This window comes from Kosakonia sp. AG348 (assembly GCF_003337365.1).
Lineage (GTDB): Bacteria > Pseudomonadota > Gammaproteobacteria > Enterobacterales > Enterobacteriaceae > Kosakonia.
Genome location: NZ_QPJR01000002.1, coordinates 343,696 through 401,366, shown reverse-complemented (window position 1 = coordinate 401,366; position 57,671 = coordinate 343,696). Strand labels below are relative to the sequence as shown.

The window sequence follows — 57,671 nt, the reverse complement described above, 5'->3', positions numbered from 1 at the left end:
CATTTGGCGGGTTTAAACATTCGGGGATCGGGCGTGAAATGGGGCGCTGGGGACTGGCGGCCTTTATGGAGCCGAAAAGTATTGTTATGTAGCAAGTAAACGCCGTGCCACCCGAAGCGAGTGGCACGGGTTGCGATTAACGCGCCAGCTGGAAGAAGCGCACGGAGTCGCGCAGCATCTCGCTCTGTTCGGTCATCGACTGGGCGGCAACCGCCGCTTGTTCCACCAGCGTGGCGTTCTGCTGGGTTACCTGGTCCATCTGATCAATCGCCACGCTAATCTCTTTGATCCCCTGATGTTGCTCGGTAGAGGCAGCGGAGATCTCAGCAACAATATCCGTCACTTTGTTAACCGAGCTGACAATCTCTTCCATCGCGCGGCTGGCGGTATCGGCGTAGCGGGAACCGTCGGTAATTTTCTCAACGGTGCCTTCAATCAGCTGTTTGATCTCTTTCGCCGCCTCGGCACTTTTCTGCGCCAGGTTGCGCACTTCACCGGCCACCACGGCAAAGCCTTTACCCTGTTCACCGGCACGCGCGGCTTCAACGGCAGCATTCAGCGCCAGAATATTGGTCTGGAAGGCGATGCCTTCAATCACCGAAATGATATCGACAATTTTCTGCGAGCTGTCAGAGATTTCATGCATGCGTTTCAGCATGTCATGCACCTCTTTACCGCCTTTAACTGCCGTTTGTGACGTCTGGCGCGCCAGGTCGCTCGCTTTACGGGCGTTTTCCGCGTTACTCTTTACGTTCTCGGTGATTTGCTGCATGTTCGACGAGGTTTGCACCAGCGAGGCCGCTTGTTCTTCGGTACGCTGTGACAAATCGTTGTTGCCTTCGGCAATTTCGCCTGCGGCGTGGGAAATCGATTCGCTGCCGTCGATAATACCGGTGATGATTTCCGCCAGTTTATTGTTCATTAAATGAATGGTCGCCAGCAGGCTTTCGCTGTCGCCCTCGCGCAGCGCAACCTGGGTGCCCAGTTTACCGTCAGCGACCGCCTTCATAATCGACATCGCATAGGCCGGTTCGCCGCCGAGCTGGCGGGAGAGATTACGCGAGATAAACAGCGCAATCACGCCGGTGGCAATCAGGGCCAGCAGCAGCAAGCCGCTCAGCAGATAAAGTGCCTGGCGGTAACCGGCCTGAGAATCTTCCCCCGCTTTATCACCAATCGCGACTTCCATATCCACCAGCGTCGCCAGATCTTTCATCAACTGGGTACGATATTTTGCTGATACCGCGCCGCTGATTTTGGCCGCTTCCGCCGCATCGCCACGATTCATGGCGTCGATCACTTTGGCGTTTACATCAACAAAGTTTTTAAAGTTATCCACCACAGTCGCGAACAGGGCGCGCATTTCTTGCGGCTCATTGGCCGAGATTTTTGCGTACTGCTGCTGAGCATTCAGGAAGGTTGCCTGGTTTTGCAGCAATTCGCCGCGATGTTGATCCAGCGACGCCGGCGTGGTTGAAGCAATATACTGCACCTGTTGCAGGCGCATTTCAGCTAAGACGCCTCGCATTTCAAGGGTATAACGAACGCCTGGCATTCTGCTTTCGCGGAACTGGTCAATATTTTTATTGGTGCTGTTAAGTTGATAAATAGAAACAACGCCCAGCAACAACATCATCACAATCAGGATGGAGAAGCCGATGAGCAATTTGGTTAATACAGTGGCCTGCGCAATTTTTTTCATAATCCACAACTAAGTAAAGAAAGGTAATATTAATAACGGCAATATTTTAGGAAAAATTGATCTATTTATCTGATCTCTATCACACATTGCTATGATTTTTGTGCAATGGCACACATCGGATTTTTAATTTAGATTAAGGGAAGGGCGGTTGTTAAAAAGGTTGGAGAATAATACTTCATTGAAGTGAAATATTGTTTCAAATGGTATCTTTGTGCTGAAGTTTATTTTCTGCACACCGTATTCAGTGTGCAGAAAAATTAATGGGAAATAGTTATCGGCAGTTCGTCCGCCCATTTTGTGGCCTGGTTCATCAGCTCTGAAATGGCCGAATTGGGTAAGCCAATTTCATGCGCCACGTCGCTGGCCTCATCCCACATCCGCTGCTCGTACAGGCGCGCCAGCCGCACGTAGGGGTAGAGTTCGCCGCTGTTGGCCTCAAGCGCTTTAGCCACTTCCGGCGAGACGGCGATCTGTGCCATCAGCTCTTCCAGCGGTAGCCCGAGGATCACATCCAGCAGCGAGAAGAGCCCTGCCATAAAGGCATCATTAGAGATGTTATTGGACGACGTACGTGCCGCCACCAGTTCGCAGAACTTGGCGCGGATCAGGCTCAGGTAATAAATTTCAGTGTTGGTGACATCCTCGAAAGAGGTGAGACACGCCACCAGTACAAAACGGCGCATTTCACTGATGCCAAGGTAGACCACGATGTCGCGCAGCGATTGATTGCGAAAACCGCTAATACCGCGCGTGTTATATAAAATGTTTTGCGCATAACGCATAATTTTAAACGAGAGAGAAACATCGCGTTTCAGCAGATCTTCAATTTTGTTTAAATTGGGTGATTCAACGTTAACTTCCTGCATCAGCTTCAGAGCAAATGCACGGTTTTGCGCCAGTTTATTTCGTTTAGTCACCACCGGTTTGCTGAAAAAATACCCCTGGAAAAGATGAAAACCTAATTTTTTAAAGGTCTCAAACTCTTCGTAGGTTTCCACTTTTTCGGCCAGAAAAACCGCATGGCGCAATAATTCCCGATTGGCGAGAATATAGTCGCTAATTTTTTCGCGCGGGCTTCTTCTTATGTCAAATTTAATCACGTTGACATAGGGCATAAAGGCTTCCCACTGATTTCCGGGTTCGAAATCATCGAGCGCAATGCGAAAACCCAGCGCGTGCATCCGTTTGACGGTTTCCAGCAGTTTGAGATCCGGTTCGGCGTCTTCCAGAATTTCAATCACCACGCGGTTTACCGGCAGCGTTTCCGCGAGACCTTCGACCAGCAACTGGTAGGGAAAATTGACGTAAACCGTACTGTTGTCGCTCTTCCGGCCCACCGGCGCGCTGAGGAACTGCTCTTCGATTAACTGCGTGGTGGCCTGTTCCGCAGAGATATCGGGGAAGCGGTTATCCATGCTGTTCCGAAAGAGGAGTTCGTAACCGACGGTGTTCAATTGCTTATCAAAAATCGCCTGTCTGGCCACAAAAGAATACATTCGCCACCTCGCACACCGTGTACTTTTGTATAAGTTTTCCAAATATATAAGCAACATTAACACCCTGGCTACCGGAACCGTGTGACTGCGGCAAAATATTTGACTTTTATTGTGAAAGGATAGGACAGCAAAGCGGTAAGTGTACAGGCGACGCGGGTTTTAGTGCGGAGTAAAAGCCTGATTACCCGCTATATCAGGCTGGTTACGTTACGAAGGTTCAAAACAGAGCGGGCGTTCGCAGCAGGCATCACAACTCGGCGAGCGGCACACCACTTCGCCTTCGCTGTGCAGACAACGCTGGCGGTAGAAAAACTTTTTCCAGCGCATATTGTTGCTGTTCATCTCAACTAAAGGCGCGAAGCAATCGCTCATCAGCTCTCGCAGCTCCGCGCGCGAGCTAAGTCCCAGATCCTGCCACAGGTGATTAAAAGCCAGTGAGACACTGGCAATAATGTGCTGCATCGGCGCGGCATCTGCCGACATATGGCACGCCAGCCACTGTGCCAGCTCTGCGCGCTCTGCGCCGCGCGTAGCGTTGAGTTCGCTCATGAGCTTTTGCCGCAAACGGCAGTCCGCCGGCATTTCCGGCGCAGGCGGGGCGAAACGCGCCTGCAGGTTTTCCCAGTCGCTCACGCTTAAACCCATTCTTTCCGGATAGCAACCTTCACCGTGCAGGTAAAGCCACAACAAGCGCCGTAACCAGTCATCAACGGGCATCATGCCACCCCCTTGTTTTGCCCCTTTGTCGGCGCAGTCTGCCACCAGCGTAACAGCGAGGAAGCGATGGGTTGCCAGGCATCGTCAACGCAGGGCTGAATGCCGCGCGATTGCAATTTTTGCCACGGTTCGTAGCCAATGCGGGCGCAGAAAACGGCTTTCACATCGGCCAGCAAGTCGAGCACGGTGTCCAGTCTTGCGTCGCTTTCCGGCGGCTCACAATGATCCGAACCCTGGCAATATTTCGGTGTGAAACGCTCGTTGACCAGCACAGCGCCCGCGGCTGATAAACTGTAAATACGAAAGCGATCCGCATGGCCAAAATGGCAGTCGATGAGCTCGCCTTGCGTTGACGCCACCGCCACCAGACAGGCCTCTGCATCATCGGATTCGCCTTTGGTGACGATACTGGCGTGAAGCTGCGCACGGCGAAACAGCGTCGGCAACCACGGCTGCGGGGCGGATTCAACGGGTAGCAGGGCAAATTGCTGGCTGCGATCTTCGCCGAGCATACCAATCGCATCCGCGCGGCACTGCTGGCAGTGGGTCATTTGCGACATCACTTCGCCACAGCTTTCGCGCACGCGCGCAATCATCTCTGCATCGGGTTCCGCCTGGCCGTTAAGGCCAAACACCGTGCCGTGTTCCGGGCGGGCTATCAGCGGCATAATGTTATGGATAAACGCGCCAGCTTCGCGCAGTTCGCGGCTGACATCGGCCAGCGCGAAATCGTTAATACCGGGGATCAGCACCGAGTTGATTTTCACCAGCACACCTTGCGCCGTCAGGCGACGAACCCCCTCCAGTTGACGGGCTATTAATATTTCACCCGCTTCGCGTCCGCTGTACCGTTCACCCTCGAGCCACAGCCAGGCGTAGATCTGCGCGGCAATTTGCGGATCGAGCGTATTGATGGTCACCGTTACGTGATCGACGCCGAGACTGACCAGCCGATCAACGGCGTCCGGCAGCATCAAGCCATTGGTGGAGAGACACAATTTCATATCCGGTAGCTGTTCGCGCACCATCTCCAGCGTGGTGAAGGTGCGTACGATATTCGCCAGTGGATCGCCGGGCCCGGCAATGCCAACCACCGACAGTTGCGGGATAGCCGCCGCAACTTGCCGTACTTTCGCCACCGCCTGCTCGGGGGTTAAGAGCGAGGATGAGACGCCAGGCCGGGATTCGTTACTGCAATCAAATTTGCGATTGCAGTAGTTACATTGCAGGTTACAGGCGGGGGCTACCGGTAAGTGCATACGCGCAAAACGGTGATGACCGCTTTTCGAGTAGCACGGGTGCAGCGCCACTTTACCGGCGATGGCATCGGAAAGCGGTTCAGACGGCGTTGACTGACACCGGGAACCGCCAGCGGCGGATGAACAGGACATCATGGAAAGTACCTCCGTTTACGGAATTATTCCTGGTGGTTGCAAATCTCGTTCCTGTTTCAACCTGTTGAAAAGTAGTGATATTTATTTTTCCGGGTTGTCGGTTTTGTGGCATTTGGCTGACAATGTACCGAATGCCACAACCGCTGTTATAGCCTTGGCAGGGTGATATCCATCGTCTGAATGCGATAGGCGACCTGGCGCGGCGTCATTCCCAGTAAGCGCGCGGCTTTGGCCTGTACCCATCCCGCTTTTTCCAGCGCCGCAATCAACCGCTGGCGCTCGTCAAGGGTGTTATCGAGCCAGTTATCGTCGTGCGTGACGCTGATAACCGGCGGTTTGGCTGGCTGGTCGCGATGATTAAACAAAATCACGTCCCGATCGATCAGACCGTTTTCCGACATCACCGCCGAGCGCTCAAGGCAGTTTTCCAGTTCACGCACATTACCGGGCCAGTTGTAGCTCATCAGCAGGCGGATAGCGCCCTCGCTAATACGCAGCGTGCGGCTCTGGTTGTGGGCGATTTTGCGCACCAGAAAGTGCGCCAGTTCGGCAATGTCCTCCTGGCGTTCGCGCAGCGGAGGCAGGGCGATGGGCATTACATTCAGGCGGTAATAGAGATCTTCGCGAAAGTGCCCCAGCCGGACTTCATCTTCCAGATTACGGTTTGTCGCGGCAATAATGCGCACATTGACTTGCAGTGTTTCGTCGCCGCCGACGCGTTCCATTTCGCCTTCCTGCAGGATGCGCAGCAGCTTAGCCTGAAACGAAGCGCTACTTTCGCCAATCTCGTCAAGAAACAGCGTACCGCCATCGGCCAGCTCAAAACGGCCTTTACGCTGGCGTACCGCACCGGTAAAGGCCCCTTTTTCATGACCGAACAATTCGCTTTCAAGCAGTGTGTCCGGCAGCGCCGCACAGTTGAATTTCACAAACGGCGCACTGGCGCGCGGTGAATTATGGTGAATGGCGTTGGCAATCAGTTCCTTACCGGTGCCGCTCTCGCCGCGTACCAGAACGGTGGTGTCCCAGCGCGAGACCTGACGGATAATCTCCATGGTCTGGCGCATCGCCGGGCTGTTACCGACCATATTCTCGAAGCCGAATGCGCGTGAGGCAGTGCAGGATTTCGGGCTGACGGCCTGCGTTATCGCGGCGCGCGGGGAAGGGCGCGCTGCCGGTGGGGCCATCAAACGCACGGTCTGCGCCACCAGGTTGGCAACCGTTTCCAGAAAGCGGGTGCAGGCGGGTAACCGCTCTTCGTAACGCGCCATGGGTTGCGCCGTCAGCACACCAAACGTCTGCGCATCCGGCCCGATCAGCGGCACGGCGATAAACGGCAGGTTGTAATCATACAGTCCCAGCCGGTCAAGAAAACGCTGATCGTCGGCGACCCGTGCCAGCACTAATGATTGCCCTTGTGAAAGCACCGTCCCGACCAGCCCTTCGCCCGGACGGTAGCGAATTTGCGAGCTACCGGGGATTAACTGCTGATCGGCTTCCTGCAACGCTTCAATAGTCAAAATTGCCTGCTGGCTGTCGTACAGACAGATCATGCCGTGCTGCAAAAAGGCGTCATTGTGCAATACGCACAGCACTTGCTGGAGCGTCTGTTCGACTTCGGTCGCCCGGCTGAGTACCACGCTTATCCGCTGCATCGCGGTGAACTGCTGGGACAAATCGAAGCGCCAGACGGTATTACCCGACTCGGTTCGCTGGGTCATTTTGAACCTCCGGTCAGTGAATGAAATAGCGGGAATCGTAGGGTCAGGCAGCTTCCGCCTTCCGGGCGTGAAGTGAGTTCTATCGCGCCGTGGTGGTGCGCCACCAGCGTCTGGATCAGGCGCAGCTCCATGCCTTTGCCCGGCGCGTTAAGCGCATCCGGCGAGTGGGTATGGCGCACCGGGATCAGCGGCACATTGTCAGTAATATACAAAGAGAGCCAGCCCTCTTCTTCGCGGGCGAAAATCTCTGTTTCTGCGGTGAAATCACGCAGACCGGCGGCAATATCCAGCGTGCGATCGAGCCACAAACTCAGGCAGGCCAACAGTTGCGTACGCTGACCAAATCCCACCAGATGATGGGAATCCAGCGTGACCTGCAAATTTTTACCCTCGCCGAAGCGGGTGTGATAAAGCGCGTGCAAATCGTCAAAAAAGGGTTGCAGCGGCCAGACCGCCGCACTTTCCAGTTCCAGCGACGGGCGGCAACGTTTCAGCCGCGCCATCGCCTCTTCACCTTCGCGCCACGCGGCGTCCAGCGCCATGTTGTTGTTATCACTGCCGTTTAACCGCCGCGCCGCCGCCAGCATATTGATGGGGCAGTTAAGCTGGATCAGCGCGGCGTCCAGCGCTTCGCGGATCGCCGCCAGCAGTTTGCCGCTGGTCATCTGCTGTTTAAGGCGATCAAGCCGTCCCTGTTCCTGCTGCTGGCGCTGTTGGGTGTCGTCGGTGATGACCACCAGCGTGCGCGTCAGCGCATTATCAATAAAGTAGCGACTGGCTTCTTCGCTGACGCCCGGCAGCGCCCAACAGGTAACTGACAACCAGCGCACCGCGCCGCGCAACACCACCGGTAAGACCTGGCCGTTCGCCAGCTCCGCTTTGCGGGCTGAAAAATTAAGTTCGCTCAGGAGCTCTTTTCCGCCGCAGTCGGCACAGAAGGTTTTGTAGGCGAGGTTATCCATCACCACATGATCGCGTTCATCCACCACAACCACCGCCGCCGGAATGTTATTCAGCACCGCTTCGGTCAGCGTCATGTGGTTACGCAACCGCTGCTCTAGCGCGTAGCTGGCGCTGATATCACGCTGCATTGCCAGGTAGTGTTCCAGTTCGCCAAACGGGTTAATTACCGGGGTGATATCGATCTCGACCAGATACAGGCTGCCGTCACGGTGGCGGTTGATCAGTTGCCCGCGCCACGGTCGGCGTTGTAATAAGGTGTGCCACATATCCTGGTAGATTTCCCTGGGGGTTTGGTGGCTTGCAAGCAGGCGGGGATTTTGCTGCAACAACTCCTCAAGCTCATAGCCGGTCTGGCGGCAGAATGCCGGGTTGGCATAGACAATGCGTGCGTCGGCATCGGTCAGCGAAATGGCGACGGGCGCTTCTTCAACGATGGTAAAAAACAGCCCAGGATGGTGTTGCGAAAGCGCACCGGCGATTGCCTCGGGCGCGCTGGCATCCATCATCATATTCAGGGTCATCGCACACTCCTGCGGTCAGTTAGTCGTGTCGTAGTTCTGACAATTTGTGCCACCTGGCGGCTTTCGCCCGGACAACATGTCATGCACGTATAACCATGCAAAGAGTGCACCTTTTGGCCGCTAACCTGACAAAACCTTGATCCAGATCGGTATTAAGCGCGCTATCAACGCCAAAGCTGCGCCAGGCGGGCGTCTGTGAGGGGAGGTCGAAGGAAAAAAAGCGCCAGACTGGTGCATTAATAACCATTGTGGTGCAGGTTTTGCCCGTCACTAAAACTGGCACACTCTTCGCAATATCAGACACGTTCACCGCATTTCCCGGCGGGATCTCTTTTTCAACAGGAGCGTGTGTTATGGCAAATATTGGTATTTTTTTCGGCACCGACACCGGCAAGACCCGCAAAATCGCCAAACAGATCCACCAGAAACTGGGCGGGCTGGCGGATGCGCCGGTCAATATCAACCGAACCGATTTAGCGACTTTTCTCTCGTATCCGGTGCTGGTATTAGGCACCCCAACGCTCGGCGACGGGCAACTGCCGGGGCTGGCTGCCGGTTGCGAGGATGCGTCGTGGAGTGAATTTGTCACCCAACTGCAGGGCGATAGCCTGCGTGGTAAAACGGTGGCGTTGTTTGGGCTGGGCGATCAGGTGGGTTACCCGGATAATTTCGCCAGCGGTCTGCGCCCGTTATATGACACGCTGAAACGCTGCGGCGCGCAGATGGTCGGCCACTGGCCCAATGAGGGCTATACCTTTGGTTCATCGTCCGCGCTTGAGGCGGATAACTTTATTGGTCTGGTGCTGGATCAGGACAACCAGTACGACCTGACCGATGAACGTATCGAGGCGTGGCTGGAGACGCTCAAACCGCTGATCCTCTAATCTCTGAAGCCCGGCGGATAACCGATCACCGGGCTTTTCAGCGCGCCTGTAATAATGACGCCAGCCACTGGCGTTGCCACTGCTGTTGGGACTGACGGAACAAATACTCCCGTGCTTTCGCCAGCGCGTCTGCCTTCGCCATCAGCGTCGGTTGGCGGATCTGTTCACACCACAACAAATGCCAGCCCAGTGCCGTTTCGACCGGCTGGCTGACCTCGTCCGTTTGCAGCGCAAACAGCGCGTTTTCCAGTTCCGGAAAGAGCAGGCCACGGCTTACCCAGCCCAGACGCCCCCCCTCCAGCGCGCTGGGACAGTGCGAATGGCGCGCTGCCAGCCGGGGAAAGGCGGCGCGGTGGTCACGGATTTGCTGATAAAAACGATTGATCTGTTTTCTTATTCCGGTGTTGTTTTGCTCTGTGGTCAGCAACAGGTGCGAGGTTAGGCGTTGTTCCGGGCGCATAAATTGTGCCTGATGTTGCTGATACCAGCGCAGCACGCCCGCCTCGTCCGGGAGGGGGGCTGTGCGTGCAACCTCAGCAAACTGCGTTTCCAGACGGGCATGATGCGCAATCACTGCCTGGCGCTCGGCTGAGGAAAAAGGGCACTCATCGAGCTGCGGCGCCAGCGATGCGGCCACGGCATTACGCAGCTCGTCAGTAACGCTTGCGTCGCACGCAATGGCAACCACTGCCAGTTCGAGCTGGCGCTGGCGCGCCCAGGCGCGGTCAAATGCCTGCTGGTGTGACGCCGGAATGTTTTCCGGCTCGCAGTGCCAGCGGGTCAGCGCCAGCCGTCGGCGGGCGAAACGCTCCCACGGCATCATTGTGGCGTCTCCAGCAAAATCATGGCGCGGGCGGGAACCTGAAACCAGCGCCCGGAAAAGGTGACAGTGTAACTCTCTGCGTCGTCTCCCTGGCCCGTGGCGGCGATCTGGCCTTGTTCTCCGGCGGCCACCACGATGTTATCGCCGATGGCCAGCGCGTGGCGGCAGGCGACGGTATCGCCATACTGAAACTGCCCGGCGTGCCAGGGGGCGGAAAGCGGCAGCAGTTCCTGCTCACGGCAGCCCACAATCAAACCGCAATCGGGAAAGTGGATTTGATAAATCACTTTTTCCATCAGGAACGTGCCCCATTCACGGACAAAACCCGTGCTACCCCGACGCACCAGCAAATCGCCGCGCCGGTAACCCGGCATGGTGCCATCGTTGCGGATCGCGCGGCTAACGCGAACTTCCTCACCGAACGCATACTTTGGTTTCATGATGCCGGCTCCGTTGTACAGTGTTCGTAGCTTTCCGCCAGCAGCCTGCGCGCCAGAAGCCAGGGCTCGCGGGGAGTGGCTTCAAGCAGATTACGCAGCGGCACATGATCACGCAGGCGCTGGTGAAATTCGCGCAGTACCGGCAGGCAGCAACGGCGCAGCGTGAGCGGTTCATAAGGTACGGAGAAAAAGGTAAAAAAGGACTCGGCGCTGTCGAGTTCAGCCACGCCAGGGATCTGATAAAACCATTCCATCTTTAACCCCTCGCCAGGTGTGTGGCGCTTGTGCCACACAAAGTGGTGTAAAGCGCAATCAGTTCATCGTCTTGCGGCGTGCGTTTGCTGCTTTCCGCCACGCGGCGAATGGCGGGCAGCAGCAGGTCGACTTGCAGGGCATTAAGGTGATAGCCCAGCCGGGTAAACACACCTTCCACGGCCTGGCGACCGGAGTGCTTGCCGAGCACCAGCCGGTATTCGCGGCCGATCAGCGCCGGATCAATGGCCTGGTAGCTTTCGCGATCGCGCAGCAGGGCAGCGACATGCACGCCGGACTCATGGGTAAATACCTGCGCGCCTACCAGCGGTTGCTGTGGGTCAATGGGACGCCGGGCGGCATCGGCGACCTGCTGGCAGAGCATCGGTAATTGCGTGAAATCCACGCCGCTATCCAGACCCAGACAGCGGCTCAGACCGAGCGCGACGGTTTCCAGCGCGGCGTTTCCGGCGCGTTCGCCAAGGCCCAGCACGGTCGTATTCACACTGGTTGCTCCGGCGCGAACCGCCGCCAGCGTATTGGCGGTCGCCATACCGAGATCGTTATGGGCGTGCATTTCGATTTCACCGGGCCAGCTTTGACGCAGCGCGCTGATACGCTGAGCGGTGGTGAAAGGGTCGAGCAGGCCAAGGGTATCGGCAAAACGCAACCGCTGTGCGCCTGCGTTGCGGGCGACGTGGGCAATCTCCGCTAATGTCCGATCGCTGGCGCGGGATGCGTCTTCGCAACCAATACAGACCTGCAATCCCTGCTGTCGCGCCTGCGCAATCAGCGTGGCCAGCTTATCCAGCACGACCGGCAGCGGTTCACGCAATTTGTACTGGCGCAGTTTGTCAGAAGCCGGTAGTGAGATATCCACCCAGTTCATGCCGAGATCGGCGCTCTGGCTGATTTCATCGGTATTCATGCGACACCAGGCCATGAGCGTGGCGTCAGGCAGTTGCTGGCGAACTTGTCGCATCCGCTGGCGTTCTTCGCGGCCCATCGCCGGGGTGCCGACTTCCAGCGCAGTCACCCCGGCGGCAAACAGCGCTTCGGCAATGGCGATTTTCTCGCTGGCGCAAAAGGCGACGCCGGGGCTCTGTTCGCCATCGCGTAGCGTAGTGTCATTGATCACAACCCTGGACATGTCGCCGCCTTAGCCGTAAACCGGCGCAAAGGTAGCGGGGGCAGAACCATCCTGCCAGTAGGGAGAAAGCGCGCGCAGACGGGTAATAATGGCTGGCAGCGTCTCGATCACATAGTCGATCTCCTTTTCCCGCGTATAGCGCGAGAGTGAAAAACGGATACTGCCATGCGCCGCCGTGTAGGGAATGTTCATCGCCCGCATCACATGCGACGGTTCCAGCGAGCCGGAGGTGCAGGCGCTGCCGCTGGAGGCGGCGATCCCCGCCTGGTTGAGGAGCAGTAAAATGGCTTCCCCTTCGATAAATTCGAACGCCAGATTCGCCGTGCCGGGAACGCGGGGTTGATCACCGCCCATCACCATCACTGAGGGCACCTGTTTCACCAGTTCGTCTTGCAGGCGATCGCGCAGGCTGGCGATGCCCGCGCTACCGGGCAGGTGTATCTGCGCCAGTTCGCATGCCGCACCCATGCCGACAATCCCGGCGATATTCTCCGTACCGGCGCGGCGACCGCGCTCCTGATGCCCACCGCGCAGCAGTGGACGAAAGCGGGTGCCACGGCGCAAATAGAGGCAACCCACACCTTTTGGCCCGTGCAGTTTATGCGCCGAGCAGGAGAGCATATCGATCTGCGTGCGGGCGATATCCAGCGGAATTTTGCCCACCACTTGTACCGCATCGCAGTGAAACAGTGCGCCGTATTCCTGCGCCATAGCGGCCATTTCGATCACCGGAAACAGCACCCCGGTTTCATTATTCGCCCACATTATGCTGACCGCCGCCACACGCGTGCTCAGCGCGCGGCGATACTGTTCCATATCCAGTGCGCCGCTGGCATTAACGCCAATACGATGGATAAGGTAGCCCTGGCGTTCCAGATGTTCGCACACGGCGAGAGTGGCCGGGTGTTCAACGGCGGTGGTAATAATCTCCCGGCGCTCCGGCATCAGTTCAACGCAGGCGTGCAGTGCGGTGCTGGTGGCCTCGGTCGCGCAGGAGGTGAAAATGATTTCGCTACTGTGATCGGCCCCCAGCAGCGCGGCGACTTGCTGGCGGGCGCGTTCAAGCGCGGCGCGGGAGGGGGTGCCAAAGTCGTGAATCGATGACGGGTTGCCGTAATGTTCGGTTAAGAATGGCATCATCGCTTCCAGCACCATCGGATCGATACGGGTGGTGGCGTTATTGTCCAGATAGACCTGCTTCATATTTTCTCCCCCATCAGTTGACAAGTGGTGGCTCAGGCGGCCACGACGTCCATATAACAGCCGGTACGCTCCATCAGTTTTTGCTGAAGCCAGGCGAGCGTCATGTCGGTCATCATGCAGCCGCTGCAACTGCCGGAAAGGCTGACGGTTACGGTGTGATTGTTGACGCTAAGCAGCGACATATCGCCGCCATCGGCCTGGATATGCGGACGTAATTCAGTGATCGCATCGACGACCTCCTGCCAGTGCGGATCTTTCTCCGCAGTGACGGTAGTGGCGGCCTGCGGGTGCCGGGCGAGAATATCGGCCAGCGCCAGTTCAATTTTTTCATGGCACGCGGTGCAGCCGCCGCCCGCTTTGGTGTAGTTGATCACCTCTTCAAGGGTGGTCAGCCCGTTACTCAGCACCGCCCGGCGAATTTGCCCTTCATCGACGCCAAAGCATTTGCAAATCAGCGCGCCTTCTTCGTGCTCATCGATCAGCGTTTCGCCACGGTAGTGGGCAATCGCCGCCCGCAGCGCCTCCTGACCCATCACCGAGCAGTGCATTTTTTGCGGCGGCAGGCCATCAAGGTAATCCGCAATCTGCTGGTTGGTCACCTGCTCGGCCTGCGCCAGCGTACGGCCAATAATCAGCTCGGTGAGCGCGGAAGAGGAGGCAATCGCGCTGCCGCAGCCAAACGTCTGAAACCCGGCTTCAAGGATGGTTTCACTTTGCGGATCCACGCGTAGCATCAGCCGCAGCGCATCGCCACAGCTTAACGAGCCCACATCGCCCACGGCGTTGGCGTTTTCCACCACCCGCGCGTTACGGGGATTAAAAAAATGATCTTTCACTTTCTCGGAGTAATTCCACATGTGCCTGGCTCCCAGGAGAGATGACGGAAAGCGCCGTGGCGCATTTCACCGCCTCAATCAACGGCGGGTGATGACAATCAAGCAAAAGCAATACCAGAAGGGAAAAGTGTTCTATTTCAAGGGAGTAAGTTAATGTGCCAACATAAAACCCGGCGCTGTGTCGCGATTTTATGTTGGCTTTGTCACACAACCGACACGGCGTGTGGCTAACGCTCATCCTCTTCCTGCCAGGTTTGTTCCTGGAGCATGCGGGCGAAGCGTTGTGGATTGCGGGCGCTTTTGCGCTGCTCTTTGTCATACCAGTAGTGCTGAATTTCCTGCAACAGCCCGGCAATGGTAGTCGCGTGCGGCACGCGAACCGCGCGTACGCCGATTTGCAAAAGCTGGCGAAAAACCGCTTCGCCAATCGCCACGCAGTAGAGCGTGACGCAATCTTCCAGCGCGTGAATGCGACAATCGAGTTTCTCTTGCTGGTGTCCGGCGAGCACAGAAAAATCCACCACCCGCAACAGCGTGACTTCGTGCTCTTTCACGCCATAGATCACTAATTTGGGCGTGGCGCCAAAGTGTTGATCCACGTGGTGATAATCCGAACTGGCAAAGGCGACTTTCATTGACCATTCGCCCTGGCAAATGGTGCTGAACTGACGATTAACATGCGGCATACAGATCTCCAGGCGTAACGGTATTGTCGACGTGCTGGCGCAGCGGCGAGCGGTAGGTTGCAAGCGGGTGGTGGCGTTCGCGCATCACATTCGCCAGCTCAAACAGCGTGTCACGAATGCCGCTATACCCCTGGCGCAGGCGACGAAATTCTCCCAGCCGGTCATACACCGGGAACCCGGCGCGGATAAGCGACAGATCAAACTGCGCGGCGAGATCGGCGGCATGAGAATTAGCTACCAGTAACGCGGCGGGCGTCGCGCAAAGCTGATCCTGCATATCTTCCAGATCGCCGATGACCACGGTTTCCACCGGCAGATTTTGCAATCCCGGCTGGCTGACCGGCGCGACAATCGGGCCGGGGAGCATGCCCTGGCTGCGGGCGAAATCGCACCATGCCGCCAGGTGATCGCCTTCTGCTGCCATGGCGATAGCCGCGCCCTGCAACCACATATGGCAATCGATCATCGCATCCTGCACTTGCCCGCGCTGACGCTCAATCCACGCGGGGACGTCGCGCCCGGAGAGGGTTTTCAGTCGATGAATAAACGTGTCGCAGGCTGCAAGCGTCATCAGATGCGGCAGGGCGATCACCTCGCCACGGCTGCGCTGCGCCAGTAACGCCGCCGCACGACCCAGCGAGTTGCCAATCACAAAGGTGGCCAGGTTTTGCCCCATCTGTTCAATCATGCGCAGCGATGTTCCCCCCTGGGTAACAGGCGAAAAATCACCGTTTGCCAGATGTCCGTCCAGCGACAGCGACAGATCCGGCACAATCACCGGTTGCAGGCCGAAGGCCTCAACGTAACTGCGCAACAGTTCGATATCGCCCGGCGTCAGTAAATGGCTGACCAGCAGGTTGACGCGGCGGTTGCGCAGGCTGGCGGCGGGCTGCGCAGGCACCCACTGTTCAATCATGCTTTCCAGCACGGCGCTGTAGCCGTTTTCCAGCGAGCCGTAAAAGTCCGGGGTGTTGACGGTGAGCAGCGCAACGCCTTTATGCCGGGGAAAATCATCACGAAACTGGCGTACCACCCGCGAAATATCGCTGCCCTGGGCTTCTGAAAGCCCGGTACTGAGCAGCACAATAGCTTTCGCGGTATTGCGCTGACAGAGAACATTGAGCGCGGTAAAAATGTTTTCATCGGCACCCATAATGGTGGACGTCGGATCCATCGCCGTCGATTGCAGCGGGATCGGGTCGTGAAAATGTTGAATAAAGAACACCTTTGCGAAGGCGCTACAGCCCTGGGCGCCGTGTACCAGCGGTATGCACTGTTCGAACCCCAGGCTTGCGAGGATCGCCCCCAGCGGCTGGCCGCTTTTTATCGGGCTGACCGCCAGCGGTTTTTTACTGCGAAGAATTTCGGCCATTGAACGCTCCTTATTGCCACGGCGCGCGGGCATGCGTTTGCGGCCAGACCGGGCTTTCCAGGGTCTGACAAAGTTGTTCGGCAAGGGTAATGATGCCGCGGTAACCGGCAAACGCGTGTTCACGCTCCTGGTTGATATCAAGAAAGGGCAGACGCGCTTTATAAGCGGTGTACATGTTGCGACCGCCTGCGATCATCATGTCGGCTTTGCAGCGATAAACCACATCCAGCAGGGCGCGGGCATTGCCTTCATCCAGCATGATGGCGTCATCGCCCATCAGTTCACGGATGCGCTGTTTATCCTCTTCGGTGGATTTGCGCGTTCCGGTAGCCACAACCGTCATGCCGAGATCCTGCAGTGCCGAAACCACCGACCAGGATTTAACGCCACCGGTATAGAGCAGCACTTTCCTGCCGCGTAAACGTTCGCGCAGCGGTGCCAGCGCCTGCTCTGCGGCGTGTTCTTCACGCGTGATTAGCTGTTCGGTGCGCGCCATTAAATCGCTATCGCCGGTGAGCGTTGCCAGCTGGCGCAGGGCATCAGAAGTGGCGCGAACGCCATAAAAACTGCCTTCAAACCACGGCGTGCCGTAACGTTGCTCCAGCGATCTGGCGACATTAATCAGCGCTCTGGAGCAAACCAGCATATTGACCTGCGCACGGTGCAGCGTCTGGATCTCGGCAAAGCGCCCGTCGCCGGAGAGGGAGCCCAGGACGCGAATCCCCAGCTCATCAAGCAGCGGCTGGATATGCCAGAACTCGCCGGCGATATTAAATTCGCCAATCAGGCCAATGTCATGACGGTGCGCCGGGGCAAAAGGCGTATTGTCCGGCCACGGCGCGGGTTCGCGCCCGCCAATGACTTTTTTCACCATCACCTCGCCCGCCAGGCGGTTCCCCAGGTTTTTGCTACCGTAAAAACCGGCCACATCTACGGCAATCACGGGCACACCGGTGGCGGTCGCTGCGGCCTGGCAGACGGCTTCAATATCATCGCCTTCCATTGCCGGAACGCAGGTGTTGTAAATAAATACCGCCGCCGGATGATAGCGGTCGACAATGTGGCGCACCGCGTGAAACAGCCGCCGCTCGCCACGCCCCATGATGACATCCTGCTCGTTCAAATCGGTGGTGAATCCCAGCCGGTTAATCCGTGGGCCGGAACTCAGGCTGCCGCGGTTATCCCATGAGCTACCGGCGCAGCCAATCGGGCCATGTACCAGATGCGCCACATCGGAAAGTGGCAGCAGGGTGATCTGTGCGCCGTCGAAGGCGCAGCCTCCGGCAGTCGCACCGGGTTTGGGCGCGCTACAGCCGGATTTCTGTTTATGGTTATGCTCGCAGGCCGGTTCATCGAGCAGGGCCAGGATGTCGTTCCCCTTCATCATCACCTCATTTTCTGGTTGGGTTAGTGTTAATGGTGCAAATCGCAAGCCAGAAAAGAGTGATTGATTTTTAAGGGAAAAGTGTTGTGCGCTTTGTGACAAAACAGACAATTGGCGCAATGCCCACGCCAAAAAACGCCCCCATCAGGGGGCGGTTTAAAACACCCGCGCTTCCAGCGGATTAGCGCGTTCCAGCCGTTTCGCCAGCCACGGCGGCAACGGCCCGGCCAGCAGGTTCTGGATGGCGGCGCACTGGGACAAAATGGTATTGCCCGGGGATACTTTCATCGGGTGAATATTATGACGAATCAACCGTGCGGCTGCCGGGCCGCCGATCGCTTCACAAAACAGCAAATGGCAGTCGTGGAGTAACTGCGCGCGGATTTCATTCGGTTCCTGGTTTTGCGGGTGAGAAGGGTAGCGGCGCAAATCATGTAGCCAGCCGCCCTGGTCATCAAACCCGTAAATAAAGAAAAGTCGCCCCTGGCCGAAATGACCATTGATGGTGAGCCCATCCTGTGAGCAGAAGGCGACAACCAATTGCGGACGGCGGGTTTTGCCTTCCTGCACCTGCAAATGGGCAGGCAGTTCGCCGCGCAGACAGGCTTTAACCCGCGCCCAGCGGCCACTGGACATCAGGGCTTCCGCAGACGGAAACCGGGCTTCCAGTTGCGGTAATTCGAGTGCTGCCAGCCCGTCGGGTGTCAGCACGTCCTCACAACTGTGGGTGAGCCAGGCCATGATTTGCGCGGGTTGCAGCTCCGGCAGGCACTGAAACAGCGCCAGCATCCGCCAGAACAGCGTATCGTTGTCGGACATTGCTCACCTCCTTATGCCTGCGCGTCGCGGGTGGCGCGCAGGCTGAGTGGAAAAGCCGGGCGGCCGGGTTGCAGATTGACGTAATAACGGCGTCCACCTTCAAGTTCAAGCGCGCCGCCCCAGTGTTCCGGCGTGTCGTGTTCAACCTGTAACACGCGGGCTTCCAGATCCTGTTTCGCGATATAGCAATAGAGATCCGCGCCGCGCTGGCGAAGAATAATGACCGGCATAGAGCCTCCCTGGCCCCGCGTGGCGCGGGGCGTGTGATGGTTAACGGATAAGATCGAAGCTGTAGTCGGTTTTGCCGAGCTTGATGGTCTCTTTGTCCACTTTCTCCAGTACCGCATTCACAAGGGTAGTGAGAATGCTCATGGCGCCCTCATAACCCCAGGTGGTCTGGCGGTGCAGATGGTGGCGGTCGAACAGGGGAAAACCGAGGCGGATCAGCGGAACTTCAAACTGTTCACCCTTGGCTAAGGTGTCGCGCTGAATAAACTTGCCGTACGAGTTGCCAATCATAAAGTCCGGCTGGCGGGTAAACATCAGCGAGCGAAAATGCCACAAATCGCAGTTGATAAATACTTCGCTCTCCTGCCCGTACGGTGAGGCGTCGAGCATTTTCTTCATCGCTTTCTGCCAGCGCTTGTTACCGTTATGGCAGAGGATAACGGTCGGTTCGCAGCCCAGCTCCAGCAGGAAACGGGTCAATCCCATGACAAAATCCGGGTCGCCAAACAGACCGAATTTTTTACCGTGCAGCCAGGTGTGGGAGTCGAGCATCATATCGACCAGCCGCCCGCGCTCCAGCGCCAGTGAATCGGGAATGGCCTTGCCGGTTAACTGACTGATCGCCATTAATAGTTCATCCGTTCCTGCCAGCCCAACGGGAACAGAAACCTCGGTGGCGGGCTGATTCCACATCTCCTGTACCACTTTTTTGCTTTTCACCAGTTGCCAGGGTTGCAGCAGCAGCGTGTCGATAGCGTCCGGCGCCTCGCGCATCTCTTGCTGCGTCGTCCCGCCCGCGTACATCTGGTAATGCCCGTTAGCAGGGGTATCCAGCACTTCTGATGGATCGGAGAGCACACTCGCCTGCACCTCCATTTGCGCCATCATGCGTTTCAGCACGCGAAAATTGCCGAGATAGGTTTCAAACCCGGTCACCAGGTTGATGCGTGAAAGTTTACCGGGCTGTGCCTGATGGTCTGCCGTAAAGGTACGGGCAAAACCTTCAAACATGTTGTCCCAGCCGGTGATATGGCTGCCGATAAAACTGGGGGTGTGCGCGTAGGGCACGGGGATGGCGGCATCAAGAAAACCATCTTTTTTAGCGTTGGCGATAAAAGCCTGCAAGTCATCGCCGATTACCTCCGCCATACAGGTGGTAGAGACGGCGATAATCTCCGGTTTATACAGCGCGCTGGCGTTTTGTAGCCCGGTATTGAGATTGTTATTCCCGCCGAACACGGCCGCGTCTTCCGTCATTGAATCCGACACGCAGGCCACCGGTTCTTTGAAGTGGCGGTTAAAGTACGTACGGAAATAGGCCACGCAACCCTGTGAACCGTGCACATATGGCAGGGTGTTGGCAAACCCCAGCGAACAGAGCACTGCACCCAGCGGCTGGCAGGCTTTTGCCGGGTCGATAGTCAGCGCTTCGCGTTTGAAGTTCAGCGCTTCGTATTCCGGGGTGGTGGTCCATTGAAAAACTTCCTGCACCCGCTCCGGCGAGTGCGCCTCTTCGAGTGCCCGTTTACCGGCAAATAACGTCTGGTAAGCATCCTGTTCAAACAGGGGATGGCAATTCTGTATTTTCTCAGCAGTCTGGCTCATGGTGTTCTCCTCCCGCGCCACAAATCGGTGAACAAACGGGATAACAGGATAAAAATCAGGCGGATTTCAGCCACGGCGCGGTCAACTGGCCCCACGCGGGGTTGTTGAGCGTCATATCCATATCGCGGGCGAAGATGGCGAAGCCGTCATAGCCGTGGTACGGGCCGGAGTAATCCCAGGAGTGCATCTGGCGAAACGGCACGCCCATTTTCTGAAAGATGTACTTCTCTTTGATGCCGGAACCGATGAGATCTGGTTTCAGCGCGTTGACGAACGCCTCCAGCTCATAGCTGCTGGCATCATCAAACAGCAGCGTGCCCTCTTTCAGATCCGGCAGGGTGCGGTCGTAATCATCGTTATGAGCGAACTCATAACCGGCTGCGATGATCTCCATTCCCAGGTCTTCATAGGCGCCAATCACATGGCGCGGACGCAGCCCGCCCATATAAAGCAGCACCTTGCGACCCTCCAGACGTGGGCGATATTTGGCGATAATGGCGTCGTTCTGCGCCTGGTATCGGGCGATCACCGCTTCGGCATTGGCGCGAATGGTGTCGTCAAACTGGTCGGCGATTTTGCGCAGCGATTCCGCAATTTTCGTCGGGCCAAAGAAGTTGTATTCCATCCACGGAATACCGTGCTTCTCCTCCATATGGCGCGAGATGTAGTTCATTGAGCGGTAGCAGTGCACCAGGTTCAGTTTGACGAACGGCGTGTTTTCCATCTCCACCAGCGTACCGTCGCCGGACCACTGCGCCACCACCCGCAAGCCCATCTCTTCGAGCAAAATGCGCGAAGCCCAGGCATCGCCGCCGATGTTGTAATCGCCGATGATCGCCACATCGTAAGGGGTGGATTCGAACGGTTTGCCTTCGCGGTTCTCCAGCACCCAGTCGCGGATCACATCGTTAGCAATATGGTGACCGAGGGATTGCGACACGCCGCGAAAGCCTTCGCACCGCACCGGAATAACCGGTTTGTTGATGGCTTTACGACTGGCGTTCGCGACGGCCTCAATGTCATCGCCAATCAGGCCGACCGGGCATTCCGACTGAATCGAAATGCCTTTGGTCAGCGGAAACAGTTCTTCCAGCTCTTCAATCAGTTTGGCGAGCTTTTTGTCGCCGCCAAACACGATGTCACGCTCCTGAAAATCGGAGGTGAAATTGAGCGTGCCGAAGCTGTCCACGCCGCTGACGCCGGTGTAGTAGTTCCGCCGCCCGGCGCGGGAGTACTGCCCGCAACCGATTGGGCCGTGGGAGATATGCGCCATATCCTTGATTGGCCCAAATACCACCCCTTTCGATCCGGCATACGAGCAGCCGCGCACGGTCATTACGCCCGGCTGCGATTTGCGGTTAGAGATGATGCACTTACCGACGCTTTCCTGCTCCGGGTCTGTCACCATCATGTGTTTTCTGCGTTCTTTGCGCGTCTTCTCCGGGAAAACCTCCAGCACCTGCTCGATTATCTCCAGGTTACGTTCGCCTGTTGCATTGCTCATGGGTGTGCTCCTGTGCTCAGACGGCGTTTTCTTCGGCGGCGGTTTTACCAATGATGCTGGTGTCTTCCACATCCATAATGCCGAACTCCATCAGCAGCGCTTCCAGCTCATCCATGGTGCAGGGGGTTGGCACCACCATTTTGGTGTTGTTGACGATTTTGCTGGCAAGGCTGCGATATTCATTTGCCTGATTGCAGGTCGGGTCATATTCGATAACCGTCATACGGCGGATTTCCGCACGCTGCACAATGTTGTCGCGGGGAACAAAGTGGATCATTTGCGTGCCGAGTTTTTCTGCCAGCGCAATGATGAGTTCATCTTCACGGTCGGTCTGGCGCGAGTTACAAATCAGCCCGCCGAGGCGCACTTTGCCGGATTTGGCATACTTCACGATGCCTTTGGAGATGTTATTGGCAGCGTACATCGCCATCATTTCGCCAGAGCAAACGATGTAGATCTCCTGCGCTTTGTTTTCACGAATCGGCATGGCGAAACCACCGCATACCACATCGCCCAGCACGTCGTAGAAAACAAAATCGAGATCCGGCACGTAAGCGCCTTCTTCTTCAAGGAAGTTAATCGCGGTGATCACCCCACGACCGGCACAACCCACGCCTGGCTCCGGACCGCCGGATTCTGCGCAGCGCACGCCGCCGTAACCGATTTGCAGCACGTCTTCTAATTCCAGGTCTTCCACGGAGCCAACTTCAGCAGCCATCTCCATAATGGTGTTCTGCGCTTTCGCATGCAGGATCAAACGCGTGGAGTCGGCTTTCGGGTCGCAGCCGACAATCATTACTTTTTTACCCATCTCCGCCAGCGCGGCGACCAGGTTCTGTGTGGTGGTCGATTTGCCGATCCCACCTTTGCCGTAAATGGCGCATTGACGCATGGTCATGGTGTTTCTCCTGTTGGTTATGTGTTTGCCACACTTCCTTGTGCAGGGAACATACCAGCCATGCCAGAGTGATTAATTTATTGATTTGTATTGATTTTATATTTTGACGTAGAAGAGGGAAGGAACAAAGAGTTCACAATCATCTGACCAATTGTACGAAACAGCACAATTCTGTTTGCGGTCGCGGCCGCCCGCCACGGCGTGACACTTTGTCGGCAGTTCAACAAGCTGTCGCGTCCACTGTCTTATTCCACGCAATCCATTTCCAGCCCCGGTTACTAATTGCTTGTATTCACTGAAATAACCGAGATGGCACAGGCTGTGCAATAGCCAGGGCATCACCACCTCTAAGAACCGAGGAACGAGCAATGTCCGGAAAGATGAAAACGATGGATGGCAACGCAGCGGCAGCCTGGATCTCCTATGCCTTTACTGATGTCGCGGCGATTTACCCGATTACGCCCTCCACGCCGATGGCGGAAAACGTCGATGAATGGGCTGCGGCGGGCAAAAAAAACCTGTTTGGCCAGCCGGTGCGTTTAATGGAGATGCAGTCGGAAGCGGGGGCGGCTGGCGCGGTCCACGGCGCGCTTCAGGCCGGAGCGCTCACCACCACCTACACCGCGTCGCAGGGATTGTTATTGATGATCCCTAACTTGTACAAAATCGCCGGTGAACTGCTACCCGGCGTGTTTCACGTGAGTGCGAGAGCGCTGGCGACAAATTCGCTGAACATTTTTGGCGATCATCAGGATGTGATGGCGGTGCGCCAGTGCGGCTGCGCGATGCTGGCCGAGAGCAATGTCCAGCAGGTAATGGATCTCTCGGCGGTGGCGCATCTGTCGGCAATCAAAGGTCGTGTGCCGTTTATCAACTTTTTTGACGGGTTTCGTACTTCGCATGAGATCCAGAAAATCGAGGTGCTGGAGTATGACGAACTCGCGCCGCTGCTGGATAACGATGCGCTGAACCGCTTTCGCCGCAATGCGCTGAACCCGGAACATCCGGTGATCCGCGGGACGGCGCAAAACCCGGATATCTACTTTCAGGCGCGCGAAGCGGCTAATCGCTATTACGATGCCTTGCCGGAAATTGTCGAAAACTATATGGCGGAAATCTTTGCCCTCACCGGGCGCGAATACCATTTGTTTGATTACTACGGCGCCCAGGATGCCGAACAAATCATTGTGGCGATGGGGTCGGTGTGCGACACCATTTCGGATGTCGTGGACGCCCTTTGCGATAGCGGGGAAAAAGTCGGCCTGCTGACGGTGCATCTGTTTCGCCCGTTTTCGCTGGTGCATTTCTTTGCCCGGATCCCGCCCAGCGTGAAACGCATCGCGGTGCTCGATCGCACCAAAGAGCCCGGTGCGCAGGCCGAGCCGTTATGTCTGGATGTGAAAAATGCCTTTTACCACCACGATAACGCGCCGTTAATTGTCGGCGGTCGCTACGGGCTGGGCGGTAAAGATGTGCTGCCGGGAGATATTGTCTCGGTGTTTGAAAACCTGAAAAAACCGCTGCCAAAAGATGGCTTTACGCTGGGTATTTTTGACGACATCACCCACACTTCGCTGCCGCTGCCTGCCTGGGACGTGCAGGTTTCACGCGAGGGGATCACCGCCTGTAAATTCTGGGGGCTGGGATCGGATGGCACTGTCAGCGCCAACAAAAGCGCGATTAAGATCATCGGTGACAACACACCGATGTATGCGCAAGCCTATTTTGCCTATGACTCGAAAAAATCGGGCGGCATTACCGTGTCGCATCTGCGTTTTGGCGAACGGCCCATCACCTCGCCCTATCTGATTAATAAAGCTGACTTTATTGCCTGCTCGCAGCAATCGTATGTCGATAAATATGATCTGCTGGAAGGGTTAAACCCCGGCGGGACATTTCTGCTCAACTGTACCTGGTTTGGCGAAGAGCTGGAGGCGCGGCTGCCCAACGCGATGAAGCGCTACATTGCGCGCCAGGGCGTGCGCTTTTACACCCTCAATGCGGTGGACATCGCCCGCAGGCTGGGGTTGGGCGGGCGTTTTAATATGCTGATGCAGGCGGCGTTTTTTAAACTGGCGGGCATTATCGAACCCCAAACGGCGTCGCGTTATCTGAAGCAGGCCGTCGAGAAATCTTACGGGCGTAAAGGGCAGAAAGTGGTGGATATGAACAATGCCGCTATCGATCTTGGTATGGAGGCGCTGCAGGAAGTGATGGTGCCGGAGCGCTGGGCATGGCTGGAAGATAATGCCAGTGAGGATACGCGCCTGATGCCGGACTTTATTCGCGATATTCTTGAGCCAATGAATCGTCAGTGCGGCGACAAACTGCCGGTCAGCGCCTTTATGGGCCGGGAAGATGGCTCGTTCCCACCCGGCACCGCCGCCTGGGAGAAACGCGGTATCGCCCTGCAGGTGCCGGTCTGGAACCCTGAAGGCTGCACCCAGTGCAATCAATGTGCGTTTATTTGCCCGCATGCGGCGGTGCGCCCGGCGCTGCTGGATGAGGCCGAGCGGCAAGCCGCGCCGCCTGCGCTGTTGAGCAAACCGGCGCAGGGAGCGAAAGGGTATGAATACCATCTGGCGATTTCGCCGCTGGATTGCTCCGGGTGCGGTAACTGTGCGGATATCTGCCCGGCGAAAGGCAAGGCGCTGACCATGCAACCGCTGGAGAGCCAGCGGGCGATGGTTCCTGTCTGGGATCATGCGGTAGGTCTATCGCCCAAAGCCAATCCCTTCAGCAAAACGACCGTTAAAGGCAGCCAGTTTGAAACACCGCTGCTGGAGTTTTCCGGCGCGTGTGCCGGGTGCGGAGAGACGCCGTATGCGCGGCTGGTCACGCAACTGTTTGGCGACCGCATGATGATCGCCAATGCCACAGGCTGCTCGTCAATCTGGGGGGCCAGCGCGCCATCCATTCCATGGACGACAAACCATAAAGGCCAGGGGCCGGCGTGGGCGAACTCGTTGTTTGAAGATAACGCCGAGTATGGCCTTGGCATGATGCTGGGCGGTCGCGCATTACGCGAACAGATCGCCAGCGATGCGCGAAAAGCGCTGGAATTACCGCTTGGCGCAGACCTTGAGCAGGCGCTGCGCCAGTGGCTGGAGCATAAAGATCTCGGCGACGGGACGCAGGCACGCGCCGGGCAGCTCAGCGCGTTACTTGAACAGCAGAAGGGTGATGACCCGCTGCTCAACCGGCTGTATCAAAACCGCGACTATTTCGCCAAGCGATCGCAGTGGATTTTTGGCGGCGACGGCTGGGCCTATGACATTGGCTTCGGCGGGCTGGATCATGTGCTGGCCTCCGGCGAGGACGTCAATATTCTGGTGTTTGATACCGAGGTTTACTCCAATACCGGCGGGCAGTCGTCAAAATCAACCCCTGCGGCGGCCATCGCCCGATTTGCCGCTGAAGGCAAGCGGACGCGCAAAAAAGATCTCGGCATGATGGCGGTTAACTACGGCAATGTGTATGTCGCGCAGGTGGCGATGGGGGCCGATAAAGCCCAGACATTGCGGGCGATTGCCGAGGCGGAAGCCTGGCCCGGACCGTCGCTGGTGATTGCCTATGCCGCGTGCATTAACCACGGTCTGAAAACCGGTATGGGATGCAGTATGCGCGAGGCGAAACGGGCGGTCGACGCGGGTTACTGGCATTTATGGCGCCATAATCCGCAACTGCTGGAAAAAGGGAAAAACCCGTTTATTCTCGACTCCGACGAGCCGGAAGAGGATTTTCGCGAGTTTCTGCTCGGCGAAGTGCGCTATGCCTCGCTCGAGCGCATCTCGCCATCACTGTCCGAACAGCTATTTGCACAAACTGAACAGGATGCGAAGCAGCGTTTTGCCCGCTATCAGCGGCTGGCGGGGGAGTAAGGTGCTGAAGCCCGGTGGCGTCGCTACCGGGCTGATAGACACCCGTAGCCGGTATGGCGAATAACACAGAGAACATTTTTACGCCCGCACGCATTATCGATGGCAAGTGGGATCTTCCACCCTAATTTTCCCCATGAATTGACAGCCAGAAGGGGTGTTTCAATCCTGTACATCAGCCCCTTACTGGAACTGTTTATGAACGCGAAAACCCACCTGAGTTAGCGATCCGCAACGTTATATTTTCAGCACGAATTGACAGGCCGAACGGGCGTTTCAATACTAAACAGGAACTCTTTTACCGGAACTGTTTATGAACGACAAAACCTCGCCTGCGTTTGTCATCCGCAATTTTAACCATATCGAAATGGAAAACTTCGTGCGCCCGCCGCTGTATGAATCACTCGGCGGCTCGCTGACCAAAGGCACCCTCGCCAGTAAACTCGGCGCGTCGATCGATATTTTGCCACCGGGCAAACGTGCCTGTCCGTTTCATCTCCATCACGCGCAGGAAGAGATGTTTATTGTGCTGAACGGCAACGGTACGTTGCGCATCGGCGATGAAGAGCGGCCCATCCAGGAAGGGGATGTTATCTGCATTCCGCCAGGCAAAGCGTGGCCGCACCAGATTATCAACACCTCTGAACAACCGCTGCGTTATATCTCGATTAGCACTATGGAAAGCCCGGAAATCTGCGAATACCCGGACGCCGATAAATTTCTCGCGAGAGCACGTACAAACGGCCGGGATGACTTCCGGCGCGTCGAATTTCGCGGTGCAGGTGTGGATTACTGGGAAGGCGAGCCGTGAAAACCAGCGTCCCGGCGCGAAGGGAAAACCGGCGCATGGGCGATACCCGCTACAGGCTGACAAAATGGCTAACGCGGGTATCACCGCGCAGTTCGTGAATGAGAAGTGCAGGCGGATCGCTTACCGCCGGGATGTGCTGAGCATTGAGCATCAGCGGGTTCGCCGGGCAGATGGAGCCGCAAAGGTACGCCGGGATACCGGCAAATGTGGCGGACATCGCGCGGTGGACGTGGCCGGCGCACAGCGCCAGCGGCGGATGCGGTAAGCGCGCCAGCAGTTGCGCCAGTGCCTCGCCGCCATCGCACATGGCGTTATCCAGCGGGGCAATGCCGCTCGGGAAAAGGTGCTGGTGCAAAAAGACCATCGCCGGTTGCGGCTGCGCGCGCAGCGCCGCTTCCAGCCAGTGCAGATGTGGGCGGATATCGCCCCGGCTTTCACCGGTTACGGTCACATCCACGCCAATTACTGGCACGTTATTTATGTGCTCATGAAAATGCAGCGCGTCATGCGCAGATCGGTGAGCAAAAGCGGCCAGATTTTCACACATCCCGGTTTTATCATCGGCATTGCCGGGCAGGATCAGCGAGCGGCACGCCAGACGCTGTAATGCGTGGTCAATCGCGCGATAGCCTGCCCCCCAGCCGTCATCGGTTAAATCACCGCTCACCACCAGCAGATCGGGTTTAAGCTCAAGCAACCAGTCGATGGCGCGCTGCAGGCGCTGCAGATTGTCATTATCCGGCGCGGCATGAATATCGCTCAGTTGGGCAATCAGCATTCTCTCTCCGGGTTATCCGTTTTCACCGTCAAAGCGTAGCCTAACCAGGCTCACTGTAAAAACGGCATAAGTGACTGCATTGATGGTGTGGTATATGGATCCGGCGACTGGGATCCGCCGGACGGCAGGTGCGATTTCCGCCTGGATCTGCACACCGGACAGTTAATTAACGACTGAGCGTTACAGCATGGCTTCGTTGGCCTCACGGATGGCGGCGATAAACGCCTTCAACGTCGCCGGTATTTGCCGGTGACCGGAATAATAGAGACATAAACCAGCAATCGGCGGGCTGAACGGCGACAAAACCTGTTGTGCCAGCCCGTTGTTGATCGCCTCGCGGGCATAGGGTTCGGGGACATAAGCAATGCCGAAGCCTTTTACCACCGCCTCGACCATCAGCGCGCTGTTATCAAGACATAAATTTCCGGGTACGTTGAGCGTCAGCGGCTTGCCATGTTGCACAAACTCCCAGCGATAGCGTTTGCCGCTCGGCAAACGCTGGGCGATACAGCGGTGGCGCAAAAGATCTGCCGGGCTTTGCGGTATACCCGCGCTGTGCAGATATTGCGGCGAGGCGATGGCGATAAAGCGGATCGGCCCGCCGAACGGCACCGCAATCATATCGAGCGGTACGGATTCCGCCAGCCGTACGCCCGCATCAAACCCTTCGGCGACGATATCCACCAGCCGTCCTTCGGTGACAATATCCAGCACCACCTGCGGGTGCGCCTGTAAAAAACCGTCAACCACGTGCGCCAGCAGCCAGCGCGCACCACCTTCATTGGCGTTAATGCGCAGCGTGCCGTGCAGCTCCTGCGGGCGAAAGCGGGTGGCATCCAGCGCCATATCTAACTGGTTGAGCAGGGGATCAATGCGCTGCAACAACGCCGCGCCTTCTTCCGTCAGCGAAACACTGCGGGTTGTGCGATGTAACAGGCGCACGCCAAGCTGGCTTTCCAGCCCGCGCATAGCGTGGCTCAGCGAGGAACGGGACACCCCCAGCTCATTGGCGGCTTGTTGAAAGCTGCGGTGCTGCGCGACCAGCAGGAACGCTTTTAAATCTGCGAGAGTGACATTTTTCATTGTTGAGTATTTTTCACCACTGCATGCCGATTGGTGCGTCTTATCATAGCAGTGCCGGTTGCTTACGCTATCCACTCACCGGAAAACATGTGGAGGTATTTATGACGACATGGCTGATTACCGGCGCTTCGTCCGGGCTGGGATTATTGATGACGCAAACGCTGCTGGCGCGCGGCGACCGCGTGGTGGCCTGCGTACGGCGCGCGGACGCGCTGAATGCATTACAGGCGCAATATGCGTCGCGGCTGCATGTCAGTTGTTTTGATATGACCGACAGCGCGGCGCTGCGCCGCGAAGTGGACGCCGCGTTTACCACTTTTGGTGTGATTGAACGGGTGGTAAGCAACGCCGGCTACGGCTTGTTTGGCGCGGCAGAAGAGGTCAGCGATGCGCAAATTGAGCGGCAGATCGCTACCAATCTTACCGGCTCCATTCAGTTAGTGCGTGCCGTATTGCCGTGGCTGCGCGCGCAGCGCGGCGGGCGGATTGTGCAGGTCTCTTCGGAAGGCGGCCAGGTAGCGTACCCCAATTTCAGCCTTTACCACGCCAGTAAGTGGGGTATTGAAGGTTTTCTGGAATCGGTGGCGCAGGAGGTGAAACCGTTTGGTGTCGATATTGTCATTGCCGAGCCCGGCCCAACGCAAACCGGCTTCGGTGCCGGGCTCGATCACGCCACGCCGCTCGCCGTCTATGACGATACGCCTGCGGGCGAGGTGCGCCGGGGGATCGCCAACGGCAGTTTTGACATAAAAGGCGATGCGCAGCGCACAGTTGATGCGATTATCGCAGCGGCAGATGCCCCCGCGCCGCCGTTCCGTGTGCCACTGGGCAGCCTTGCCTGGGAGCACCTGGTGGCCTCGCTCCGCGCCCGATTAGCGGAAATTGAGCGCCAGCACGATGTGGCGTATTCCGCCGACCGGGATTAAAACGACAACAGCGGTTTGGCTATCCGGCCTGGCGTCTGATACAGCGTGATAGCCTGCCGCCACTGCTGAAAATCTGTCAGCGTGACCTCGCTCACGGGCGTTATGCGCAGGCGCTGCCAGAGTGTGCAAAACGCCTGCTGCCAGCTATCTGCCGTCATCGCGTCGAGATAGTTACGCACATGGAACCAGTGGACCGCGGGTAAGCGCTGGCGGATGCTGAATGGCTGCCCGGAGAGCAAACCGTAGCTGATAAATTGCCCCGTTTTCGGCATTGATTGCAGCAGCGTTTCTGCCAGTGTGCCGCCGGTGGCGTCATAGATAACGCTGGCTTTCTCCGCCGCCCGTTTGATGGCGGTGCTGTCCGTATCGGCCAGCGGTATCACGCCGCAGGCCGCCAGGCGGCTGGCATGAATGGCGGAACGATAAATACCGGTCACGCTTTTCGCCCCCTGACCCCTGGCCCACTGCGCAAGGTAACCGGCGCAGTCAGAACCCGCCGCGGTGACCAGCACATGTTGGCCGTGAGCCGGGTAACGTTCCAGCATCATCTGCGCGGCCAGCGGATTAATGTAGGCGCGGGCGGCGAGCGTATCGTCAATATCATCCGGCACCGGCACAACCAGCTCCGCCGGGCAATCAACATACTGCTGCCAGGTGCCCTGGCCGCGCAGCGGCAACACACGTTTGCCCAGCAGATGCGCGTCTGACCCGGACGTTTCTGTTACCACGCCCACGCCTTCATAACCCGCGACGGCGGGCAGGGTGATGCGGTGGCTGTAGGCGCCGGTGACCGGGATCACATCTGAGGCATTCACCGGCGCAAAGCGCATTTTGACGCGAACCTGTCCTGCCGGAAGCGGTGCCAGCGCGGTGGTTTCAGCTTGCAGAATAGTCTGCGGTTCGCCGAAACTTCTGTACACTAACGCGGTGTTATACATGATGCCCACTCGTGATGTTGCTCTGTCTGAACAAGGATTATACCTATGTTTTTCCCAGTGAAATCAATCTGTTCTTTACTGTTATTGAGCGCGTTTGCCGCCAGCGCCGCCAATATTGATAACGCCACGCTGACGGCGGTGGCCCGCCTGCAGGAAGAACACTTAGGCGCGCGCATCGGCATTGCGGTAGTGGATACCGCCAGCGGTGAGACGGTGAGCTACCGCGGCGATGAGCGTTTTCCGCTTAACAGCACCCACAAAGCGCTGCTGTGCGGCGCGTTGCTGAGCAAGGTCGACAAAGGCGAACTGGCGTTAAATGAGACCACTCAGTTTGCGCAAAGCGAGCTGGTGACCTGGTCGCCGGTGACCAGCAAGTTTGTTGCGCCTGCTTCGATGAGCTGGCAGCAACTGTGCAGCGCGGCAATCACTGAAAGTGACAACACGGCGGCAAATCTGCTGGCGAAAAAGCTGGGCGGACCGGCAGCGGTGACGCGTTTCTTTGCTGATTCAGGTGACAGTGTCACGCGACTCGATCGCGGCGAACCTGAACTCAACAGCGCCGTGCCGGGCGATTTGCGCGATACCACCACGCCGCTGGCTGTCAGCCACACGCTGCAAAAGCTGGCGCTCGGCGAGCTATTAACGCCGCGTTCGCGCGCGCAACTGGTGCAGTGGATGAAAGAGGATAAAGTCGCCGACGCGCTGCTGCGTTCCACGTTGCCAAAAGGCTGGGTGATTGGCGATAAAACCGGGGCGGGCGATTATGGTTCGCGTTCGATTATCAGTATTGTCTGGCCGAAAAAAGGCGCGCCTCGTATTGTATCTATTTATATAACGGATACTAACGCGACAATGGCGCAAAGTAATGACGCCATTGCCCGCATCGGCAAAGCCATATTCAGCGCGACGAAGTAATAAAAAGGGCAGAGAGAAAAATCTCTGCCACTTATTTTAGTTAAATAACTTTCTGCCCCAAATTACCCGCAAAAATAACCATAAATGGATAATGGTTAAGTGTTGAGAATATCCTTATAATCTCCGTCCCTTTTCATGTCTTAAGTTTAAGCTGGAGGACAAATGGAGCTCAACCGGAGGCAGTTCTTTCGGATCTGCGCGGGCGGTCTGGCAGGAAGCACTGTCGCATCTCTCGGATTTTTATCTTCTTTTTCCGTTCACGCGGAAACCCGTCAATATAAACTCTTAAAAGCAAAAGAGACGCGAAATAACTGCACCTATTGTTCAGTCGGCTGCGGCATGCTGATGTACAGCCTCGGTGATAATGCGAAAAATGTCAGTGAAAGTATTTATCACATTGAAGGCGACGCCGATCATCCGGTGAGCCGGGGGGCATTGTGCCCGAAAGGCGCTGGCGTTCTGGATTATATTCACAGCGAAAATCGTTTATTACATCCGCAATATCGCGCGCCGGGTTCCGATAAATGGCAGCGAATTAGCTGGGACGAAGCAATTGATAAAATCGCGCGGTTAATGAAAAAAGATCGCGATGAAAACTTTATTGAAAAAAATGCGCAGGGCGTAACGGTCAATCGCTGGACCACCACCGGCATGCTCTGTTCTTCCGCCGCCAGTAATGAGACTGGCATTCTTGACGGCAAATTTACCCGCGCGCTGGGCATGGTGGCGATCGACTGTCAGGCGCGGTTGTGCCACGGCCCGACCGTTTCCGCGCTGGCACCGACCTTTGGCCGCGGCGCGATGACCAACAACTGGGTGGACATCAAAAACGCCAACGTAGTGCTGATCATGGGCGGTAACGCCGCCGAAGCGCATCCGGTCGGCTTTAAGTGGGTGGTGGAAGCGCAAACCAAAAACAACGCCACCGTGATGGTCGTCGATCCGCGCTTTAACCGCAGTGCGGCGGTGGCCGATTTCTATGCGCCGATCCGCGCCGGTTCCGACACCGCGTTTCTGCTTGGCGCGATCCGCTATCTGATTGAACATGACCAGATCCAGCATGAATATGTGCGCCACTACACCAATGCCAGCCTGATTATTCGCGAAGATTACGCCTTTAACGACGGCCTGTTCAGCGGCTACGACGCGCAAAAACGCCAGTACGACAAATCAAGCTGGTTCTACCAGCTCGACGCCCAGGGCAATGCGTTGCGCGACGAGACGCTGAGCCATCCGCGCTGCGTGTGGAACTTGCTGAAAGCCCACGTTGCGCGCTACACCCCGGAAATGGTCAGCCGCCTGTGCGGCACCACGGTAAAAGATTTCACCCATGTTTGCTCGGTGCTCGGCAGCACCAGCGTGCCGAACCGTACCGCTACCATTCTTTATGCGCTGGGCTGGACGCACCACTCGGCCGGGGCGCAGATCATTCGCGCGGCGGGGATGCTGCAACTGCTGCTCGGTAATATCGGTATGGCGGGCGGCGGCGTGAACGCGCTGCGGGGCCACTCAAATATTCAGGGCTATACCGACTTAGGCCTGCTGTCGACCAACCTGCCGGGTTACATGCCGCTGCCGTCAGAGAAACAGCCGGATTACCAGACCTATATTTCGCAAATCACCCCGCCGTCGCTGGGGGTGAATGAAGTGAACTACTGGCAGAACACGCCGAAGTTTTTCATCAGCATGATGAAGAGTTTCTGGGGCGATCGCGCCACCGCGGAGAACAACTGGGGTTACGACTGGCTGCCGAAATGGGATCGTCTCTACGATGTGATGACCCAGGCCGAGCTGATGATCGAAGGCAAAATCAACGGTTATATCGTGCAGGGGTTCAACCCGCTGGCGGCCTTCCCGGATAAGAACAAGTCATCACGCGCGCTGGCGAAACTGAAATACATGGTGGTTATCGATCCGCTGGCGACCGAATCCTCTACCTTCTGGCAGAACCATGGCGAGATGAACGACGTCAATCCGGCGGAAATTCAGACCGAAGTGTTCCGTCTGCCATCCTCCTGCTTTGCTGAAGAGGACGGTTCCATCGCCAACTCCGGTCGCTGGTTGCAGTGGCACTGGGCCGCCGCCGAGCCGCCGGGAGAGGTATTGCACGACGCCAAAATCCTGGGACGCCTGTTTATGCGCCTGCGCGAGTTGTATCAGGCCGAAGGCGGAGCCAACCCGGAACCGCTGCTGAACATGTCATGGGATTATAACGATCCGTACGATCCGCATCCGGAAGAGGTGGCCCGCGAAGCCAACGGTAAAGCGCTGCGCGATCTGTATGACGACAAAGGCACGCTGATTGCCAAAAAAGGCGAGCAGTTAAGCAGCTTTGCGCAACTGCGCGATGACGGCTCTACCAGCAGCTTCTGCTGGGTGTACTGCGGTAGCTGGACGGAGCGCGGAAACCAGATGGCGAACCGTGATAACAGCGATCCGTACGGGCTGGGCTGTACGCCGGGCTGGGCGTGGTCGTGGCCGGCGAACCGCCGCATTCTTTACAACCGCGCCTCTGCCGATCCGGCGGGTAAACCATGGGACGCGAAGCGCGCACTGCTGCACTGGGATGGTCAGCGCTGGACAGGTATGGACGTTGCCGATTACAGCCAGGCTGCGCCAGGCAGCAATGTCGGGCCGTTTATCATGAACCCGGAAGGCGTGGCGCGACTGTTCTCCATCGACAAGATGAACGACGGCCCGTTCCCGGAACACTACGAGCCGATTGAATCGCCAATTGGCACCAACCCGCTGCACCCGGAAGTGGTTTCCAGCCCGGTGGCGCGTATTTTCGCCGCCGACAACGCCAATATGGGCAAAGCGGATGCTTTCCCGTATGTCGCCACCACCTACTCAATAACCGAGCTGTTCCGCCACTGGACGAAACATGCCCGCCTTAATGCCATCGCGCAGCCGGATCAGTTCGTTGAGATTGGCGAAGCGCTGGCAAAAGAGAAGGGCATTCTTGCTGGCGACGACGTGAAGGTAATGTCGAAACGCGGCTTTATCAAAGCCAAAGCGGTGGTCACGAAGCGTTTGCAAACCCTGACCATTGACGGTCGCCGGGTCGACACTGTCGGCATTCCGTGCCACTGGGGTTTTGAAGGGGCCACGCGTAAAGGCTTCCTTGCTAACACGCTGACGCCATCGGTGGGCGACGCTAACTCGCAGACGCCGGAATACAAGGCGTTTTTGGTCAATATTGAGAAGGCGTAAGGAAGCGAAACCATGTCCATGCAATCACAAGACATTATTAAACGTTCAGCGACCAACGGTTTTACGCCGCCGCCGCAGGCACGGGATTTCCGGGCCGAAGTGGCAAAGCTGATTGATGTGTCCACCTGTATCGGCTGTAAAGGCTGTCAGGTGGCCTGTTCCGAGTGGAACGATATCCGCGATGAGGTGGGGTATTGCGCCGGGGTGTATGACAACCCGCTCGATTTAAGCGCCAAATCCTGGACGGTGATGCGCTTTAGCGAGACCACGCAAAACGGCAAGCTGGAGTGGCTGATCCGCAAAGATGGCTGTATGCACTGCGCGGAGCCGGGCTGTCTGAAAGCCTGCCCGTCGGCGGGCGCGATCATTCAGTACGCCAACGGGATTGTCGATTTCCAGTCGGAGCACTGCATTGGCTGCGGCTACTGCATTGCCGGTTGCCCGTTCAACGTGCCGCGCCTCAACCCGGACGATAACCGGGTCTACAAATGCACGCTCTGTGTCGATCGCGTCAGCGTCGGCCAGGAGCCCGCGTGTGTGAAAACCTGCCCGACCGGGGCGATTCATTTTGGTACCAAAGCCGAGATGCTGGAGCTTGGCGAGCAGCGCGTGGCGCAGTTGCAAAAACGCGGTTATGTCAACGCGGGGGTATACAACCCGCAGGGCGTGGGCGGTACGCATGTGATGTATGTGCTGCATCATGCCGACCAGCCGGGGCTGTATCACAACCTGCCTGCGGAACCGAAAATCGATGTGCCGGTTAATGTGTGGAAAGGCATTCTCAAGCCGCTCTCCGCCGCCGGGTTTATCGCCACCTTTGCCGGTCTGCTGTTCCACTACATCGGCGTAGGGCCGAACAAAGAGACGGATGACGATGAAGAGGAGCACGACCATGAATAAAAGCAAAATGATCCTGCGCACCAAATTTATCGACCGGGCGTGCCACTGGACGGTGGTGATCTGCTTTTTCCTGGTGGCGTTATCCGGTATCGCACTCTTTTTCCCGACGCTGCACTGGCTGACGCAAACCTTCGGCACGCCGCAGATGGGACGCATTCTGCATCCGTTCTTTGGCGTGCTGATCTTTCTGATCCTGATGTTTATGTTCGTGCGCTTTGTGCATCACAACATCCCGGACAAGAAAGATCTGCCGTGGCTGAAAAACATTGTTGAGGTGCTAAAAGGCAACGAGCACAAGGTGGCCGATGTCGGCAAATATAACGCCGGGCAAAAAATGATGTTCTGGACCATCATGAGCATGATTTCGCTGCTGCTGGCGACGGGCGTGGTGATCTGGCGACCGTACTTTGCCCACTTTTTCCCCATCTGGCTGATTCGCTGGTGTTTGCTGGCGCATGCCACCAGCGCCATTATCCTGATGCTCGCCATCCTGGTGCACATGTATATGGCGTTCTGGGTGAAAGGTTCGATCAAAGGCATGATTGAAGGCAACGTGAGCCGCCGCTGGGCGAAGAAGCACCATCCGCGCTGGTATCGCGAAGTCGAAGCCGCAGAAGAAAAACAACAGCAGTAACGCAACTCACCGCCCGGTATGCGCGTGCATGACCGGGCGGCCCGCCAATGGCTTTGCAGATTATCGACTATGATTGTTCTTCGTGACATCGTGGAGAGGTAATTGCATGGCGTCGAAATCGTTTCGTAAAAGCTGGGGAGCCGAATACCTCGCGAATGGTCGCGTGCGTTTTCGGTTATGGGCCACCGGGCAGCAGCAGGTTTCACTGCGTTTACCGGCTGGCGAATTGCCAATGCAACGCCTTGATGACGGCTGGTTTGAACTGACCGTCGATAATATCGCCGCTGGTACGGCGTACCAGTATCTCCTGAGCAACGGCATGGCGGTTCCCGATCCCGCCTCGCGCGCGCAGGCCGCCGACGTTAACGGTCCTTCACTGGTCGTCGACCCGGATCATTACGTCTGGCAACACCCGCAGTGGCAGGGCCGCCCGTGGGCAGAATCCATAGTCTATGAGCTGCATATCGGGACATTCACCCCGCAGGGAACGTTTCGCGCGGCGATGGAAAAATTGCCGCACCTCGCGCAACTCGGCATCACCATGATAGAAGTGATGCCCGTTTCCCAGTTTGGCGGCAATCGCGGCTGGGGCTATGACGGCGTGCTGCTTTATGCGCCGCACTCGGCTTACGGCACGCCGGATGATTTTAAAGCCTTTATCGACGCGGCTCATGGTTACGGCCTTTCAGTGGTGCTGGATATTGTGCTCAACCACTTTGGCCCGGAAGGCAACTATTTGCCCGCGCTGTCGCCGGATTTTTTCCACGCCGAACGCCAGACGCCGTGGGGACCGGGCATCGCGTATGACGTTGACGCCGTGCGGCGTTATATCGTTGAAGCGCCGCTCTACTGGCTCAACGAATACAACCTGGACGGGCTGCGATTTGATGCCATCGATCAGATTGAAGACAGCGCCGAGCCGCCGGTGCTGGTGGAGATTGCCCGCCGTATTCGCGAGGAGATCACCGACCGGCCGGTGCATCTGACCACCGAAGATTGCCGCAATATTATTGCGCTGCATCCGCGCGAGCCGGATGGGCGTGCGCCGCTGTTTACCGCCGAGTGGAATGACGATCTGCACAATGCCGCGCATGTGTTTGCCACCGGCGAAACCCATGCCTATTACCAGGATTTTGCGGATAAGCCTGAAGTCTGGCTGGCGCGGGCGTTAACTGAAGGATTCGCGTTTCAGGGGGAAGTTGCCCCGTCAACCGGTGAACCGCGCGGAGTGGACAGCCGCAGCCAGCCGCCGGTGGCGTTTGTCGATTTTATCCAGAACCACGATCAGACCGGCAACCGCGCGCAGGGCGAGCGGCTCATCACGCTGGCGGGCGAGGAGAGAACGCGCGTGCTGCTCGGCGCGCTGCTCTTTTCCCCGCATATTCCGCTGCTGTTTATGGGCGAAGAGTATGGCGAAACCAATCCTTTTCTGTTCTTTACCGATTTTCATGGCGATCTGGCGCGCGCCGTGCGTGAAGGGCGCGCGCGCGAATTTCAGGGCCATGCGGGACATGAGGGGGAAGCGGTTCCCGATCCGAACGCGCCTGAAACCTTTACCCGTTCACAACTGGACTGGGCGAAAACGCAGCAGGAGACCGGCCAGCGCTGGCTGACGCAAACCCGCGACTGGCTGACGCTGCGCCAGAAATATGTGGTGCCGCTGCTGACAAATGCACAGCGGCAAAATGGGGAAGTGATCGCCACCGCGCCGGGGTTTATCGCGGTCCGCTGGCGCTTCCCACAGGGGACATTATCGCTGGCGCTCAATATTGGCGAAGCCTCGCAACCGTTGCCGGAACTACCCGGCAAAACGCTGGTGGCCTGGCCGCGCGGGCAGGATGACTTACCGCCGAATGCGTTCATTGTTCGTCTGGCTTTGGGAGAGGGAATGTGAATACGCCAACCGCCACTTACCGCTTGCAGTTTCGTAACGGAATGACGTTTGATCGCGCCGCGGCGCTGGTTCCGTATCTTAAACACCTTGGTATCAGCCACCTTTATGCTTCGCCCATTTTTACCGCCGCCAGCGGCTCCACCCACGGTTATGACGTCACTAATGCCAATGAGATCGATCCCACCCTTGGCGGGCGCGGCGGGTTTGACCGGCTGGTGAGTGCGTTAAAAAACGCCGGGCTGGGGCTGATTCTGGATATTGTGCCAAACCATATGGCCGCCTCGCTGGAAAACGCCTGGTGGCGCGATGTGATAGCCAAAGGCGAGAAAAGCCCATATGCCCACCATTTCGACATCGACTGGTCGCGGCGGCTGACGCTGCCGTTTCTCGGTGATGATTTTGACACCGTGCTTGCAAACGGCGAGCTGGCGATCAAAGCCGATCCGCTGACCGGTGAACCGGCGCTGGCCTATTACGACAACTTTTATCCGCTGGTGGCAGAGAGCTGGCAAGGGCGGGAGCAGGCACTCATCGGCGAGACCGATCACACGCTAATCGCTGACATTCATGCGCAGCAGCCCTGGCGGTTAATGAGCTGGCGCGATGCGGCGAATGACCTCTCGTACCGGCGCTTTTTTGAAATCACCGGCCTGGTTGGCGTGCGCGTGGAAGATGAAGCGGTATTTGATGATGCGCACCGGCTGATCCTTGAACTGGTGCACAGCGGTGCGGTGCACGGTTTGCGAATCGATCACGTTGACGGGCTGGCCGATCCGCAGAGTTATCTGACGCGCTTACGCCAGAAGGTGGGGCCTGAGTGTTACCTCACGGTGGAGAAGATCCTCGGCAAAGGCGAGCATCTTCCGGCGGACTGGCCGGTTTCCGGCACCACCGGGTATGAATTTATCGCTGCGCTGTCGGATGTGCTGGTCGATGACGCCAAGCTCGCTAACCTGCGCAAAGCCTACGACAGCGTTGCCGGGCGGCGCGTGAATATGCGCGAGGAGCTGCGCGACGCCAAGCTGCTGATGGTCGATCGTAACTTTAACGGCGAATTCAGCGTGCTGGTGTCGCTGGCGCTCACTATTGGTCATGCGGAAATCCCGGTGCCGCAGGAGGACGCGGTGCGCCAGGCGCTGCGCGAACTGCTGATCGCCTTCCCGGTTTATCGCACCTATGGCACGGAACAGGGGCTACCGGAGGCTGACGCCGCGCTGTTAAACAAGGTGGTGGAGAACGTTCAGCGCAGTCCGTATGCGCCGGACGCTGCCGCGCTCGATTTTGTGCGCCGCATTTTAGTGGGTGATGTGGCGAAAAGCGCGCTCGGTGCGGCGGCACGTTTTCGTACCCGCTTTCAGCAGCTTACCGGCCCGCTGATGGCGAAATCCGTCGAAGATACGCTCTTTTTCCGCCAGCATGTCGATCTGGCGCTTAATGAAGTCGGCGCGGAGCCACTACCGCGCACCTTTTCGCTCGATCGTTTCCACGCAGAGATGCAAACCCGGCTTGAGCGCCAGCCGGATGCGCTTTCCGGCACCTCAACCCATGACACCAAACGCGGGGAAGACGCCAGGGCGCGGCTCTATACCCTGACGGAAGCGCCCGAACGCTGGGCCGATTGCGTGGCGCGCTGGCGGCAGATGAACCATAGCAAAGTGCAACTGCTTGACGATGGACACGCCCCGCGACCGATGGTGGCGTGGATGATCTATCAGGCGCTAGCGGGCGTCTGGCCTGTCAACTTACAAGCCGATGACGTGGAAGGTTTGCGTGCGCTGGAAGAGCGGTTTGTGGCGTTTGTTGAAAAAGCGCTGCGCGAAGCGAAACAGCGTACCGACTGGATCGAGACTAACGACGCCTATGAACAGGCGGTGCTTGATTACGTGCGTCATTTGTTGTCGCCGGAGAATCGCGAGTTTTTGACCGATTTTACCGCCTCGCTACAGCCCTTTATTCGCGCCGGGCTGGTCAATAGCCTGACGCAAACGGTGATCAAACTGACGGCACCCGGCGTACCGGATATTTATCAGGGCAGCGAAGCGCTCAATTTCAGCCTGGTCGACCCGGATAACCGGCTGGAGCCGGATTACGCCGAGCTTGAGCGCCTGCTGGTAGACGAAGAGCAGGCCGATCCGCATTCGCAGGAGAGCTGGTCGAGCGGGCAGTTAAAGCAATTTTTCATCTACCGGCTGCTGCATTTACGCCAGCAGATGCCGTCGTTGTTCCGCCGGGGCGCTTATCTGCCGTTGACCGTTGCGGGTGAAGAGGCGGAGCACCTGATCGCCTTTGCGCGCGTGGAAAACCAGGATGCGTTAATTGTGCTCGCCCCGCGTCTGCTGTTCGATGCCATCGACGGCAGCCTGGCGGGCGCCAATATTGCCCTGCCGGCGGAACTGGCGAATCGGCGTTACCGGGACATACTCAGCTCAGAGGAGGTTTTTCTCACCGACAAAGTGAATCTGCGATCGATAGGCGGTTTCACCTTTGCGGTACTGGTCAGTGCATGATTGCGAAGAAAAGGGTGCGGTTCATCAATCGTTATGTCTGGTGAGACTTTACAGGCGATCAAGGGGAAGCAATGTCTGACGGAAAACAGTTTTACATTACGGCGGGGCACGGCCAGCAACTCGGTGCGAATTACGACGGTGAGGGCGTTAACTTTGCCCTTTTTTCAGCGCATGCGCATCGTGTGGAGCTCTGTTTATACGCGCCCGATGGCAAGCAGGAGATCGCCCGGTTTGATCTGCCGGAAAACACGCACGAGATCTGGCACGGTTATGTGCCAGGCCTGCAACCCGGCGCGTTATACGGCTACCGGGTGCATGGCCCGTTTGAGCCGGAAAACGGCCACCGGTTTAACCCGAATAAATTATTGATTGACCCTTATGCCCGCGAACTGGTCGGTGATATCGAGTGGAACGCGGCCCATTACGCTTATGATTTAGGCCATGAAGATAAAGATCTGACCTTTGATACCCAGGACAGCGCGCCGTTTACGCCCAAGTGCCGGGTTATCGATCCCCACGCGTTCGACTGGCAGGACGGCGCACGGCCGAATATTCCCTGGCCACGTACGGTTTTCTACGAAACTCATGTGAAAGGCTTCACCCAGCTTAATCCGGCGCTGCCGCCGGAACTGCGCGGCACGTTTGAAGGGATGGGACATAAGGCCTCGGTTGAGTACATCAAAAGCCTCGGTATTACGTCTGTCGAACTGCTACCGGTTCACTGGTTCCCGGACGACCAGCATTTGCTCGATAAGGGGCTGCGCAACTTCTGGGGCTATAACACGCTTGGTTTCTTCGCCCCGGCGTCGCGTTATTACGGGCCGCGCGGCATTCAGGGCTTTCGCGATATGGTGCGGGCGTTTCACGATGCCGGTATCGAAGTGATCCTCGATGTGGTTTATAACCACACGGCAGAAGGCAACGAACTGGGGCCAACCCTGTCGTTTAAAGGTATCGATAACTTCTCTTATTACCGCACATTGCCGGATCAGCACCGTTACTACATCAATGACACCGGCACCGGCAACACGGTGAACACGTCGCACCCGCGCGTATTGCAGATGGTGATGGATTCGCTGCGTTACTGGGCAGAATCGATGCATATCGACGGTTTTCGCTTCGATCTGGGCACCATCCTCGGGCGCGAACCGGAAGGGTTCGACCAGCGCGGCGGCTTTTTTGATGCCATGACGCAGGATCCGCTGTTATCCAGGCTGAAACTGGTTGGCGAACCGTGGGACATCGGCCCCGGTGGTTATCAGGTGGGCGGTTTCCCGCCGGGCTGGGCGGAGTGGAACGATAAATACCGCGACACGCTGCGTGAATACTGGAAGGGCGATAACGTCTCGACGGACTTTGCCGCCCGCCTGCTGGGCTCCGGCGATCTGTACGATCAGCGCGGGCGTCGCCCGTGGGCAAGCGTGAATTTTATTACTGCCCACGACGGTTTTACGCTGAACGACCTGGTGTCGTACAACGAAAAACATAATGAAGCCAACGGCGAAGACAATAACGACGGTCACAATGACAACCGCTCCTACAACTACGGCGCGGAAGGGGTGACCGACGACGAAGGCATCAACACCGTGCGCGAACGGCAAAAACGCAACTTCCTTGCGACGCTGTTTTTCTCCCACGGCACGCCAATGCTGCTGGCCGGGGATGAGTTTGGCCGCACCCAGCAGGGCAACAACAATGGCTACTGTCAGGACAGCGAAATCTCGTGGATCGACTGGGATGCGCCGCACAGCGGCAACGGGGAAGCGCTGCGGGAATTTACCCGTCATGTTATTGCGCTGCGGGCATCACAGCCGATCCTGCGGCGCGAAAACTGGCGCGATGGCATGGAGATCCGCTGGTACAACGCCGGTGGCGGCGAGCAGTTACCGGAGCAGTGGGATGAAGGTACGACGCTCGGTGTTTATATCGGACGCCCGGATTTGCAGGAAGAAGAGGGGATCTGGCATGACGTGCTGATGCTGTTTAACCCGTTTGAAGGCACGGTGCCGTTTCGCATTCCGCAGTTCGGCGAAGGCGGCTGGGTGCTGGAGCTGACCACCGCCGATAGCGCGAAACGCGGGGTTGTTATTACCAAAGAGAAGGATTTCGAACTCGAAGGGCGCAGCATCGTGCTGTTCCGTCGTCCGTAAGCAGTGATGCGCCAGGCGACATGCTAGCCTGGCGCGTTATATAGGTCAGTTTGTGGCCTCACCGACCTCCGTTTGCCAGGCGTTTTCCGCCACTTTTTTTCCTGTTGCATCGAAGATGTGATAAGTCACCGTCAGCACGCCGGTACTGTCAGGCGTCACCGTCAGATCGGCGATTTTCACGCCGCTATCCACCGCCAGCGTCTGCTGTTTTTGCCCGGTCAAAAGCGGGCGGTCGCGCTGTGTCACTTGCCATTTCAGCGTGCAATCTTCGCAGGGGGTATAGGTATCATTTACCGCCCACAGACGTAGCGTTGCGGGTTTTCCGCGCTGCCACTGCGCGCTGACCGGTTCAATGGAGGGTAACAACGGCTGATAGGCTTTTTGCAGTGCGTAATACCCGGCTTTCGGATGGCGTAAATAATCCACCACGCCCCAGTTTATCGACGGCCAGGTTTCGACAAACATGAACTGGAACAGGGCAGTCACAGGCTGATAGCGTTGACGACGATAGCTTTCCGCCGCCATCGCGACAAGCTGCGCCTGGTATTGCTGGGTATTTTCAATAAACGTTTGCAAATCCTCGCCGCGCGGGATATTGGCAAATTTAAAGGTCTGAAACGGCTGGAAGTTATGGTATTTCCACTTCACCCAGCCAGGATCGTCCGCCGCCGTGGTTGCAGGCCACAGTAGAGAAGCGGGAATAATGGTTTTCAGTGTGGCAAGGCGCGGCAGCGCCTGCGCGCCAAACTCGGTGATAATGCCGGTTTTCGCCGGGGCGAGCAGATCGCGCATCACGCCGAAATACCAGCCTTGCCAGTAGTGCTCTTCGACGGCGGAAAAAGGATGTACGATCCGCGAATTATCTTCGGCCAGCGTGTCTGCCACGCGCGCGGTCAGCGTTTGGTTCAGATCTTTATGCCAGTCGGGAAAGCGTTTTTCCATCCAGGGGGAGTTCCACGGCGGTTCGTTATGCCCGCCCCAGACGATGATGGACGGCGAATTGCCAAACTGCGCGACCATCTCGCGGGTTTGTCGCGCGGCGTTATCGGCAAAGGCCGCGCTGTCGTCATATCCCCATTGCAGCGGCACATCCTGCCAGAGCATCAGCCCCAGTTCGTCGGCAACCTGGTAAAGCGGGCGGTTGGCTACATGACCATGCACGCGAATAGCGTTGGCGTTCATTGCCAGCACCATGCGCAGATCGCGCCGATATTTCTCCGCGTCCATGGTGCTCAACCACGGCGAACCGATGTAGTTGGTTCCTTTGATAAACAGGCGCTTTTCATTAATAAGCCAGCCACGGTTATCCGCTTGTTCTTCTACCTTACGCAGCCCGGTTCGGCTTTTAGCGCTATCCATTACGCCGCGATCGTCCGCGAGGGTGACGCGCACCTGGTAGAGATTCGGTTTACCCAGACTGGCGGGCCACCAGAGCTTTGCGCCTGCCATGGGCAGCGTCACCGTCATCGTTGCGGTTTCCCCGCCGGTGGCATTCAGGGTCACAGCCTGTTCAAGGCGGAATGCACGACCGTTGAAATTCGCGGGTTCGGCAAGCAGCTTCAGCGTTGCGGGCCCGCGGTTGCGCGACCGGTAGCGGATCTCTGCGCGTAAGGCAGGGTTCGCCAGGCCGTTTTGCCAGTCCGGGCGCAGAATAATCTCGTCGATCACGGCGCCCCGGCTCAGGTGCAGACGCACCGGCGACCAGATGCCGCCAGAGTTGGCATCCTGACCGTGCGGTGACCAGGCGCCACCGGGGCGGGTGTCGTGCTGATTTAGCACGCCTTTGATCAGCTTTTTGTGCAGCGGCCAGAGCGTTTTCGGATCTTCATATGGGCTGTCGACGCGCACCGCCAGGCGATTATGGCGACGTACTGTGTCGGTAATATCGACGGCAAAACGCTGGAAGTACCCTTCGTGCCGCGCCAGGTGCTGGCCGTTGAGCGAGACATCGGCATAGTAATCCACTCCGTCAAACACCAGTGTTGCCAGCGTATCCGGGGCAAGAGCGGGCAGGGTGAAGTCGTGTCGATACCACATTGCCCCCTGGTGATCGTACCCGGCTGAATACCAGTTGGCCGGAACCGTTAATTTTCGCCAGTCGCCGACAGGTGCGCGAATGCCGTCAAATTCAGCCTGATTGGCATCATGCACACGCCATTGCCCCGCCAGCGACCAGCTCACCGGCGTCGGATGCGCCTGGGTGAAGGCTGACAAAAACAATAAGCACGTGACGGTGTAACGTTTCATGATGAGGCCTCCCGCGTTTGTAACCAGTTGAGCGCGTGCTGGCGCTCATGTTGCAGTGGCGCAAGCAGGCGCGCCAGTTCCGCGTCGCTAAGGCTTTGCGACTGGCTTTCCAGTTGTTGGAGAACCTGGCTCAGGCTCCGGAAATCAAGCGCGATGGCTTCTCCGCGCAACTTATGGGCACTGCGGCGCACGGTTTCACGATCGCCGGAGCGTACCGCCTGTTCAATGGCGTCGCTGAGCTCCATCAGGCCTTCCCTGAAAATGGTCATAAGTTCGTTCAGTAGCGCCCTGTCGCCGCCCAGTTGTTCAAGCAGGGCGCTTTCGTTGGGCATTCCCGCTGCCATTTGCGCTGCGGCGTGGGGCGAGGGAGTTCCCACTACGCGGGTCAGTTCCGCATTCAATGCTTCACGCGTGACGGGTTTGGCGATATAACCATCAAAACCCAGTTCGAAGCAGCGTGCTTTGTCGCCCTGCATGGCATGGGCGGTCATGGCGATCACCCGCTGTGGCGGCACACCGCGCCGGGCTTCTTCTTCTCGCAGCAGACGAATAGCCGTTTCACCGTCCATGCCCGGCATTTGCAGATCCATCAGAATCACATCCCAACGGCTGGCCTGCCAGTGCTCAAGCGCGGCCTGGCCATCGGCGACGATTTCGCAGCGATGCCCAAGTTGCTCAAGCAGCCGGTAGGCCAGCTTTTGGTTGACGAGGTTATCTTCTGCCAGCAGAACATGCAGGCTCTGCTGCAGTGTTGGCGGCGCAGCGGCGGGTTCTGCAGCCGGGCTGACCGTGGGCGCGGGCGTGGGTACGCTGACCGGCAACAACAGGGAGGCGATGGCCTGTTGCAACTCGCTGTGATCGACCGGTTTATGCAGATAGTGCGCAATGCCAATGCGCTTGAGCATATTCCTGTCGAAATGACGATTCATGGAACTGAGCATAATAATGCGGCTCTGGCTGGCTTCCGGTAGCACCGAGAGTTCCAGCGCCAGTGAGATGCCGTCCATATCCGGCATTTGCGCATCCAGCAGGATCAGCGGAAACGGCGGCATTTGCGCCGCCAGCGCCAGCGCTTCCAGCGGTTTGTTGATACAGACCGGCGTCAGCCCCATGGCGGTCAGTTTGGCCTCCAGCAAGCGTAAGTTGGTGGCGTTATCATCGACGACCAGCACCCGTTCACCGTGAAACTGGTGCGCTTCTGTCGTTGTCATTTCGCTCACGGGCAAGTTTGCCAGCGGCAGGGTGAAGGCGAACTCACTCCCAACGCCCGGCGTACTGGTCACCGTTAAATTTCCCCCCATCATCGCCACCAGCCGCGCGGAGATGGTCAGCCCCAGCCCGGTGCCGCCATAGCGGCGTGTGGTGGAGCTGTCCGCCTGGCTGAACGCTTCGAAAATCAGTTGCTGTTTATCCGGGGGGATACCAATGCCGCTATCGCGCACCCGAAACCGCCACTGGGAGCCGTTGCCGGCGGGTTCAATTCCGAGCAATACCTCACCGTGGTGGGTAAATTTCAGCGCGTTGCTGATGAGATTGGTCAGGATCTGGCGCAGTCGCACGCTATCGCCTCGCACCACCTCTGGCAAACGCGGGTCAATATCGACCAGCAGTTCCACCCCTTTTTCGCTGGCGGCAGGCATATGCGGGCGGATCAGCGACTGGATAAACGGGCGTATCTCCAGCGCCTCGTCATGAATCAGGATCTTCCCGGCTTCGATTTTCGAGAAGTCGAGAATGTCATTGATAATATGCAATAAAGATTGCGCCGAGCTCATCACCAGCGTCAGGTATTCGCGCTGTTCGGCGCTCAGCGGGGTTTCAAGGCACAGTTGCGTCATGCCGAGAATACCGTTCATTGGCGTGCGGATTTCATGGCTCATATTGGCGAGAAACGCGCTTTTGGCTTCGTTCGCTTGTCTGGCGACATGGGCCGCTTCAATGGCGAGCAGCTCTGCTTCTTTGCGGCGGTTGATATCCTGCAATGTGCCAATCACGCGCTCCATTGCGCCGCTCAAATTCAGGGTGGTAACCTGGCCGGAGAGCAGCATCCAGCGCCACTGATCCTGCTTATAACGGACACGGATTTCGCATTCAAACACCGGAAAATGGTGCGCGCGGGAGCGCAGCACGGTGCGGATCAGGTGAAAGCGATCCGCCGGATGCACCAGCCCAAGCATGGCGTTGACATTATGGTGCCAACTGTCGCGCGGTTGCCCCACCAGGCTTAACAGCGTATCGCTGAGCTGGAGGATATCCGGCGAGACTTGCCAGTCCCAGATCCCGATATGAATCGACTCCGCGGCCAGCAAAAAGTCAGCGTGCAGATCCTGGCGTGCGCGCTGCGCCATATCGAGGTGTGAAATGTCCGTATGCAGGCTGATGATGCCGCCATCGGGTAAACGCTGATGTTGAACAAACAGGCGTCGTTCTCCTTGATGACGTACCTCGTAGTGACTTTCCAGCCGACAGTTGCGGATTACCGACTCTTTTAGCGCCTGTCGCCGGGCAGGATCGGTATTGAAGGCGGTATCGATAAACTGGCTGGCTAACGCTTCCAGCGTGACACCGGGTTGCAGGCGGGTGGCCAGCGACGGGTAAAACTGGCCGATTTTGTCATTCCACGCCACCAGCCGTTCTTGCGCGTCATACAACATCACCGCAATCGGTAGCGCGTTGAGGTCGAAGCGCGAGGCGGCGGTCATGATTGCGCTCCCGCCTGGTAGTGCAGCTCCGCCTGACGGCGAAGATATTCCAGTCCAGGCGCTATCGCCATAGCCCAGGCGGTAAGGATCTCTTCATCGCACAGGGGATCGCGCTGGCGCACGGTATCAAGCATGGCTTGCCGCCAGAGGGCGAAAAAGCGGGGCGGCAGGTGCAAGCCGCTGTCGCTCTGGTCGCGGGCAAGTTTTTCCAGAAAATCGGGCACGAAGAGGGAGCCATCCACCGCCAGCATGGCAAAAAAGCTCTTAAATATAAGCTGGCGGCCTTGCTCGGCGTTACCGAGCAAAAAGTGGCGTTCGGTTTCCGGTGACATGCGCACAAAGGCGTCATAAAAAGCATTGAAAAAGGGCTTTTTGTCATCCTGCGGGAACACGCGGCCCAGACTGGCTTCAAAAAGATCGCGGTAAAATTTCATTTTTTCATCTCCACCCGGCGCTCGCCGGGTAAGCAGAGTCCCGGCGCGCTGAAAACATCAGTCGCCTGCAGGTTGAAATAGCTGCCGTTATCGATTAATCCATTGCGGAATAGTGGGCCGCCGTGTGCCTTATAAAACAAGCTTTCCAGCACCATGGCGTTAGTCGACAAGGTGATCGTTCGGTTAAAGTCGCCTGTGGCTTCTACCCGGCCTTCAAACCAGCCGCGCTGTGCATCGTTCATCCGCCGGCTGACATTCATTAGCGCATCGGTAAAGGGGGTGTCCCACAGCACCCAAAGGGCGAAAACCGCTTTGGTGGAAACCTGCGCCAGACGCGGATAGTATTTCCCGTCGGCACCCAGTGTGTTCCAGGCGTAACCATTGCCCCACACCGTGTCGTCAACATGCCACGGAGCCTGGCCAAGCGCGAAGTCGGCCCTGGCGGTAAGCACTTTCTCTTTTTCCCACCGCGTTTGTTGGGTGAGCCACACCTGTTTGGCCCGCTCACGTAACGCCTTGCGGGTGGCGCGCTCTACGCCCGGCGGTTGCCAGCCGAACTCCAGCCCTGGCAGCATGTAAGGCAGTGTGGAGATGAGCGAGGGTTGCCAGGTGGTGCGCGGGTCGCGGGCATCCACTTCCAGCGCCCGCTGGTGGATGATCACGTTGCGTGCGGGCGGCACGAAAGCCTGGTCTGGCGCAAAACCCCATAAACGAAAGGCGGTGGCCGCGTATTCGCTTTCGCCGAGCCGCAGCTCCTCGCGGATCACCGGTTTGCCATTCTCAATGGAGGAGGACCAGAGTTCGCCGTGGGGATCGATAACCGGGCAGAAGTTCCAGCGCAGAACGATTTTATCCAGATACTCCTGGTATTGCGGCGCCCATTCGCTGACGAGGCGTAAGGCCAGCATCAGGCGCGCCATATCCCGCGCCGACCAGCCGTTTCGCTGCGTCTGACCGCTAAAATCCACCAGCGAGGCGTTTGGCGTGGCGTAGAGGCGGCCCGGTGTGCGGGTATCGGTCAGCGCGAGGCGGTTCAGCGTGCCGAGCAGTTGCGTCAGCCGATGATCGAACTCATCTTCTTTCAAAAGCCCCAGTTCTCTGGCGGCCAGCAGGGCAATTAGCGTGTCGCCCATCTGCCAGAGCGTGGCGCGGGGCTGTTTATCGCTGCCGTTGACCAGCCCGGTTTGCGGCTGGGTATTGTTAACGAAGTAGCGCCACGCTGTTTGCGCCCACTGGCGCTCCTCCGGGGTCAGGGCACTGATTCGGGCGCTGGTGTTCCAGCCGCCTTTGCTCAGCCAGCGCCAGCCTGCGCCGCCATCTTTAACAAGGGCGAGCAACGCCAGCGCAACCAGCAAGAAACCGAGCAGCGCGGCCAGGGCTTTGCGGCTCACTGTTTTAAGCATGACGCCGCCACCGGGGGTAATTTCACCGGCTCGTCCGCATTACAGGACGCGCACTGGCATGCCTGACAACTGGATTTTGTGCGCAGGGCCGTGCCGGTCCGCTCACACCAGCTTTTCACGGCGGACGTCGGGTTCAGGAACGGGCGGTTGCGCCGGGTATTGTTTTCCTCAAACAGATCGACCAGTTTTTTCTCCCACAGCGAGGGGGCGAAATTCTTGTCTTTCGGATTGTCGGTATTAAAGCGCAGCAGCTTGCCGCTCTTTTTAAACATCAGGGCTTCAAGCATGATGCCGTTGTTGTTGGCGGTGAACTCTTTAATCGGCCCGCTGCCGTTCTCATACAGCCCTTCGTAGTAGCCTTTGCCCTCTTCGTTGGCGTTTTCGATAACGCTTAATAACCGATCGGTGTAGGGCGAATTCCACAGCACCCACATGCCCAGCGCGGCTTTTAGCGATACGGCGGCGGTTTCCGGCACGTACTGGCCTTTGTCGGTAATGGTGTTCCAGTTGAAGCCGTCACTGAACACCGTGTCGTAAACAAAGTAAGGCGCTTTATCCAGTTGATGCTCGGAGCGGGCTGTCAGCATGCCGGTAATGGTGTAGCGGTTCTCCTGCGCTTGATACACGCGATCAGCGAAGTTTTTCATCCACGGATGTGAATAGTGGTTTTTGGTGTTACTGCGATCGTCGGCGGTATCAAAGCCCATCTCCAGGCCATACAGCAGATAAGATTCTGTCACCACGTAGTTATGCTGAAAGGTTCGGCGCGAGTCGCGCGAGTCATACGGCACCAGCACGCAGTAGATCTCCGCCAGATCGTACGGTTGCGGGCGGCTGGCCTGGCAGGTATTAAAACCCCAAAGCTGGTAACCCGCCGAGGCGTACTCTTCATACCCCAGGCGTCCCTCCTGAACATATTTCGGCTGGCCGTTCTCCAGATACGCGCCATACAGCGTGCCGCAACCGTCGACCACATGGCTGAAATCCCAGCGCAGAACGACGTTATCAATACTGTTGCCATACTCCGGATAACGTTCTTTGATAATTTTCATCCACAGCAGCATGCGGCCAATATCCAGCGCGGAGAAGCCAATCTCGCCGGGTTTGTTCAGGTAGTCCACTTTCTGCGCGTTGATGGTGTTGTAGACCTTGTTGGGCAGCTCATTGCGAAACAACTGGATGGTATTGAGGGTGGCGAGGAATTTGATTAACCGCCGGTCAAACTCGGCTTTATCAATAATGCCCAGTTCACGCGCCGCCGTCAGCGCGGCCAGATAGGAGGCGCTGTCCCACATGGTGGTGGAGGGGTATTTATTAACCGCGTTCACCAACCCGGTGGTGGGCTGATAGTTTGCGACAAAGTATTGCCAGGCGTTTTTCGCAATCTTCATCTCCTGTGCCGTCAACGTGCCGCTGCGCACCGGATAGTCGGACGCGGGCAACCCCGGCGCGGCCTGGGCGCTGGTCATTACCAGCCCGAGAGCCACAATGCCAGCCCACCGGCGAAAAAGCGTCAAACAAATCAACTTCATGGCGTGGCTCCTGCTGCTGGGGTTGGACGGGCGGTGGTGTTCATACAGCTCAGGCACAGCATCTGGCCGTGCGCGATAAACGAAAGGCTTTCAAGCACGATGGCGTTGGTGTCGGCGTCAATAACGTTATTCACACTGGCGTTGAGGTTAAGCCCCTGCTGCCAGCCTTTACCCGGAACCTGCAACGTCAATACCTGTTCGCGCAGGGCTTCACTCCAGGTGTTACGAAACAGGGCGTACCACGCAAACGCCGAGCGGGTGGAGGTGATAGCGCGCTGCTCTGGCGGGGCGTTGCTGACGCTGGTCTGGTTGTCCGGCTGGCGGTTTGGCTGCTCGGTTACATATTCGGGCGCGGGCTCGGCATAATCGGTGCTGATGGGTGGTTTACGAACCTGCAAGCTGTGGCGGCGCTGCTGAATTTGCATAATGCGCCAGGCGATCTCCGCGCTTTGCGCGTCAAAACCGGTCTCCAGTCCGGTGAGTAAATAGGGCAGGCTCACCAGCGACGGCTGGCGTCCCCACGGTGTGCGCAGCCCTTCGTCGGGCACCATAACGCCGTCGATATCAATCATCGCCTGGCCTTCCGGCGGATTGGTGACGGCTAACCCCGCATCGTTGTCAATAAGACGCAGCGTGTGGCTGGCGTACAGGCGGTAACCAAAGCTGTTACGCGGTTCATCTGTCGCCAGTGTCCAGTGATGTACCGGCAGTGAGGCGCGGGTGGTTTCGCCGCGTTCAATCAGCGCGCCAGTCTGCCACTGATTAAACAGATCGCGGATTTCCGCCGCGTGCTGCGGGTAGTGCCAAAGCAGGGTTTGCAGCGCCGTCAGCAAGCGTCCCATGCCGATGGCGGAACTCTCCGCCTTGCCGAGGATTTTCAGTGTATCGGCGTGGTAATAACTGGCGGGTATTCCCTGCGCATTAAGGGGTAACTGACCGAGGCTGAACAGCGCGGCAGTGATGCGCTCGTCAAACTCTCCGGTGGTGATAATGTCCAGACGCTGTGCGGCCATGGCAGCGAAGAGATAGCTGCCGGTGCTCCATAAGCTGAACCACGGTTCGGCGTCGCGGGCGTTAGCCAGGCCGTTTGGTTGGGTGTTATTGACATAATATTGCCAGGCGACCCGCGCCCAGATCGCTTCGTTAAAGGTTAAGTCGCGCGTGGTGGGCAACGGCGGAAACGCTTTGCTCAGCGCCAGACCTGACGTGCTCTCTACGCGGGTAGGCATCTGGCGTTCCACCCAAACGACGATGGCAAAGCCCAACAGGAAACCGAGCAGGATGGTGATATAACTGCGGGCGTTCAGCAGCGCATCGCGCATTCTCATGGCGTTGGCTCCTCATCGGGCGGCGTCCACATCGCCGCGAGGATCAGCGGCAGCATGGCGGCAATATTCACCGCACCCCAGAAAATGTTGATCACGTAACCTGAAGGGTCATCCACCTGGCCGCGTGCCACCTGAATCCCGCCCCATAGCAGGCCAAGCAGTGTCAGCACCACAATGGCGATTTGCGGCTTCACAAGGTAGAGAAACCGCCCGGCCTGGCGCTCTTTAGGCGTGACGTGGAATTTGATCTGCTCCCCACGCAGAACAGTATCGAGGGCGCGTAAATTCATTGAGAAAAAAGAGAGATAGGATGCCCGTCCATCCCAGGCGGAAATACCCCATGTCCCAAACATGAACGCCAGCTCCGAAACAATAAAAAACGGTAAGAAATGCAGATAAAACGGCGTGGACCATGCAGAGACGGGGGGGATGCCGGTAAACAGATAAATAATGGGCGAAATCAGGAATACGGTATTCCAGATACAGGCGAGATAAGACCAGAACGTGGTGGCGTACATCAGCGTCTGAGGCAGCGACAACTTGAAGCGGCGGCGGGAAAAAATGTTGTCGTGAAACAGAATATCCAGCGAACCAGCGGCATATTTAAAGCGCTGGATCATCCAGGTCAGCATATCCTGCGGTGAGAGCATTTTGGATTCGATACGCGGATGCATGACTGAACGCCAGCGATGTGCATCGTCGCCATGCAGGACAATGGAGGTATAAATATCTTCCGAAACGTGGAATTTGTACGGCGTCAGTTCGGTGTCGTAAATCACATGCGGGCGCATCGCTTCCTGAAGCGCTGCACGCATGGCCGGATCGCGAATATCACGGGTATGACGGTCGATTTCGGCATCGACGTTCCACACGTAGCTGCGCAATGCCGCCTGCATCACCGCTTCGCGGCGATGAATTGACGCTGCACCGCAGCAAAACGCGGCATTTGCCCAGTTGCGGCGGCGCAAAATGACATCATAAAACATGCGCGGATCGTTGAAAAACGGGTCGCGGCCAAGGGTGACCGGGCCACAAATTTTTTCCAGCGTCCAGCCGAGCGCATACCCGGCTTTGCCAGTCCGGCGTGCGAGCCAACGCGGCAGCCGTTCGCCTTCCGGCAGATCGTAAAACCATTGGGGGGTTTGCACCCAGGCGACATCCGGATCGCGAAAATAGCCCAGCGTATGGCTGAGCAAGGTGGGAAAGACGCGGGTATCGGCATCGCAAATCACAATAAAGTCGCCGTCGGTCTGCTCCAGTCCGTTGCGCAGGTTTCCGGCTTTGTAGCCCATATTGTTCTGCCGGGTGATGTAATTGACGCCTTCTTCATCGCAGACAGCTTTCATCTCAGCGCGCCGCCCGTCATCCAGCACATGAATGCGGTAATCGAGCGGGCAAGGGTAGGTGACGTTAAGCGCGTCGCGAATCGATAAGCGCACCAGCTCGACATCTTCGGAATAGGTGGCAATAAACAGATCCACCTTGATTGGCCTGGAATCAATGGCTTCTTCTGCGCCATGACAATCGTTGATATCTGCCGGTGGATTTTGCGCCGGTACATCCTTTTCCTGCCACAGGTTAATGGTAAATAACGCGGTACCAATCCATGCCAACGTCTCTGCCAGCACAAGGGGAATGGCGTACCACAGCGCATCCATATTCAGCGATTCCATCCAGCGCCAGCGAATATAATTTGCCCCCAGAATCAGCGCCGCCACAGCCAATATTTGCCATGCCTTTTTTACCCATCCGGGAGTGCAAAGGGGTTCTGGCGGGCGACGCGCTTCAAATCTGGAAAAATAAAAACCCATAGTCGCAGATATCCTGATCTGTTAATCATTCGCAAATGAATAATATGCGTCGTGAAGATAAATCTGAGTTGCTTTTAATAGCCTGTGGGAAATGCTTTTAAAGTCATTGTAGAACCCCATCGGTAACTTTCAAGAATGACTACAATTGCCTTTAAGTAACGTCTGATTAACTGGAGTTTCTGTTTAAGGATATATTTTATAATCTGGCGAAGCGGATTCATTTTGCCGGTCAGAGTGTACTACGCTATGTAAATATTAACTTCGCAACCTCTTTTCAGGGCAACGTTTACGAGATGGAAATAAGCCAGTCTGCGCCTGTCGCTATAGCGAAAAACCGTGAAAAAACAACGTGGCGTTATGTATTAGCCGACCGTCGCGATCTACGTATTGATATGATGCGCGGTGTGGCGCTGGTGATGATGGTGGTGGCGCATACGGAAGTGATGTCGGTTTTTAATATTTTTACGTGGGAGCGATTTGGTCTGACAACCGGCGCGGAAGGCTTTGTCATTCTTTCCGGATTTATGCTCGGTATGCTCAATCGCGTGCGTCTGCAAAAAGCGGTGTTATTAACGATTTCCTGGGGATTATGGCGACGCGCATGGAAAATATATCAGGTTAATATCATCATCATAGTTTCTATTCTATTACTCTCGCATCTGCATTTTATAAATAACTTTGAAGTTACCCATTTTACCGATCGTTACTCAGGTACGCATTGGTCATTATTTCCGACCAGCCCGCAAATTCGTGAAACCTGGTTTAATATCATCCTCTATTTGCAAATTGGTCCGCATCAAACCCAGATTCTGGGATTATATATTTTCCTGCTGTTAATAAGCCCATTATTTCTGGGACTACTGCGTAACGGAAAAGTAGTCTGGCTATTGCTGCTCTCGCTGGCGGTTTATTGTTGCTGGCAAGTGTGGCCGATGCGCGTCACGGTCTCCGAGTTTGAATTCGCCTTTCCGCTGATGGCCTGGCAACTGATCTTTGTGCTCGGCATGTGTTGCGGCTGGTACAAAGAGGAACTGCTTTCGCTCGCGCAAACGCCAGCGGGAAAAGCTGTGGTCGCGGCACTGGTGGTGGTGGCGATAGTGCTGGGATTTGTGGCGCAAAACCATACCAATCCCTTTATCCCACCGGCGTTATTGTTGCAGGTGATCCCGCCCGCCGATTTTAATGCCTTTTACCACACCTGGGCGGCAAAAAACGGGCTTGGCCCGGTGCGGGTGGTCAATGACATCGCCCTGATGGTGACCGTTTATCTGGTGCTGACCCGTTGCTGGACGCCGGTTTACCGTGCCACGGGCTGGTTTTTTATCCCGCTGGGGCAGCACTCGCTCTACACCTTCATTTTGCATGTGTACGTAGTGCTGGTGGTCAGCCAGTTTGTCACCTTCGATTTATGGCGCCAGGCATGGCTGACCAACACGCTGATCCATGCGCTGGCGCTGGGCGCGTTATGGCTGATGGCAAAATATAACGTCGCCGGACGCTGGATACCCAATTGAGGGAACACGATATGCGGGAAAAAATAGGGCTGGTGGTCGTCCTGTGCGGTAGTCTTGCGCCAGCGTATGCCGCCGAGCATAGCCAGGACGCGGGTCAGCAGGAGAGAGCCGCCGAGCAGATCCCGGCGGGGGGCATTAACAGCCGCTGGGGGCGTCTGTTCGCCGGGAATAAAGATAAATTTTCTGCGGCGTTGAGCTTTAACTCAGGGCTGAAACAGCAGTGGGTAACGATACCGAACAATTCGGAATCGGCCTCGCAAACCAAAAAAATAAACCAGACGCTCAATCTGAGCCTGCAATATTCCCCTTACAGTTTCTGGTTCGCGAACGTCATCACCCGCATGCCGGTCAGGGATACCAGCCGCTATACCACCGATTTTCGCTACAGCTTCGGCTATGACGACTGGCACCCGAACACCGTTAGCCTGGTTTACAGTAACTACGGCGATAACCATTTCTGGACAACTGGCAGTAAACGGCACACCTATTTTGAGCAGGGGGCGTTTACGCTGGCGTATAAGTTCTCGTTGCCAAAACCTGTTGAAAATAAGCTTTTAATTAATAAAGGCGATGCGCTGACCTGCCAGCTCGGTTATAGCTGGGTGCCGCGCTACTACGACGCGCAAAGCGACAGCGTGAAAGCCAATAAAAACGTCATGCTTGGCGGCTGCGGCTACACCCTTAAACAGCACTTTTTCGTACGCGCAACTGCGTTCTGGTTCCCTGATAGCAGCCAGCAGCAGCCGTGGAACGGCGATTATAGCTACAGCTTTGGCTACGCCACCTATGCGCCTGGCTCGCTCTCTATTCAGTACAGCAACTACGCCGGTACGCGTTTTCCCGGTCATAAAAATGGCAATGCACGATTCCGGGAAGGCACGGTGAGCCTTATCTGGTTGTTACCGCTTTAGGAGCCATGAGGATGGAGCAAAAAAGGGTACTGATTGTCGATGATTCGCGGGTTTATCGCCGTTTGCTGGTTAATCTGCTTTCACAGTGGGGCTACCAGGTAAGTGAAGCGGAGAACGGTGAAGAGGCGCTGGCGATGATGGCGCGAACGCCCGTCAGTATGGTGATCAGCGACTGGGAGATGCCGGTGATGGATGGCCTGGCGCTGTGCCGCGCCATTCGAAACATTGAGTATGGTCACTATGTGTATCTTATTTTGCTGACGGCGCGCGAGAGCGCGGATGACATTACCGAAGGCTTTGACGCAGGCGTGGATGATTTTCTCAGTAAGCCGGTCAACCAGAGCGAGCTTCAGGCGCGTTTACATGCCGGGGCGCGCATTCTGGCGCTGGAAGCAAGCCTTGCCGCGCACAATACACGTTTAAGCGAGGCATTAAACCAGATAGAGCAGGATTTACTGGTGGCCGCGCGGTTGCAGCGTTCGGTATTACCCGCGCATCAACTGCGCTATGAACACTATTTTGCTGACTGGCTGTTTCTGCCTTCTGCCTGGGTCTCCGGCGATA

45 protein-coding genes (2 of these 45 only partly in view) are annotated in these 57,671 nt (G+C 57.2%); 15 read left to right on the top strand and 30 right to left on the bottom strand.

From position 1 onward, the window contains the following. On the top strand, positions 1-92 hold the 3' portion of the coding sequence (locus DFO56_RS05660) for an aldehyde dehydrogenase family protein (RefSeq protein WP_045508532.1). The gene continues 1,324 nt to the left of window position 1, outside the view; the window shows 92 of its 1,416 coding nt (coding positions 1,325-1,416); the start codon falls outside the window, past its left edge; it ends in the stop codon at positions 90-92. A 44-nt stretch (positions 93-136) separates the two neighbouring features. On the opposite strand, the gene DFO56_RS05655 is transcribed toward DFO56_RS05660, so the two are convergent. The 6 genes from DFO56_RS05655 to nifL form a co-directional block, all read right to left on the bottom strand. After that, the gene (locus DFO56_RS05655) at positions 137-1,702 is read right to left on the bottom strand and encodes a methyl-accepting chemotaxis protein (protein WP_016496149.1); all 1,566 of its coding nucleotides are present in this window, start codon (positions 1,700-1,702) and stop codon (positions 137-139) included. 257 nt (positions 1,703-1,959) lie between these two features. Further along, entirely contained in the window at positions 1,960-3,198 is a 1,239-nt protein-coding gene (locus DFO56_RS05650; RefSeq protein WP_016496148.1) for an EAL and HDOD domain-containing protein, read from the bottom strand. A gap of 207 nt (positions 3,199-3,405) precedes the next feature. Next, positions 3,406-3,918, bottom strand: a complete 513-nt coding sequence (locus DFO56_RS05645; RefSeq protein WP_016496147.1) for a nitrogen fixation protein NifQ — start codon at positions 3,916-3,918, stop codon at positions 3,406-3,408. Next, positions 3,915-5,309 (bottom strand): nitrogenase cofactor biosynthesis protein NifB, encoded by a 1,395-nt coding sequence (nifB, locus tag DFO56_RS05640; RefSeq protein ID WP_045508523.1) that lies wholly within the window; start codon positions 5,307-5,309, stop codon positions 3,915-3,917. The genes DFO56_RS05645 and nifB overlap by 4 nt, the downstream gene beginning before the upstream one ends. 146 nt (positions 5,310-5,455) lie before the next feature. Beyond that, the gene (gene nifA, locus DFO56_RS05635) at positions 5,456-7,030 is read right to left on the bottom strand and encodes a nif-specific transcriptional activator NifA (RefSeq protein ID WP_045508520.1); all 1,575 of its coding nucleotides are present in this window, start codon (positions 7,028-7,030) and stop codon (positions 5,456-5,458) included. Then, the gene (nifL, locus tag DFO56_RS05630; protein WP_016496144.1) at positions 7,027-8,514 is read right to left on the bottom strand and encodes a nitrogen fixation negative regulator NifL; all 1,488 of its coding nucleotides are present in this window, start codon (positions 8,512-8,514) and stop codon (positions 7,027-7,029) included. The genes nifA and nifL overlap by 4 nt, the downstream gene beginning before the upstream one ends. A gap of 353 nt (positions 8,515-8,867) precedes the next feature. On the opposite strand from nifL, the gene DFO56_RS05625 reads away from it, so the two are divergent. Further along, positions 8,868-9,398, top strand: coding sequence for a flavodoxin (locus DFO56_RS05625; RefSeq protein ID WP_045508517.1), 531 nt, complete (start codon positions 8,868-8,870; stop codon positions 9,396-9,398). Between the two features lie 37 nt (positions 9,399-9,435). Here DFO56_RS05625 and nifM read toward each other — a convergent pair whose 3' ends face one another. The 14 genes from nifM to nifH form a co-directional block, all read right to left on the bottom strand. Then, complete coding sequence (nifM, locus tag DFO56_RS05620) at positions 9,436-10,221, bottom strand: nitrogen fixation protein NifM (RefSeq protein WP_045508515.1); 786 nt, start codon at positions 10,219-10,221, stop codon at positions 9,436-9,438. Next, positions 10,218-10,661 carry a nitrogen fixation protein NifZ gene (locus tag DFO56_RS05615; protein WP_016496141.1) on the bottom strand — a complete coding sequence of 148 codons (444 nt, stop codon included), beginning with the start codon at positions 10,659-10,661 and terminating at the stop codon, positions 10,218-10,220. Before DFO56_RS05615 ends, nifM begins: the two co-directional genes overlap by 4 nt. Continuing rightward, entirely contained in the window at positions 10,658-10,915 is a 258-nt protein-coding gene (locus DFO56_RS05610; RefSeq protein ID WP_045508513.1) for a nitrogenase-stabilizing/protective protein NifW, read from the bottom strand. Before DFO56_RS05610 ends, DFO56_RS05615 begins: the two co-directional genes overlap by 4 nt. Positions 10,916-10,917: 2 nt before the next feature. Next, positions 10,918-12,063: a homocitrate synthase gene (nifV, locus tag DFO56_RS05605; protein WP_045508511.1), complete on the bottom strand. Its 1,146-nt coding sequence runs from the start codon at positions 12,061-12,063 to the stop codon at positions 10,918-10,920. 9 nt (positions 12,064-12,072) lie between these two features. Next, a complete protein-coding gene (nifS, locus tag DFO56_RS05600) occupies positions 12,073-13,266 on the bottom strand; it encodes a cysteine desulfurase NifS (RefSeq protein WP_016496138.1) in 1,194 nt (397 codons plus the stop codon). Positions 13,267-13,298: 32 nt separating this feature from the next. Then, a complete protein-coding gene (gene nifU / locus DFO56_RS05595) occupies positions 13,299-14,123 on the bottom strand; it encodes a Fe-S cluster assembly protein NifU (RefSeq protein WP_016496137.1) in 825 nt (274 codons plus the stop codon). A 206-nt stretch (positions 14,124-14,329) separates the two neighbouring features. Beyond that, positions 14,330-14,788: a NifB/NifX family molybdenum-iron cluster-binding protein gene (locus DFO56_RS05590; protein ID WP_016496136.1), complete on the bottom strand. Its 459-nt coding sequence runs from the start codon at positions 14,786-14,788 to the stop codon at positions 14,330-14,332. After that, positions 14,775-16,160: a nitrogenase iron-molybdenum cofactor biosynthesis protein NifN gene (gene nifN / locus DFO56_RS05585; RefSeq protein ID WP_045508509.1), complete on the bottom strand. Its 1,386-nt coding sequence runs from the start codon at positions 16,158-16,160 to the stop codon at positions 14,775-14,777. Before nifN ends, DFO56_RS05590 begins: the two co-directional genes overlap by 14 nt. 10 nt (positions 16,161-16,170) lie before the next feature. Then, entirely contained in the window at positions 16,171-17,544 is a 1,374-nt protein-coding gene (gene nifE / locus DFO56_RS05580) for a nitrogenase iron-molybdenum cofactor biosynthesis protein NifE (RefSeq protein WP_016496134.1), read from the bottom strand. Between the two features lie 156 nt (positions 17,545-17,700). Further along, positions 17,701-18,363, bottom strand: a complete 663-nt coding sequence (locus DFO56_RS05575) for a NifB/NifX family molybdenum-iron cluster-binding protein (protein ID WP_045508507.1) — start codon at positions 18,361-18,363, stop codon at positions 17,701-17,703. 11 nt (positions 18,364-18,374) lie between these two features. Then, positions 18,375-18,593, bottom strand: a complete 219-nt coding sequence (gene nifT / locus DFO56_RS05570) for a putative nitrogen fixation protein NifT (protein ID WP_016496132.1) — start codon at positions 18,591-18,593, stop codon at positions 18,375-18,377. A gap of 40 nt (positions 18,594-18,633) precedes the next feature. Then, entirely contained in the window at positions 18,634-20,196 is a 1,563-nt protein-coding gene (nifK, locus tag DFO56_RS05565; RefSeq protein ID WP_045508505.1) for a nitrogenase molybdenum-iron protein subunit beta, read from the bottom strand. Between the two features lie 55 nt (positions 20,197-20,251). After that, positions 20,252-21,700 carry a nitrogenase molybdenum-iron protein alpha chain gene (gene nifD, locus DFO56_RS05560; RefSeq protein ID WP_045508504.1) on the bottom strand — a complete coding sequence of 483 codons (1,449 nt, stop codon included), beginning with the start codon at positions 21,698-21,700 and terminating at the stop codon, positions 20,252-20,254. 16 nt (positions 21,701-21,716) lie between these two features. Then, positions 21,717-22,598, bottom strand: coding sequence for a nitrogenase iron protein (gene nifH, locus DFO56_RS05555; RefSeq protein WP_016496129.1), 882 nt, complete (start codon positions 22,596-22,598; stop codon positions 21,717-21,719). A 368-nt stretch (positions 22,599-22,966) separates the two neighbouring features. On the opposite strand from nifH, the gene nifJ reads away from it, so the two are divergent. Further along, positions 22,967-26,479, top strand: coding sequence for a pyruvate:ferredoxin (flavodoxin) oxidoreductase (gene nifJ / locus DFO56_RS05550; RefSeq protein WP_045508501.1), 3,513 nt, complete (start codon positions 22,967-22,969; stop codon positions 26,477-26,479). A 310-nt stretch (positions 26,480-26,789) separates the two neighbouring features. Further along, positions 26,790-27,287 carry a cupin domain-containing protein gene (locus DFO56_RS05545; RefSeq protein WP_045508499.1) on the top strand — a complete coding sequence of 166 codons (498 nt, stop codon included), beginning with the start codon at positions 26,790-26,792 and terminating at the stop codon, positions 27,285-27,287. Positions 27,288-27,336: 49 nt separating this feature from the next. Here the strand turns inward: DFO56_RS05545 and DFO56_RS05540 are convergent, their stop codons facing one another. Continuing rightward, entirely contained in the window at positions 27,337-28,065 is a 729-nt protein-coding gene (locus DFO56_RS05540) for a metallophosphoesterase (protein WP_045508497.1), read from the bottom strand. 180 nt (positions 28,066-28,245) lie between these two features. Then, complete coding sequence (locus tag DFO56_RS05535; RefSeq protein ID WP_045508496.1) at positions 28,246-29,148, bottom strand: LysR family transcriptional regulator; 903 nt, start codon at positions 29,146-29,148, stop codon at positions 28,246-28,248. Positions 29,149-29,249: 101 nt separating this feature from the next. Here DFO56_RS05535 and DFO56_RS05530 point away from each other — a divergent pair, with 101 nt between their 5' ends. Beyond that, entirely contained in the window at positions 29,250-30,074 is an 825-nt protein-coding gene (locus tag DFO56_RS05530) for an SDR family oxidoreductase (RefSeq protein ID WP_045508481.1), read from the top strand. On the opposite strand, the gene DFO56_RS05525 is transcribed toward DFO56_RS05530, so the two are convergent. Continuing rightward, a complete protein-coding gene (locus DFO56_RS05525) occupies positions 30,071-31,012 on the bottom strand; it encodes a zinc-dependent alcohol dehydrogenase family protein (RefSeq protein WP_045508475.1) in 942 nt (313 codons plus the stop codon). The two genes, DFO56_RS05530 and DFO56_RS05525, sit on opposite strands and share 4 nt — an antisense overlap. A 45-nt stretch (positions 31,013-31,057) precedes the next feature. On the opposite strand from DFO56_RS05525, the gene bla reads away from it, so the two are divergent. The 7 genes from bla (at position 31,058) to glgX (ending at position 43,225) form a co-directional block, all read left to right on the top strand. Then, a complete protein-coding gene (gene bla / locus DFO56_RS05520) occupies positions 31,058-31,927 on the top strand; it encodes a class A beta-lactamase (RefSeq protein ID WP_045508472.1) in 870 nt (289 codons plus the stop codon). A 162-nt stretch (positions 31,928-32,089) separates the two neighbouring features. After that, on the top strand, positions 32,090-35,140 hold the full coding sequence (gene fdnG, locus DFO56_RS05515) for a formate dehydrogenase-N subunit alpha (protein ID WP_072051624.1): 3,051 nt from the start codon (positions 32,090-32,092) through the stop codon (positions 35,138-35,140). Between the two features lie 12 nt (positions 35,141-35,152). Next, positions 35,153-36,040, top strand: coding sequence for a formate dehydrogenase subunit beta (gene fdxH / locus DFO56_RS05510; RefSeq protein WP_016496120.1), 888 nt, complete (start codon positions 35,153-35,155; stop codon positions 36,038-36,040). After that, entirely contained in the window at positions 36,033-36,674 is a 642-nt protein-coding gene (fdnI, locus tag DFO56_RS05505; protein ID WP_016496119.1) for a formate dehydrogenase-N subunit gamma, read from the top strand. The genes fdxH and fdnI overlap by 8 nt, the downstream gene beginning before the upstream one ends. Positions 36,675-36,780: 106 nt before the next feature. Beyond that, complete coding sequence (treZ, locus tag DFO56_RS05500; protein WP_045508469.1) at positions 36,781-38,568, top strand: malto-oligosyltrehalose trehalohydrolase; 1,788 nt, start codon at positions 36,781-36,783, stop codon at positions 38,566-38,568. After that, a complete protein-coding gene (gene treY, locus DFO56_RS05495) occupies positions 38,565-41,075 on the top strand; it encodes a malto-oligosyltrehalose synthase (RefSeq protein ID WP_045508467.1) in 2,511 nt (836 codons plus the stop codon). Before treZ ends, treY begins: the two co-directional genes overlap by 4 nt. A gap of 71 nt (positions 41,076-41,146) precedes the next feature. Beyond that, positions 41,147-43,225, top strand: coding sequence for a glycogen debranching protein GlgX (gene glgX, locus DFO56_RS05490; protein WP_016496116.1), 2,079 nt, complete (start codon positions 41,147-41,149; stop codon positions 43,223-43,225). 45 nt (positions 43,226-43,270) lie between these two features. On the opposite strand, the gene DFO56_RS05485 is transcribed toward glgX, so the two are convergent. Genes DFO56_RS05485 through DFO56_RS05455 form a run of 7 tightly spaced genes read right to left on the bottom strand, consistent with a single transcriptional unit; the run spans position 43,271 to position 54,682 of the window. Next, positions 43,271-45,472, bottom strand: a complete 2,202-nt coding sequence (locus tag DFO56_RS05485) for a glycoside hydrolase family 2 protein (protein ID WP_114413836.1) — start codon at positions 45,470-45,472, stop codon at positions 43,271-43,273. Further along, the gene (locus DFO56_RS05480) at positions 45,469-48,174 is read right to left on the bottom strand and encodes a response regulator (RefSeq protein WP_045508465.1); all 2,706 of its coding nucleotides are present in this window, start codon (positions 48,172-48,174) and stop codon (positions 45,469-45,471) included. Before DFO56_RS05480 ends, DFO56_RS05485 begins: the two co-directional genes overlap by 4 nt. Beyond that, positions 48,171-48,608, bottom strand: a complete 438-nt coding sequence (locus DFO56_RS05475; protein WP_016496113.1) for a globin — start codon at positions 48,606-48,608, stop codon at positions 48,171-48,173. The genes DFO56_RS05480 and DFO56_RS05475 overlap by 4 nt, the downstream gene beginning before the upstream one ends. After that, complete coding sequence (locus tag DFO56_RS05470; RefSeq protein WP_045508463.1) at positions 48,605-50,011, bottom strand: DUF3131 domain-containing protein; 1,407 nt, start codon at positions 50,009-50,011, stop codon at positions 48,605-48,607. Before DFO56_RS05470 ends, DFO56_RS05475 begins: the two co-directional genes overlap by 4 nt. Then, positions 49,996-51,543 (bottom strand): DUF3131 domain-containing protein, encoded by a 1,548-nt coding sequence (locus tag DFO56_RS05465; RefSeq protein ID WP_045508460.1) that lies wholly within the window; start codon positions 51,541-51,543, stop codon positions 49,996-49,998. The genes DFO56_RS05470 and DFO56_RS05465 overlap by 16 nt, the downstream gene beginning before the upstream one ends. Continuing rightward, complete coding sequence (locus DFO56_RS05460) at positions 51,540-52,871, bottom strand: DUF3131 domain-containing protein (RefSeq protein WP_045508458.1); 1,332 nt, start codon at positions 52,869-52,871, stop codon at positions 51,540-51,542. Before DFO56_RS05460 ends, DFO56_RS05465 begins: the two co-directional genes overlap by 4 nt. Next, positions 52,868-54,682 (bottom strand): glycosyltransferase, encoded by a 1,815-nt coding sequence (locus tag DFO56_RS05455; protein WP_045508456.1) that lies wholly within the window; start codon positions 54,680-54,682, stop codon positions 52,868-52,870. The genes DFO56_RS05460 and DFO56_RS05455 overlap by 4 nt, the downstream gene beginning before the upstream one ends. Before the next feature lie 293 nt (positions 54,683-54,975). Here DFO56_RS05455 and opgC point away from each other — a divergent pair, with 293 nt between their 5' ends. The 3 genes in view from opgC to DFO56_RS05440 are tightly spaced (at most 11 nt apart) and all read left to right on the top strand, a layout consistent with a single transcriptional unit that may run on beyond the window. Next, positions 54,976-56,196 carry an OpgC domain-containing protein gene (gene opgC, locus DFO56_RS05450; RefSeq protein ID WP_045508454.1) on the top strand — a complete coding sequence of 407 codons (1,221 nt, stop codon included), beginning with the start codon at positions 54,976-54,978 and terminating at the stop codon, positions 56,194-56,196. An 11-nt stretch (positions 56,197-56,207) separates the two neighbouring features. Next, positions 56,208-57,107 carry a hypothetical protein gene (locus DFO56_RS05445; RefSeq protein ID WP_045508452.1) on the top strand — a complete coding sequence of 300 codons (900 nt, stop codon included), beginning with the start codon at positions 56,208-56,210 and terminating at the stop codon, positions 57,105-57,107. 11 nt (positions 57,108-57,118) lie between these two features. Continuing rightward, positions 57,119-57,671, top strand: the 5' portion of a protein-coding gene (locus DFO56_RS05440) for a PP2C family protein-serine/threonine phosphatase (RefSeq protein ID WP_045508449.1). It continues 662 nt past the right edge of the window; 553 of the gene's 1,215 nt are visible here — the first part of the coding sequence; its start codon is at positions 57,119-57,121; its stop codon lies off the right edge, out of view.

What these genes read in the sequence shown, in the direction of transcription:
- DFO56_RS05475 (WP_016496113.1), bottom strand. Translation starts at nt 48,608, where the DNA reads ATGAAATTTTACCGCGATCTTTTTGAAGCCAGTCTGGGCCGCGTGTTC.
- nifL (WP_016496144.1), bottom strand. Translation starts at nt 8,514, where the DNA reads ATGACCCTGAATATGATGATGGATGCCAGCGCGCCCGAGGCAATCGCC.
- fdnI (WP_016496119.1), top strand. Translation starts at nt 36,033, where the DNA reads ATGAATAAAAGCAAAATGATCCTGCGCACCAAATTTATCGACCGGGCG.
- DFO56_RS05470 (WP_045508463.1), bottom strand. Translation starts at nt 50,011, where the DNA reads ATGCTTAAAACAGTGAGCCGCAAAGCCCTGGCCGCGCTGCTCGGTTTC.
- fdnG (WP_072051624.1), top strand. Translation starts at nt 32,090, where the DNA reads ATGGAGCTCAACCGGAGGCAGTTCTTTCGGATCTGCGCGGGCGGTCTG.
- nifD (WP_045508504.1), bottom strand. Translation starts at nt 21,700, where the DNA reads ATGAGCAATGCAACAGGCGAACGTAACCTGGAGATAATCGAGCAGGTG.
- nifB (WP_045508523.1), bottom strand. Translation starts at nt 5,309, where the DNA reads ATGATGTCCTGTTCATCCGCCGCTGGCGGTTCCCGGTGTCAGTCAACG.
- DFO56_RS05530 (WP_045508481.1), top strand. Translation starts at nt 29,250, where the DNA reads ATGACGACATGGCTGATTACCGGCGCTTCGTCCGGGCTGGGATTATTG.
- nifJ (WP_045508501.1), top strand. Translation starts at nt 22,967, where the DNA reads ATGTCCGGAAAGATGAAAACGATGGATGGCAACGCAGCGGCAGCCTGG.
- DFO56_RS05525 (WP_045508475.1), bottom strand. Translation starts at nt 31,012, where the DNA reads ATGTATAACACCGCGTTAGTGTACAGAAGTTTCGGCGAACCGCAGACT.
- nifA (WP_045508520.1), bottom strand. Translation starts at nt 7,030, where the DNA reads ATGACCCAGCGAACCGAGTCGGGTAATACCGTCTGGCGCTTCGATTTG.
- DFO56_RS05445 (WP_045508452.1), top strand. Translation starts at nt 56,208, where the DNA reads ATGCGGGAAAAAATAGGGCTGGTGGTCGTCCTGTGCGGTAGTCTTGCG.
- DFO56_RS05535 (WP_045508496.1), bottom strand. Translation starts at nt 29,148, where the DNA reads ATGAAAAATGTCACTCTCGCAGATTTAAAAGCGTTCCTGCTGGTCGCG.
- fdxH (WP_016496120.1), top strand. Translation starts at nt 35,153, where the DNA reads ATGTCCATGCAATCACAAGACATTATTAAACGTTCAGCGACCAACGGT.
- DFO56_RS05480 (WP_045508465.1), bottom strand. Translation starts at nt 48,174, where the DNA reads ATGACCGCCGCCTCGCGCTTCGACCTCAACGCGCTACCGATTGCGGTG.
- nifH (WP_016496129.1), bottom strand. Translation starts at nt 22,598, where the DNA reads ATGACCATGCGTCAATGCGCCATTTACGGCAAAGGTGGGATCGGCAAA.
- opgC (WP_045508454.1), top strand. Translation starts at nt 54,976, where the DNA reads ATGGAAATAAGCCAGTCTGCGCCTGTCGCTATAGCGAAAAACCGTGAA.
- nifT (WP_016496132.1), bottom strand. Translation starts at nt 18,593, where the DNA reads ATGCCGGTCATTATTCTTCGCCAGCGCGGCGCGGATCTCTATTGCTAT.
- DFO56_RS05655 (WP_016496149.1), bottom strand. Translation starts at nt 1,702, where the DNA reads ATGAAAAAAATTGCGCAGGCCACTGTATTAACCAAATTGCTCATCGGC.
- DFO56_RS05590 (WP_016496136.1), bottom strand. Translation starts at nt 14,788, where the DNA reads ATGCCGCATGTTAATCGTCAGTTCAGCACCATTTGCCAGGGCGAATGG.
- bla (WP_045508472.1), top strand. Translation starts at nt 31,058, where the DNA reads ATGTTTTTCCCAGTGAAATCAATCTGTTCTTTACTGTTATTGAGCGCG.
- DFO56_RS05610 (WP_045508513.1), bottom strand. Translation starts at nt 10,915, where the DNA reads ATGGAATGGTTTTATCAGATCCCTGGCGTGGCTGAACTCGACAGCGCC.
- nifN (WP_045508509.1), bottom strand. Translation starts at nt 16,160, where the DNA reads ATGGCCGAAATTCTTCGCAGTAAAAAACCGCTGGCGGTCAGCCCGATA.
- DFO56_RS05460 (WP_045508458.1), bottom strand. Translation starts at nt 52,871, where the DNA reads ATGAGAATGCGCGATGCGCTGCTGAACGCCCGCAGTTATATCACCATC.
- DFO56_RS05575 (WP_045508507.1), bottom strand. Translation starts at nt 18,363, where the DNA reads ATGTCCGACAACGATACGCTGTTCTGGCGGATGCTGGCGCTGTTTCAG.
- nifK (WP_045508505.1), bottom strand. Translation starts at nt 20,196, where the DNA reads ATGAGCCAGACTGCTGAGAAAATACAGAATTGCCATCCCCTGTTTGAA.
- DFO56_RS05485 (WP_114413836.1), bottom strand. Translation starts at nt 45,472, where the DNA reads ATGAAACGTTACACCGTCACGTGCTTATTGTTTTTGTCAGCCTTCACC.
- nifS (WP_016496138.1), bottom strand. Translation starts at nt 13,266, where the DNA reads ATGAAGCAGGTCTATCTGGACAATAACGCCACCACCCGTATCGATCCG.
- DFO56_RS05625 (WP_045508517.1), top strand. Translation starts at nt 8,868, where the DNA reads ATGGCAAATATTGGTATTTTTTTCGGCACCGACACCGGCAAGACCCGC.
- nifM (WP_045508515.1), bottom strand. Translation starts at nt 10,221, where the DNA reads ATGATGCCGTGGGAGCGTTTCGCCCGCCGACGGCTGGCGCTGACCCGC.
- nifU (WP_016496137.1), bottom strand. Translation starts at nt 14,123, where the DNA reads ATGTGGAATTACTCCGAGAAAGTGAAAGATCATTTTTTTAATCCCCGT.
- DFO56_RS05650 (WP_016496148.1), bottom strand. Translation starts at nt 3,198, where the DNA reads ATGTATTCTTTTGTGGCCAGACAGGCGATTTTTGATAAGCAATTGAAC.
- DFO56_RS05645 (WP_016496147.1), bottom strand. Translation starts at nt 3,918, where the DNA reads ATGATGCCCGTTGATGACTGGTTACGGCGCTTGTTGTGGCTTTACCTG.
- DFO56_RS05540 (WP_045508497.1), bottom strand. Translation starts at nt 28,065, where the DNA reads ATGCTGATTGCCCAACTGAGCGATATTCATGCCGCGCCGGATAATGAC.
- nifE (WP_016496134.1), bottom strand. Translation starts at nt 17,544, where the DNA reads ATGAAGGGGAACGACATCCTGGCCCTGCTCGATGAACCGGCCTGCGAG.
- DFO56_RS05465 (WP_045508460.1), bottom strand. Translation starts at nt 51,543, where the DNA reads ATGAAGTTGATTTGTTTGACGCTTTTTCGCCGGTGGGCTGGCATTGTG.
- DFO56_RS05455 (WP_045508456.1), bottom strand. Translation starts at nt 54,682, where the DNA reads ATGGGTTTTTATTTTTCCAGATTTGAAGCGCGTCGCCCGCCAGAACCC.
- treZ (WP_045508469.1), top strand. Translation starts at nt 36,781, where the DNA reads ATGGCGTCGAAATCGTTTCGTAAAAGCTGGGGAGCCGAATACCTCGCG.
- nifV (WP_045508511.1), bottom strand. Translation starts at nt 12,063, where the DNA reads ATGTCCAGGGTTGTGATCAATGACACTACGCTACGCGATGGCGAACAG.
- DFO56_RS05545 (WP_045508499.1), top strand. Translation starts at nt 26,790, where the DNA reads ATGAACGACAAAACCTCGCCTGCGTTTGTCATCCGCAATTTTAACCAT.
- DFO56_RS05615 (WP_016496141.1), bottom strand. Translation starts at nt 10,661, where the DNA reads ATGAAACCAAAGTATGCGTTCGGTGAGGAAGTTCGCGTTAGCCGCGCG.
- glgX (WP_016496116.1), top strand. Translation starts at nt 41,147, where the DNA reads ATGTCTGACGGAAAACAGTTTTACATTACGGCGGGGCACGGCCAGCAA.